Origin of the sequence: Pseudomonas rhodesiae (assembly GCF_013285305.1) — a bacterium.
Lineage (GTDB): Bacteria > Pseudomonadota > Gammaproteobacteria > Pseudomonadales > Pseudomonadaceae > Aquipseudomonas > Aquipseudomonas rhodesiae.
On the sequence record NZ_CP054205.1, the window covers coordinates 632631 to 689992 of the forward strand.

A 57362-nucleotide genomic window follows, 5' to 3' on the forward strand; every position below is an offset into this window, starting at 1 on the left:
CCGGTTGGTGCGAGTCCGGCAAACCGGTGAAATTCGCCGGCCTGAACTGGGAAAGCGGCATGCTGCTAACCGATATCCTGCAAACCGTGCTGGAAAAAGGCTACGACTGCAAAACCGATAGCCTGCCGGGTAACTCCATCACCATGGAAAATGCCCTGAGCAGCAACGATATCCAGGTGTTCGCCGAAGAGTGGGTCGGCCGCAGCGAAGTGTGGAACAAGGCCGAGAAGGCCGGCAAAGTGGTTGGCGTCGGTGCTCCGGTGGTGGGGGCTGTCGAAGGCTGGTACGTGCCGCGCTATGTGGTCGACGGCGACGCCAAGCGCAAGCTGGAAGCCAAGGCGCCGGGCCTGAAAAACATCGCTGACCTGGGCCAGTACGCCGCCGTGTTCAAGGACCCGGAAGAACCGTCCAAAGGCCGTTTCTACAACTGCCCGGCCGGTTGGACCTGCGAGCTGGACAACAGCGAAATGCTCAAGAGCTACGGCCTGGAAAGTTCCTACACCAACTTCCGCCCAGGCACCGGCCCGGCGTTGGACGCGGCAGTGCTGTCGAGCTACAAGCGCGGCGAGCCGATCCTGTTCTACTACTGGTCGCCGACGCCGCTGATGGGCCAGGTCGACGTGGTGAAACTGGAAGAAAAACCCGGTGTGGATAAGAGCGTGAGTATCAAGGTGGGCCTGTCCAAGACCTTCCACGAGCAAGCGCCGGAACTGGTGGCCGTGCTGGAAAAGGTCAACCTGCCGATCGACCTGCTGAACCAGAACCTGGGCCGCATGGCCAAGGAGCGCATCGAGTCGCCGAAACTGGCGAAAATCTTCCTCAAGGAACACCCTGAAGTCTGGCACGCCTGGGTGAGCGACGAGGCTGCCAAGAAAATCGACGCGGCCTTGTAGGTCGAGCGTGCCCGGCTACCCTGAGAGGCAGCCGGGCGCCTGGCCACACCCCACTGGATCGAGAGCACGCTATGTTTCCTGAGAGTTTTACCTTTTCCATCGCCGACTGGGTCAACGGTTGGGTGGATTCACTGGTCACCAACTACGGCGATGTGTTCCGGCACATCTCCGACACCCTGCTATGGGCCATCGTCAACCTGGAGGGCCTGCTACGCGCCGCGCCCTGGTGGTTGATGCTGGCCATTGTCGGCGCCGTTGCCTGGCACGCCACCCGTAAAGTGCTGACCACGGCGGTGATCGTTGGGTTGTTGTTCCTGGTAGGCGCCGTCGGCCTATGGGACAAACTGATGCAGACCCTGGCGCTGATGCTGGTCGCTACGGTGATCTCGGTGTTGATCGGCATCCCGCTGGGCATCTTGTCGGCACGCAGCAATCGCCTGCGTTCGGTGCTGATGCCGTTGCTGGACATCATGCAAACCATGCCCAGCTTCGTGTACCTGATCCCGGTGCTGATGCTGTTCGGCCTGGGCAAAGTACCGGCGATTTTCGCCACGGTGATCTACGCCGCGCCGCCGCTGATTCGCCTGACGGACCTGGGCATTCGCCAGGTCGACGGCGAAGTCATGGAAGCCATCAACGCCTTCGGCGCCAACCGCTGGCAGCAACTGTTCGGTGTGCAACTGCCGCTGGCGCTGCCGAGCATCATGGCCGGTATCAACCAGACCACCATGATGGCGTTGTCGATGGTGGTGATCGCCTCGATGATCGGCGCCCGTGGCCTGGGTGAAGATGTATTGGTCGGCATCCAGACCCTCAACGTCGGCCGTGGCCTCGAAGCCGGGTTGGCAATCGTGATTCTCGCAGTGGTCATCGACCGCATCACCCAGGCCTACGGTCGTCCACGGCATGAGGCGAGCAAATGACTACTGTCAGCAAAATCGAAGTAAAAAACGTCTTCAAGATTTTCGGCAATCGCGCCAAGGACGCGCTCTCGCTGATCGGCCAGGGCAAGACCAAGGACCAGGTGCTGGCCGAGACCGGCTGCGTGGTCGGCGTCAACGACCTGTCCCTGAGCATCGGCACCGGCGAAATTTTTGTGATCATGGGCCTGTCCGGTTCGGGCAAGTCGACCCTGGTGCGCCACTTCAACCGCCTGATCGACCCCACCAGCGGCGCGATCCTGGTGGACGGCGAAGACATCCTGCAACTGGACATGGAAGCCCTGCGCCAATTCCGTCGCCACAAGATCAGCATGGTGTTCCAGAGCTTCGGCCTGCTGCCTCACAAAAACGTGCTCGACAACGTCGCCTACGGCCTCAAGGTGCGCGGTGAAAGCAAGCAGGTGTGCGCCGATCGCGCGCTGCACTGGATCGACACCGTGGGCCTGAAGGGCTACGAAAACAAATACCCGCACCAGCTCTCCGGCGGCATGCGCCAACGGGTGGGCCTGGCCCGTGCCCTAGCGGCCGACACTGACATAATCCTGATGGACGAAGCCTTCAGCGCCCTCGACCCGCTGATCCGCGCCGAGATGCAGGACCAGTTGCTGGAGCTGCAGAAGACCCTGCACAAGACCATCGTGTTTATCACCCACGACCTCGACGAAGCCGTGCGCATCGGCAACCGCATCGCGATTCTCAAGGACGGCAAGCTGATCCAGGTCGGCACCCCGCGCGAGATCCTGCATTCGCCGGCGGATGAGTATGTAGATAGGTTCGTTCAGCGGCGGGCGGCGGTGGTCTGACCCAGATCCTGTGGTGAGGCTGCTGGCCTTATCGGGGGCAAGCCCCCTCCCACATTTGATCGGGTTCACACTGCCCCAACTTGGGAGGGGGCTTGCCCCGATGAGGCCGGAGCAAGCTCCCTCCCACATTTGATCGGGTTCACACTGTCCCAACTTGGGAGGGGGCTTGCCCCGATGAGGCCGGAGCAAGCTCCCTCCCACATTTGATCGGGTTCACACTGCCCCAATGTGGGAGGGGGCTTGCCCCCGATGAGGCCGGCAAAGCTGTAGAGAATATGAAGAGGTCAACAATGTCCCAGGCACCAAAAATCACCATCGGCGACACGCCATTGCGCTGGCAGGACGTGGTCGCCGTGGCCCGCCATGGCGCGGTCCTCGAACTGTCGACCCAGGCCTGGGCGCGGATCGATAACGCCCAGGCCATCGTGCAGCGCATCGTCAGCAGCGGTGAGCGCGCCTACGGCGTGAACACCGGGCTGGGGGCGCTGTGCAATGTATCGCTGCAAGGCGAGCAACTCAGCCAATTGTCGCGCAATACCTTGCTTAGCCATGCCTGCGGCGTCGGCCCGGTGCTGAGCGACGAACAGACCCGCGCGATCATCTGCGCGGCCCTCGTCAACTACAGCCACGGCCATTCCGGCCTGCACCCTCAAGTGGTGCGGGCACTGCTGGCGCTACTCAACCATGGCATCACCCCGCAAGTGCCGTCCCAGGGTTCGGTGGGTTACCTGACCCACATGGCCCACGTCGGCGTGGCGTTGCTGGGTGTCGGCAATGTGAGCTATCGCGGCGGCATTGTCTCGGCGCAGCAAGCCTTGCAGGCCGAAGGCTTGCAGCCCGTTGAGCTTGGCGCCAAGGACGGTCTGTGCCTGGTCAACGGCACGCCATGCATGACCGGCCTGAGCTGCCTGGCCCTGGCCGATGCCGATCATCTGCTGCAGTGGGCCGACGTGATCGGCGCCATGAGCTTCGAGGCCCAGCGCGGTCAGCTCGACGCGTTCGACGCAAACATTATCGCCCTCAAGCCCCACCCCGGCATGCAGTTGGTGGGCGCCAACCTGCGCGCGTTGCTCGACGGCAGCGAGGTGATCGCCGCCAGCCAGGGCATACGCACCCAAGATGCCCTGAGCTTGCGCTCGATCCCGCAAATCCATGGCGCGACGCGTGACCAGGTGGCGCACGCCACCCAGCAGATCGAGACTGAACTCAACAGCGTCACCGATAACCCACTGGTGCTCGGCACGCCGGACAACTACCGCGTGGTGTCCCAGGCCAACCCTCACGGGCAGTCGGTCGCGCTGGCGGCGGATATGCTCGCCATCGCCATGGCCGAAATAGGCTCGGTGGCCGAGCGCCGCCTGGATCGCTTGATCAACCCCCATGTCAGTGGCCTGCCGGCGTTTCTGGTAAGCAACCCCGGGGTCAACTCCGGCATGATGATCGTGCAGTACGTCGCCGCGTCGTTGTGTGGGCAGAATCGCCAACTGGCGCAGCCGGCGGCGCTCGACAATTTCGTCACCTCGGGCCTGCAGGAAGACCACCTCAGCATGGGCACCAATGCCGCGCTCAAGCTGCACCAGGTGTTGGCCAACGTGACTCAGATCCTCGCCATCGAGTACTTACTGGCGGCCCAGGCTTTTGAATTTCTAAAAACGCAACGCTTCGGCGCCGGCACCGAGCGTGCCTGGCGTTTACTGCGCGAACAGATCCCGCCCTACGAGCAGGACCGCTGGCTGGCGCCGGACATCGCGACCGCCGCCGCACTGCTCAAGGACAGCGCTTTGCTGCATCAAGCATTTCCCCATTTGCACTGAACAATAATTCCAAAGGAGCATCACTGTGACTGCGCTAAATCTGATTCCAGGCCAACTTAGCCTTGCCCAACTGCGGGCCATCTATCAGCAGCCGGTAACCCTCAGCCTGGATGCCAGCGCATCGGCGCAGATCGACGCCAGCGTGGCCTGTGTCGAGCAGATCCTCGCCGAAAACCGCACCGCCTACGGCATCAACACCGGCTTCGGCCTGCTGGCCTCCACGCGCATCGCCAGCGAAGACCTGGAAAACCTTCAACGCTCCCTGGTGTTGTCCCACGCCGCCGGTGTCGGCGAGCCGATCAGCGACGCACTGGTGCGATTGGTGATGGTGCTCAAGGTCAACAGCCTCAGCCGTGGTTTCTCCGGCATCCGTCGCGTGGTGATCGATGCACTGATCGCGCTGATCAACGCCGAGGTCTACCCGCATATTCCGTTGAAAGGTTCCGTCGGCGCCTCCGGTGACTTGGCGCCCCTGGCCCACATGTCCCTGGTGCTGCTCGGCGAAGGCAAGGCGCGCTACAAAGGCGAATGGCTTGAAGCAAAAGACGCGCTCAAGGTCGCTGGCCTTGCGCCGCTGACCCTGGCGGCGAAGGAAGGCCTGGCGCTGCTTAACGGCACCCAGGTGTCTACCGCCTATGCTTTGCGCGGCCTGTTCGAAGGTGAAGACCTGTTCGCCGGTGCCTTGGCGTGCGGCGGTCTGACCGTGGAAGCGGTGCTGGGCTCGCGCTCGCCGTTCGATGCGCGCATCCATGCGGCTCGCGGTCAGCGTGGGCAGATCGATGCGGCGGCGGCTTACCGTGATCTGCTGGGCGAAAGCAGCCAGGTGTCGCAGTCGCACCAGAACTGCGACAAGGTGCAGGATCCGTATTCCCTGCGTTGCCAGCCACAAGTCATGGGCGCTTGCTTGACCCAGTTGCGCCAGGCTGCCGAGGTGCTGGTGGTGGAAGCCAACGCCGTATCGGATAACCCACTGGTCTTTGCCGCCGAGGGTGATGTGATCTCCGGCGGTAACTTCCATGCCGAACCGGTGGCCATGGCCGCCGACAACATGGCGCTGGCCATCGCCGAAATCGGTTCGCTCAGTGAGCGACGCATCTCGCTGATGATGGACAAGCACATGTCCCAGTTGCCGCCGTTCCTGGTGGGCAATGGCGGGGTCAACTCCGGTTTCATGATCGCCCAGGTCACCGCCGCCGCATTGGCCAGCGAGAACAAAGCGCTGGCCCATCCCCATAGCGTCGACAGCCTACCGACCTCGGCCAACCAGGAAGACCACGTGTCGATGGCTCCGGCGGCCGGCAAGCGTCTGTGGGAAATGGCCGAAAACACCCGTGGCATCCTTGCCGTGGAATGGCTGGCGGCGTGCCAGGGCCTGGACCTGCGCGAAGGCTTGAAAACCTCCCCCAAGCTGGAAAAGGCCCGGGGCATCCTCCGCAGCCAAGTGGCGTTTTACGACAAGGACCGCTTCTTCGCCCCGGACATCCTCGCCGCCAGCGAACTGCTCGCCAGCCGCTGCCTGAATGAGCTGGTCCCGGGCCAGTTGCTGCCGAGCCTGTAACCCAAGGAGTGTCGGATGAAAACCCTTTGGCAACACTGCCACGTCGCAACCATGGCCCAGGGCAAGTACTCGATCATCGAGGATGCGGCCATGGTCACCGCCGGTTCGCTGATCGAGTGGATCGGCCCGCGCAGCCAGGCGCCCAGCGCGGATTACGCCCAGGTCCACGACCTGCAAGGCGCGTGGGTGACCCCTGGGCTGATCGATTGCCATACCCACACGGTGTTCGGTGGCAATCGCAGCGGTGAGTTCGAGCAACGCCTTGAAGGCGTGAGCTATGCCGAGATCGCGGCGCAGGGCGGTGGGATTGCCAGCACCGTACGCGCCACCCGCGCCGCCAGTGAAGATGAACTGTTCGCCAGCGCCCATAAGCGCCTGCGCAGTTTGTTGCGTGACGGCGTGACCACGGTGGAAATCAAATCCGGCTACGGCCTCGATTTGGCCAGCGAGCGCAAATTGCTGCGGGTGATTCGCCGTCTCGGTGAGGCGCTGCCGGTCAGCGTGCGCGCCACTTGCCTGGCCGCCCATGCCTTGCCGCCGGAGTACAAGGATCGCGCCGACGACTACATTGAGCATATCTGCCAGGAGATGCTGCCGGCCCTGGCGGCCGAAGGCCTGGTGGATGCGGTGGATGCGTTTTGCGAATACCTGGCGTTTTCCCCTGCACAAGTGGCGCGAGTGTTTGACGTCGCGCAGCAACTCGGCCTGCCTTTGAAGCTGCACGCCGAACAGTTGTCCTCGTTGCACGGCTCCAGCCTGGCGGCGCGTTACCAAGCGTTGTCCGCCGATCACCTGGAGTTTATGACCGAAGAAGACGCCATCGCCATGGCCGCCGCCGGCACCGTCGCGGTACTGCTGCCGGGGGCGTTCTACTTTCTACGCGAAACCCAGTTGCCGCCTATGGAGGCCCTGCGCAAGCACGGTGTGAAAATCGCCATCGCCAGCGACCTCAACCCCGGCACCTCGCCGGCGCTGTCTGTGCGCCTGATGCTGAACATGGCCTGCACCTTGTTCCGCATGACCCCGGAAGAAGCCCTGGCCGGCGCTACCCAACACGCGGCCAGCGCGCTGGGCATGGGCGACACACATGGTTCGCTGGAAGTGGGCAAGGTCGCGGATTTTGTCGCCTGGCAGATCGATCGTCCGGCCGACCTGGCTTACTGGTTGGGCGGCGAACTGGATAAACGCGTCGTGCGCCATGGCGTCGATGCCATCGTTTAAGGAGTACCGTTGTGGATAACGTTCTGAACTTCAAGCAAGGCCGCACACCGCTGCTGATCAGCATGCCCCACGCCGGCCTGCGCCTCACACCTGCGGTAAAGGCCGGGCTGATCCCCGAGGCGCAGAGCCTGCCGGACACCGATTGGCATATCCCTTTGCTGTATGACTTTGCCGAGGAACTGGGGGCCAGCACCTTGTCGGCGGAGTATTCGCGGTTTGTCATCGATCTGAACCGACCGTCCGACGACACGCCGCTGTACGCCGGCGCCACCACCGGCCTGTACCCCAAAACCCTGTTCGATGGCGTGCCGTTGTTTGTCGAAGGCCAGGAGCCGTCCGAGGAGGAACGGGCGACCTACCTGCAGAAAATCTGGGGCCCCTACCACCGCGCGCTGCAAGAAGAGTTGGCGCGGCTCAAGGCTGAGTTCGGCTATGCGTTGCTGTTCGATGCGCACTCGATTCGCTCGGTGATCCCGCACCTGTTCGACGGCAAACTGCCGGACTTCAACCTCGGCACCTTCAACGGCGCGGCATGCGACCCGGAACTGGCCGGCCAGCTCGAAGCCATCTGCGCCAGGCACACGCAGTACACCCATGTGCTTAACGGGCGCTTCAAGGGCGGGCATATCACCCGGCATTACGGCAACCCGGCCGAGAATATCCACGCCGTGCAGTTGGAGTTGTGCCAGAGCACCTATATGGAGGAGTTCGAACCGTTCAAGTACCGCGCGGACCTGGCTGAGCCGACGCGAGTGGTATTGAAGCAGTTGCTCGAAGGTTTGTTGGACTGGGGACGCAAGCGCTACGGCTAGGGAGGATCTACAGCGTTGGCCTTACCCTAAGCCAAATACAGTTCCAACTGTGGGAGGGGCTTGCCCCCGATAGCCATAGGTATCTACATAAGTCTCAAAGGTTGAAATAACTCTGTGGTGAGCGAGCCCGCTCACCACTGCCAAGCCCTCATCCCAAGCCTTGCCTACCTGGGGAGCGAAGGGCTGACACAGGTCTAAGCGCTCAAGGACATGCTCATTGCACAATTCGGGTTTATAGTGCCAGACGGCAGAATAATAGACGTCCCCCCAGGGATGAACCCGACCCCCTACGGAGCGCGCAATGCAGACTTGGTACCCGCAGATCAAACCCTACGCCCGGCACGATCTGGCCGTCGATGACACCCATACCCTGTATGTCGATGAAAGTGGCTCTCCCGAAGGCTTGCCCGTTGTATTCATCCATGGTGGCCCTGGCGCCGGTTGCGACGCCCAGAGCCGCTGCTATTTCGACCCCAACCTGTACCGCATCGTGACCTTCGACCAACGGGGTTGCGGTCGCTCCACGCCACGCGCCAGCCTGGAAAACAACACCACCTGGGACCTGGTCGCCGACATGGAGCGCATCCGCGAGCACCTGGGCATCGATAAATGGGTGCTGTTCGGTGGCTCCTGGGGGTCGACCCTGGCCCTGGCCTATGCGCAAACCCATCCCGAGCGCGTGCATGGCCTGATCGTGCGCGGCATCTTCCTGGCCCGTCCGCAGGACATCCACTGGTTCTACCAGGAAGGCGCGAGCCGCTTGTTCCCGGATTACTGGCAGGACTACATCGCGCCGATCCCGGCCGATGAGCGTCACGACATGATCGCGGCCTATCACAAGCGCCTCACCGGTAACGACCAGATCGCCCAGATGCACGCGGCCAAGGCGTGGTCCGGCTGGGAAGGGCGCATGCTCGGCTTGTGCCCGAGCCCGCAGCATGTGGAGCGGTTTTCCGAGCCGCAGCGGGCGTTGTCGATTGCGCGCATCGAGTGCCATTACTTCACTAACCACTCGTTCCTGGAACCCAACCAACTGATCCGCGATATGCATAAGATTGCGCACCTGCCTGGCGTAATCATCCATGGGCGCTACGATATGATCTGCCCGTTGGATAACGCTTGGGAGTTGCACCAGGCGTGGCCCAACAGCGAGCTACAGGTGATCCGCGAGGCGGGCCATGCGGCGTCCGAGCCTGGCATCACCGACGCGCTGGTGCGCGCGACCGGCGAAATGGCCCGGCGTTTGCTCGACCTGCCGCCTGAAGAAGCATGAAGGGGCTGCTGCAACGGGTGCGTGGTGCCCGGGTCGAGGTAGCAGGTGAAATCGTGGGGGCCATCGATCAGGGGTTGCTGGTGCTGGTGGCTGTCGAGCCTTCAGATACCCCTGAGAGTGCCGACAAATTGCTGCACAAGTTGCTGAACTATCGGGTGTTCAGCGATGACGAAGGCAAGATGAACCTGTCGCTCAAGGACATTGACGGCGGTTTGCTGCTGGTCTCGCAATTCACCCTGGCGGCGGATACCAAGAGCGGCTTGCGGCCCAGCTTCTCCACGGCGGCCCCTCCGGCCCTGGGAGCGGCGCTTTTTGAGCACTTGCTGTTACAAGCGCAACAATTGCATGGCAGGGTGGCGTCGGGGCGTTTTGGCGCGGATATGCAGGTGCATTTGGTCAATGATGGCCCTGTGACGTTCCTCTTGCAGACGTGAATGTATTGAAAACGACTTTTAATGCTTAAAAACGCAGGATTTCGCTACAAATACTTCGTTGCCCCTGATGCGTTGTCTCGCGGGCTACTAGATAATCGCGCGCTACGGGGATCAGCGTTGTTTGGTCCATTTTTGACTTAGGTAGAGACTTGTCCGACAACCATTGGGGAATCATTTTGACCCAGGGTAGTCGGAACAATGCTCGCCAACCTGGCATATAGATAGCTGGCCGTTGGTTTTTTGATCTGTTTTCGGCGAGGGTTGCTCGTGATTGTTAGTCCCTGTAATGCACCAAAATTGTCTGCCAAACGGTTACGAAACGCACTGGTGACGGGCTCTGCCCTGTTTTGCCTGTTCGGCGCGGGTCAACTGTGGGCATTCAGTCTGGATGATGTGTCGGCCAAGGCAAAAGAGCTGGCCGGGCAGAAGTACGAAGCTCCGCGCAGCAATCTGCCAAACGAATTCCGCGAAATGAAGTTTGCGGACTATCAGAAAATTCGTTTCCGCAATGAAAAAGCCGAGTGGGCCGATCAGAACACCCCGTTCAAGCTGTCCTTCTATCACCAGGGTATGCACTTCGATACGCCGGTGAAAATCAACGAAGTCACCGCTGACAGCGTTCAGGAAATCAAATACGACCCGTCGCGTTTCGATTTCGGTGATGTGAAATTCGATCCTAAGGCCACCGAACAACTGGGTTATGCCGGTTTCCGTGTTCTGTTCCCTATCAATAAGAGCGACAAGCAAGACGAAATCATGACCATGCTCGGCGCCAGTTACTTCCGCGTCGTGGGCAAGGACCAGGTCTATGGCCTGTCCGCCCGTGGCATGGCGATCGACACTGCGCTGCCGTCCGGCGAAGAATTCCCGCGGTTCACCGAGTTCTGGATCGAGCGTCCGAAGCCGGGTGACAAGCACCTGGTGATCTTTGCCCTGCTGGATTCGCCGCGCGCGACCGGCGCCTATCGCCTGATCCTGCGTCCGGGCACCGACACTGTGGTCGACGTCAAATCCCAGATGTTCCTGCGCGACAAGGTCAGCAAACTCGGGGTGGCCCCGCTGACCAGCATGTTCCTGTTCGGCGCGAACCAGCCGTCCAAAGTACTCAACTACCGTCGCGAACTGCACGACTCCAGCGGTCTGTCGATCCATGCCGGCAACGGCGAGTGGATCTGGCGTCCACTGAACAACCCTAAACACCTGTCGGTCAGCAATTTCAGCGTAGAGAACCCGCGCGGTTTCGGCCTGCTGCAACGTGGTCGCAACTTCAGCCACTACGAAGACCTGGACGACAACTACGACAAGCGCCCAAGCGCCTGGATCGAACCTGAAGGCGACTGGGGCAAGGGCTCCGTGGACCTGGTTGAGATCCCGACCGCCGACGAGACCAATGACAACATCGTTGCGTTCTGGAGCCCGGAAAAACTGCCGGAAGTCGGTCAGCCGCTGGACGTAGCCTACCGCCTGCACTGGACTCTGGACGACGCCGCGCTCCATTCGCCGGACAGTGCCTGGGTCAAGCAGACCCTGCGTTCCACCGGTGACGTGAAGCAATCCAACCTGATCCGTCAGCCGGATGGCAGCGTCGCTTACCTGGTGGACTTCGAAGGCCCGTCCCTGAAGAAACTGCTGCCGGACGCGCCTGTGCGCAGCCAGGTGAGCGTGGGTGACAACGCTGAACTGGTTGAAAACAGCGTGCGTTACAACGAGCACACCAAAGGCTGGCGCCTGACCCTGCGCATGAAGATCAAGGACCCGAGCAAGCCGACCGAAATGCGTGCCGCCCTGGTGCAGGACGTTGCTCAGCCAGAGCCTGAGCATGTGTCGACCCAGGTCCTCAAGGCCGACAAGGTATTGGCCAAGCAACACGAGAAACAGGCCAAGAAAGACGCCAAAGACAAGGAAGCCAAGCAGCCAGAAGCTGCCCCAGCCACACCGGAGCCGATCAAGACCGAACAGGTCCTGACCGAAACCTGGAGCTATCAGTTGCCTGCCGATGAGTAATTCTCAAGTCCAGCCAGAGACTCTGTCCGAGTATTTGGCGCATCTTCCGATGACTGCAGAGCAGCGCGCCGAACTGGCGGGCTGCTCCTCCTTCGCCGAATTGCATCAACGCCTGTCGTCCGCGACCTTCGACGAACCGGTCGACGCCGCTCAAGCGTCGGTGGGTCGCCGGTTGACCCTCAGCACGGCCGAAGAGCTGCAAGACGCCGAAATGCTTGCGGTCGATGCTGCCGGTCGCGTCTGCCTCAAAGCCACGCCGCCGATCCATCGCACCCGCGTGGTGCCGGAGCCGTGGCGCACCAATATCCTGGTGCGCGGCTGGCGTCGCCTCACCGGGCGCAGCAACCCGCCCAAACCGCCGAAGGATGAACGGGTATTGCCGGCCGCGCGCTGGCGCACCGTCGGTTCGATCCGTCGCTATATCCTGTTGGTGCTGATGCTCGGCCAGACCATCGTGGCCGGCTGGTACATGAAAGGCATCATGCCGTACCAGGGCTGGTCGCTGGTGGACTTCGACGAAATCCGCAATCAGACCCTGCTGCAGACCGCCACCCAGGTGCTGCCTTACGCCCTGCAAACCAGCATCCTGATCATGTTCGGGATTTTGTTCTGCTGGGTGTCGGCCGGTTTCTGGACAGCGCTGATGGGCTTCCTAGAGTTGCTCACTGGCCACGATAAATACCGGATCTCCGGTAAAAGTGCCGGCAACGAGCCGATCCCGAAAGACGCCCGCACCGCGCTGGTGATGCCGATCTGTAACGAAGACGTGCCCCGGGTATTCGCCGGCCTGCGCGCCACGTTCGAATCGGTGGCCGCGACCGGTGACCTGGACCGCTTCGACTTTTTCGTGCTCAGCGACAGTAACGACGCCGACATCTGCATCGCCGAGCAGCAGGCCTGGCTCGACGTGTGTCGCGAAGCCGGTGGTTTCGGCAAGATCTTCTATCGCCGTCGCCGTCGTCGTGTAAAACGTAAGAGCGGCAACCTCGACGACTTCTGCCGTCGTTGGGGCGGTGACTACAAGTACATGGTGGTCCTCGACGCCGACAGCGTGATGAGCGGCGAATGCCTGACCAGCCTGGTGCGCCTGATGGAAGCCACGCCGGATGCCGGGATTATCCAGACCGCGCCGCGTGCGTCGGGCATGGACACCCTGTATGCGCGCATGCAGCAGTTCGCCACTCGTGTATATGGCCCGCTGTTCACCGCCGGCCTGCACTTCTGGCAGCTGGGTGAATCCCACTACTGGGGTCACAACGCAATCATCCGCATGAAGCCGTTTATCGAGCACTGCGCCCTGGCACCGTTGCCGGGTAAAGGCGCGTTCGCCGGGTCCATCCTGTCCCACGACTTCGTAGAAGCGGCGCTGATGCGTCGGGCCGGCTGGGGTGTGTGGATTGCCTACGACCTGCCGGGTAGCTATGAAGAACTGCCGCCGAACCTGTTGGACGAACTCAAGCGTGACCGTCGCTGGTGCCACGGTAACCTGATGAACTTCCGTCTGTTCCTGGTTAAAGGCATGCACCCGGTGCACCGTGCGGTGTTCCTGACCGGCGTGATGTCCTACCTGTCGGCGCCGTTGTGGTTCCTGTTCCTAGTGCTGTCCACCGCGTTGCTGGCGGTGAACACCCTGATGGAGCCGCAGTACTTCATGGCGCCGCGCCAGTTGTACCCGCTGTGGCCGCAGTGGCATCCGGACAAGGCGGTGGCGTTGTTCTCCACCACTATCGTGCTGCTGTTCCTGCCTAAATTGCTGAGCATCATCCTGATCTGGGCCAAGGGCGCAAAAGAGTTCGGCGGCAAGTTCAAGGTCACGATGTCCATGCTGCTGGAAATGCTGTTTTCCATGCTGCTGGCGCCGGTGCGGATGATTTTCCACACCCGTTTCGTGCTCGCCGCGTTCCTCGGCTGGGCCGCGACCTGGAATTCGCCAAAGCGTGATGACGACTCCACCACCTGGGGCGAAGCGTTCAAGCGCCACGGCACGCAAACCTTGCTGGGCTTCTTGTGGGCCTTGCTGGTGGTGTGGTTGAACCCAAGCTTCCTGTGGTGGCTGGTGCCGATTGTCGGGTCGCTGATGTTGTCGATCCCGGTGTCAGTGATCTCCAGTCGGGTGAACCTGGGCCTCAAGTCCCGTGACGAGAGCCTGTTCCTGATCCCCGAGGAATACAATCCGCCCCAGGCGCTGGTGTCGACCGACAAGTACACCCACGAAAATCGCTGGCACGCCCTGCACGACGGCTTCGTGCGCTCGGTGGTCGACCCGCAGCAGAACGCCCTGGCCTGTGCCTTGGCGACGTCGCGTCACGGTCAGGCCGAGCCGATCGAGTACCTGCGTGCCGAACGCGTGCGCCATGCGCTGAAAGTCGGCCCCGCCGGCCTCAACAATGCCGAACGTGTGGCCTTGCTCAGTGATCCGGTAGCCCTGGCCCGCCTGCACGAGCTGGTCTGGAGCGAAGGGCACGCCGAGTGGCTCGCCGCCTGGCGTGGCTCGATCAAGGCTGACCCGCACGCGCCGTTGCTGCCTCTGCAACCGCTGTCGTCCCAGGCCCAACCGGCCTGATTCAAACACCCCCGAGGGCTTACCTCGGGGGTGTTTCAAGCGCTTTTCCTACAACGTTTTCTTTCCCGCTAAAAACGATCTAACCCCTTGTTATTTCGAAACAAAATACCCCTGCCAAGGGCGTATTGGCGTGCCCGTGGCTGGGGTAGGATCGCCCCCCAATTCGTTTCGGCCACAGGGGGATTCATGATCAAAAGGTATTGTGCGGCGTTGCTGCTGAGCGCCGTCGCCTGGCTTCAACAGGACGTGCAGGCAGGCGCCATTGACGATGCTGTACGGCGTGGTGTGCTGAAAGTGGGCACCACTCCCACCTATGTGCCCTTCGAAATGACCGATAAGCAGGGGCGTATCGTCGGCTTTGAAATCGACCTGCTCACGGTCATGAGCCAAGCCATGGGCGTGGAGCTTGAACTGGTCTCGGTGCCTTACACCGAGTTGGTACCGGGGTTGCTGGCCAGAAAGTTCGACATGATCGGCAGTGGCATGACCGTGACCCAGGAGCGCAACCTGAAACTCAACTTCAGCGACTCCTTCATTGTGGTAGGCCAAACCGTGTTGCTGCATCCCAGCCTGGTCGGCAAGGTCACCAGTGTTGAAGACCTGGATGATCCCCATTACCGCATCGCCACCACCGAAGGCACCACCGGCGAAGCCGCGGCGCGGCGCTTTCTGGGGGCGGCGCGATTGAGCCGTTTCGCCACCCCGGAGGAGGGTGTGCGCCACGTGGTGGATGGCAAGGCCGATGCGTTTATCCACGATGCGCCCTATAACCTGATCGCCCTGAGCCGTGCGGAAAATAGTGCTTTGTTCTTGCTGGAGCAGCCGTTCACCTTCGAACCGCTGGCCTTTGGGTTGAAGAAAGGCGACTTCGACAGCCTCAACTGGATCAATCATTTCTTGAATCAGGTCGCCCAGGACGGCACCTACGATCGCCTGCATGACAAGTGGTTCAAGGACACCGACTGGCTTACGGAAATCGACTGAAAGTCATAACTGCTTACATAACAATTATTTGCCGTTGCCCCCTGCGCGCGTGTCTACCCTCTGTGCTCGAACATCCCGTTGTGGGCCTTTTCCGACATACGCAATAACAATTACCCGTGAAACCTTTGTGACCGGCAGTGAGTGGGTTAGGATCGCACCCCGAAATGGCGCAGCCCTTTTGTGCGCCGACCTTATAAGAATCGTTCAGGGGACTTGATGATGAAAAAGTATCTTTCGATGCTGCTGCTAGGCGTCACCGCACTGGTCGCGGCCACTGCGGCCCAGGCCGGCGCCATCGACGATGCGGTCAAGCGCGGCACGCTGAAAGTCGGGATGGACCCGACTTACATGCCGTTCGAAATGACGGACAAGCGCGGCGAAATCATCGGTTTCGAAGTCGACATCCTCAAGGCCATGGCCAAGTCCATGGGCGTCAAGCTGGAGCTGGTCTCCACCGGCTATGACGGCATCATCCCGGCCTTCTTGACCGGCAAGTTCGACATGATCGGCAGCGGCATGACCCTGACCCAGGAACGCAACCTGCGCCTGAACTTCAGCGAACCGTTCATCGTGGTCGGCCAGACCCTGCTGATCCGCAAGGACCTGGAAGGCACCATCAAGTCCTACAAAGACCTGAACGACGAGAAATACCGCCTGACTTCCAAGCTCGGCACCACCGGTGAAATGGTCGCGAAGAAGCTGATCTCCAAGGCCAAGTACCACGGCTACGACAACGAGCAGGAAGGTGTACTGGACGTGGTCAACGGCAAGGCCGATGCCTTTGTGTATGACGCGCCGTACAACGTGGTGGCCGAGAAGAAAGTCGGCAACGGCAAACTGGTGTTCCTGGACGAACCGTTCACCTTCGAGCCCCTGGCGTTCGGTTTGAAGAAAGGCGACTACGACAGCATCAACTTCATCAACAACTTCCTGCACCAGATCAAGAACGACGGCACCTACGATCGCATCCATGACAAGTGGTTCAAGAGCTCCGAGTGGCTCAAGGACATGGAATAAGGTCCGACTGAACACCGCGTAGCGCCCATCGCAGGCAAGACTGCCACGTTTGACTGTTGGAACTCGGTCAAGTGTGGGAGTGGCCTTGCCCACAATGGCGGCCTACCAGGCAACACACATCCGGAAAGATCAATGAAACAGAAAAAAGCCCAATGGCCCTGGCATCTGCTGACGGTGGTCGTGCTGGTTGGCTTGGCCGGCGCCTTGTATTACGCCACCTCGCTGATGTCCTACGAATGGCGTTGGAACCGCGTACCGCAGTACTTCGCCTATCAGGCGGAAACTGCCCAGCGCGCGGCGGATATCTCCACCGTCGTTGAGCTGGTACGCAATGGCGACACAGCCGAAGTCACCTTGCGCAATGACGCGGGCGTCGAGCAAAAGCTCACCGTCGCCGACAACAGCTTGCAAGTGGCCCGCGGCGATGATGTGGCCGAGGGCGATGTGGTCGGTGTGACCCGGCACTGGGCGTTGGGCCCGTTGATGTGGGGGCTGTGGACCACGTTGTGGCTGTCGGTGGTGTCCGGCATCCTGGGCCTGGTGATCGGTCTGGCGACCGGCCTGTGTCGCTTGTCCAGCAACCCGACCCTGCGCGACCTGTCGACGATCTATGTCGAATTGGTGCGCGGCACGCCGCTGCTGGTGCAGATCTTCATTTTCTATTTCTTTATCGGCACGGTGCTCAACCTTTCCCGCGAATTTGCCGGGATCGCCGCGCTGTCGCTGTTTACCGGCGCCTATGTGGCGGAAATCGTGCGCGCCGGTGTGCAGTCGATCACCCGTGGTCAGAACGAGGCCGCGCGATCCCTGGGCCTGAGTGCCAGCCAGTCGATGCGTCACGTCGTGTTGCCCCAGGCGTTCAAGCGCGTGTTGCCGCCGCTGGCCGGGCAATTTATCAGCCTGGTCAAGGACACCTCGCTGGTTTCGGTGATCGCCATCACCGAACTGCTCAAGAGCGGCCGCGAAGTGATCACCACCTCGTTCTCACCGTTCGAAATCCTGTTCTGCGTCGCAGGCCTGTACCTGCTGATCAACCTGCCGCTGTCGAAAATGGCCAGCCGGCTTGAGCGGAGGCTCGCGCAAAGTGATTGAAGTCCGCGATCTGGTAAAAGTCTTCGATACCCGTGGGCAGGTCGTCCGCGCGGTGGATAACGTCACCACCCAGGTGGCCAAGGGCGAAGTGCTGGTGGTGATCGGCCCGTCCGGTTCCGGCAAGTCCACCTTCCTGCGCTGCCTCAATGGCCTGGAAGAATTCGACTCAGGCTCGGTGAGCATCGACGGCCTGCAACTGGCTGATCCGAAAACCGACGTGAACGCCTATCGCCGCGAAGTCGGCATGGTGTTCCAGCACTTCAACCTGTTCCCCCATATGACCGTGCTGGAAAACCTGTGCCTGGCGCAGAAAGTCGTGCGCAAGCGCGGTAAGCAGGAGCGTGAGGCCAAGGCTTTGGCGCTGCTGGAAAAGGTCGGTATCGCGCAAAAGGCCAACGAGTTTCCATCCCGCTTGTCCGGCGGTCAGCAACAGCGGGTAGCCATCGCCCGGGCCTTGGCGATGGACCCCAAAGTGATGCTGTTCGACGAGCCCACCTCGGCCCTCGACCCGGAAATGGTCGGTGAGGTGCTCGATGTGATGAAGACCCTGGCCCTGGAAGGCATGACCATGGTCTGCGTCACCCACGAAATGGGCTTTGCCCGCGAAGTGGCCGATCGTGTGCTGTTCTTCGATCACGGCAAGTTGCTGGAAGACGCGGCCCCCGCCGCGTTCTTCGAGGCCCCCAAGGACCCGCGCGCCCAAGCCTTCCTGCGCCAGGTGCTGTAATCGGCCGGGGCGCGTTCAGACCTTGAACCGCCCCACACATGCCTGCAGATCCGTGCCCAAGCGGGCCAGCTCAGTGCTCGCCGCGGCCGTTTGCTCACTGGCAGTGGCGGTCTGTTCCGACACGTCCCGCACCTTCAATACGCTGCGATTGATCTCTTCGGCCACCGCGCTCTGCTCCTCGGCCGCCGCGGCGATCTGTGGGTTCATTTCCTGAATCACCCCCACCGTGCGTGCGATCTCCATCAAGGCCTCGCCGGCGTTGCGGGTCAGGCCGACGCTTTGATCGGTCAGCGCGCGGCTGTTGTCCATAATGTCGGCCACCTGTTGCGTGCCGCTGTGCAGACCGCCGATCAGTTCCTCGATTTCCTCGGCGGACTGCTGGGTGCGTTGGGCGAGGCTGCGCACTTCATCGGCGACCACCGCAAAGCCTTGGCCGGCCTCCCCAGCACGGGCCGCTTCGATGGCGGCGTTGAGGGCCAACAGGTTGGTCTGCTGCGACACCGACTTGATCACTTCCAGTACGCTGCCGATCTTCTGGCTCTCCCGTTGCAGCCCCAACATGGCCTGGCTGGAGCGCGCCATTTCATGGGCCAGATGCTCGATCTGCGCCACGGCATCCGTCACCACTCGGTCGCCCAGCTCGGTTTGCTGGTTGGCCTGCTTGGCGGCGATCGACGCCTGTTCGGCATGCCTCGCCACTTCCTGGGCGGTGGCCAGCATTTCGTTCATGGCGGTGGCGACCTGTTCGGTTTCGTCGCGTTGATTGTTGACCCCCGAGCGAGTCTGTTCGGTGACCGTGGACAGCTCCTCGGCGGCGCTGGCGATCTGCCTGGCGTTGTCGCTGATGTTGCCGATCAGGGCGCGCAGGTTGAGCGTCATTTGCGTCATGCTGCACTGCAATTGGCCCAATTCGTCCCGGCGTCGGGTCTGGACATCATGGCTCAGGTCGCCGTCGGCAATGCGATTGGCCACCGCCAGGGCTTTGCGCAATGGCTTGACGATCTGCCCGGCGATAACCCACGCGGCCAAGGCGCCGAAGATCAGCGCGGCGGCCGTGGTCGCCAACGTCTGGGTGCGTGCGTGATCGGCGGCGAGGTCGCGTCGTTGGGTCTGGTCCTGGCTCAACAGGTCGCTCTGCGCGAGCAGTTGATCCAGCTGTTGCTCTAACTGGGCTTGCGCGGTCTCGGTGCTCAGTTGCGCCTCCTTGAGGCGGGTGAGATGGGTGCGGATGCTTTGCACGGCGTTGGTCAGCGCGCTGTTATCCACCGGCAGCTTCGCCACGGCGGCGAGGGTCAGTTCCAGGCTGCGCTCCGCGTCGCTGACGGCCTGGGCGTAGGCCTCCAGCGAATCGGCGGCCCAGGCCGCGCTCTGGGCGCTGTCTTCGGCGTGCCCAATGGCCTGGCGAAGATTCTCGATAGCATCCAGGGCCTTTTCATCCTCCTGATCCGGCAGGTCGCTGGCCAGTTGCGCCAGTACATCGCCGATGCGCACGGTGCTTTGTTTCAATTGCTCGCGGGCGTTTTCCCGTTTCTCCACGCGGGTGGGTATGTCCTTGAGGGTCGTTTTGAACGCATCGGACAGACGCGTCATCTCCTGTAAATACTGAATGGACTGGGCGACTTTGAGGCGGTTGGAGAGTTCTGCCAGCGCGGCCTCGACTTTTTCCATGCCGTGGCTTAATCGATCGAGGCTTTTGGCATCGTCCAGCGTGCGGTAAACGATGCGATCGGAGCGCAGTTCTTCGCCGGCCACGGCCAATTGCGCGAGCACGGTGAGGGTTTGCGAGCGGTAAAGGGATGCGGCCAGGGCCTGCCAGCCGGTCACGGCGATGACCAGGCTCAGGGCCAGTACCAGGGCGAAGCCCAGGGCCAGTTTGAGGGTGACGCTGGCGTCGCCCAATAGGTGAGTCATTCGACGAAGCATGGTTAACCTCCGACAAGTGAACGAGGGACGTTCGTCAACGTATCGGCGCACCACGGGCGCGCTAACGCGGTGAACTGAGTTCAACGCTAGTTCTGTTGTCGGTGGGGAGAGCCTGAAAAACTCGTAGGAAATTTCACAGGCTGACAACGGCGACCCGAGGCAGGTCGCCGTGACACAGGGGGTCAGACGCGGAAGCGGCCGACCAGGGCTTGCAGGTGGGTGCCCAGGCGCGCGAGTTCGGTGCTCGACGTGGCGGTCTCTTCGCTGGCGGCGGCGGTCTGTTCCGAGATGTCGCGCACGTTCAGCACGCTGCGGTTGATCTCTTCGGCCACGGCGCTCTGTTGCTCGGCGGCGGTGGCGATCTGGGAGTTCATCGCCTGGATCGTCGATACGGTACGGGTGATGCTGGCCAGGGCACTGCCGGCGCGGCGGGTCAGTTCGACACTGCTGTCGGTGAGGCCGCGGCTGTTGTCCATGATGGCCGCCACCTGCTGAGTGCCGGTTTGCAGGCCGGCAATCAGCTCTTCGATCTCTTCGGTGGACTTCTGGGTGCGCTGCGCCAGGCTGCGCACTTCATCGGCCACCACGGCGAACCCGCGCCCGGCTTCACCGGCCCGTGCCGCTTCAATCGCGGCGTTGAGTGCCAACAGGTTGGTTTGCTGGGCCACGGACTTGATCACATCGAGCACGCTGCCGATCTTGTCGCTTTCGCGCTTGAGGTCGCCCATGGCCTCGGTGGAGTTGCCGACCTCGGTGGCCAAGCGCTCGATCTGGGCAATCGCCTCGCCCACCACCTTGTCGCCCTCACGGGCCTGCTGGTCGGCGGCCACGGCGGCTTCGGAGGCTTCTTCGGCATTGCGCGCCACTTCCTGCACGGTGGCGGCCATTTCGTTCATGGCGGTGGCCACCTGATCGGTTTCGACCTTCTGGCTGTTGACCCCGGCACTGGTCTGTTCGGTCACGGCGGACAGCTGTTCGGCGGCGCTGGCGATCTGGGTCACGCCATCGCTGATACCGCCGATCAACTCACGCAGGCCCACGGTCATGCTTTGCATGGCCCGTTGCAGTTGACCCAGTTCGTCCTGGCGCAGCGAGGTCAGGTTGTGGCTCAAGTCGCCCGAGGCGACGCGCTCCGCGACTTTGAGGGTCTGCTCCAGCGGGAGGATGATCTGGCGGGTGATGGCCCATGCGGCCACGAGGCCGAAGATCAGTGCCAGGATGGTCGCGAGCAGCAACAGGTTTTTTGCGTGGGCGGCGTCGGTGTCGCGCACGACAGTTTGGGACAGGGTTAGTTTGTCACTGTGGCTGAGCAGGATGTCGCCTTGTGCGCTCATGGTTTTGAGCGCCGCTGCGCTAGCGACCTGGGAGTCGCGATACTGGCTGACGGCCGCGCGGTACGCTTGCAACGAAACGCCAGCCTGCTGCAGATTGGCCTGGAACTCGGCCGGCAATTGGCCTTCAAGTTCAGTGATTTTCTTGAGGGCATTGTCGATGGCATCGAGGGCCGGCTGTTCGGCTTCGACCTTGCCACTGTAGGTGTAACCGCGCACTTGGAAGCGTGCTTGTTGGATCAGTTTGCTCAAGCTGACTACGCTGTTGAACTGAGTAACGCTGTCGCCTTGCAGCAGGCTTTTTTCAATATCGCCCACCTTGAGCACGGCATTGTCGGCGGTATCGCCAAGCTTGCTGCGAGCGTTTTCGCGGCTGGCACCGGCTTGCGCCATATCGCTGAAGGCGCGTTTGTATTGATCCACCGCGGCCAATTGCTCGTCGATCAGTGCTGCGTCGGCAGGTTGCTCGATCATTGTGCGGGCGTTCTTGAGACCACTGTCGAGCTTGTTCAGCAGTTCGCTGACAGCGGTGGTGCCTTGTTCGCCGCGGCGCATTTCATAGTCCAGGCGTGCCAGGCGCAAGTCTTTGGTCAGGCTGTTCAGACTGGAGATGTAACCCAGCTTGTCACCTCGGCTGATCACATCACCCAAGCCAGTCCAGCCGGTGAAGGTAATCATCAGCGTCAGCAGTAATACCAGGCCAAAGCCGACGGCGAGTTTGGTTTTGACGCTGACATTTCCCAGCTTTTCGGCTAACCAACGATACATGCTGCAAACTCCCCTGGAACAAGGCTTGGACTTATCCACACCTTATCGGCTGCCTGGGAAGATTCTGTAGGACGGAGCAGGTGGGCGTCAGAATAGACGGGCAAGTAGAGCCGTCACGGCCGTTTCAACGCGCAGGATACGTGCACCGAGTTGCACCGGTTGCAAGCCGACCTTGGTCAGCAATTCCACCTCGTAGGGGATCCAGCCGCCTTCCGGTCCAATCGCCAGGGTGACTGGTTCATCCAAGCCGCGCGGGCAGGCTGGGTAATTTCCCGGATGGCCGATCAGGCCTAACGTGCCCTCGGTCATGGCCGGTAGACGGTCCTCGACGAACGGCTTGAAGCGCTTTTCGATGATGATCTCGGGCAGCACCGTGTCGCGGGCTTGCTCCAGGCCCAGGATCAGTTGCTCACGGATCGCCTCGGGCTCTAGGAACGGGGTCTGCCAGAAACTTTTCTCTACGCGGTAGCTATTGACCAAGACCACCTTGGGCACACCCATGGCCGCCACGGTTTGCAGCACTCGACGCAGCATCTTCGGGCGTGGCAGGGCCAGCAACAGGGTCAGGGGCAGTTTGGCCGGCGGCGGCAGGTCGAAGCTGACCTGTAACTCGGCCTCGGCGGCTTCAAGGCGCAGCAGGTGCGCGTTGCCCATCAGCCCACCGATGCGGCCGACGCGCAGGTTGTCGCCCACCGCTGCGCGGTGGACGTCCTGCATATGCACCAGGCGTCGATCCCGCAGGATCACTCGGTCGGCCGCGATAAAGTCGGCGTCTTCCAGCAGCAGCAGGTTCACGGTTGGGTCGCTGGCGGCTGGTCGTCGTCGGCGGGTTGGTCATCCGGGTGGTCGCTGCGCTTGCTGATCAGGCTGCTGAACAGGATGCCAATCTCGAACAGCATCCACATCGGCACGGCCAGCAGGGTCTGGGAGAAGATGTCCGGCGGGGTCAGGATCATGCCGACCACGAAGCAGCCGATGATCACGTACGGGCGGATCTTCTTCAGGTACTGCACATTGACCACGCCGATCCATACCAGCAGCACCACCGCCACCGGGATCTCAAAGGCCACGCCAAAGGCAAAGAACAGCGTCATCACGAAGTCGAGGTAGCTGGTGATGTCGGTCATCATCTCCACGCCGGCAGGTGTGGCGGCGGCGAAGAATTTGAAGATCAGCGGGAACACCAGGAAATAGGCGAAGGCCATGCCTGTGTAGAACAGCAGGATGCTCGACACCAGCAACGGCACCGCGATGCGTTTCTCATGCTTGTACAGGCCCGGAGCGATAAAGCCCCAGATCTGATGCAGGATCACCGGGATCGCCAGGAACAGCGAGACCATCATCGTCAACTTCAACGGCGTCAGGAACGGCGAGGACACATCGGTGGCGATCATCGTCGCGCCGGCCGGCAGGTACTGGCGCAACGGCGTGGAGACGAACGTGTAGATCTGCTGGGTAAAGGCGAACAGCCCGGCAAAGATGATGAAGATCGCCGCTACGCAACGCAGCAGGCGGGTACGCAGCTCGGTGAGGTGCGAGACCAGCGGCATGTGCTGGTCGTTTTCCGGTTTATCAGCGCTCATGGGGCTCGCGGCGGCAATGTAGGGTCATGGGGAGCGGGCGACGCGGTGGGCGCCGGTACTGGCTCTGGCGGGGTTGGAGCGGTGTCGGCGGCTGGGGCTGGTGCAATGCTGTGTTCAGCCACCGGCTCCACCGGTTTGGCCGGCTCTTGCACGGGCGACAGGATCTTGCGCGCCTCTTGCTCCAACGACAGGATGTGTTCGTTGTGCAGTTGCCGGCGGATCTCGTCCGCGCCGATTTCCCGTTCAACTTCCTGTTTGATGGCGTTGAAACTGCGTTTCAGGCGCCCGATCCACAGCCCGGCCGTGCGTGCGGCACCGGGCAGGCGTTCCGGCCCCAGCACCAACAGGGCCACGAGGCCGACGAGCAGCAGTTCAGAGAAGCTGATACCAAACATTAGTCAGTGCTCACGAGTCTTTGCGGGTCGGCTCTTCGACTTTTTCAGCCTGCACGTCGAAGGTGCGACGCTCGGTGATCGGCTGGGCGGCCTGGGGGTGCACAGGCTGGGCTGGTGGCACCGGATTGGCCGCAGGATCGGCGGGCTTTTCGTCGTCGTTCATGGCTTTGCGAAAGCCCTTGATCGACTCGCCCACGTCGGTGCCGAGGTTTTTCAGTTTCTTGGTGCCGAACACCAGCACTACCACCACCAGAATGACGATCCAGTGTTTCCAGTCAAAAATGCCCATGCTGCAAATCCTCTAATCAACGTTATTCAAGCGGACGGGCGCGAGGCCTTTTCGGCGTGCCCGGACAGGCCGAAGCGACGGTCCAGTTCATCCAGCACGGCCTGCGGATGCTGCCCCAGTTGGGCGAGCATGACCAGGCTGTGGAACCACAGGTCGGCGGTCTCGTAGATCACATCGCTGCAGTCGCCACTGATCTGGGCGTCCTTGGCGGCAATGATAGTCTCGACCGATTCTTCGCCGAGCTTCTCCAGGATCTTGTTCAAGCCCTTGTGGTACAGGCTGGCGACGTAGGAGCTGTCGGCGTCCGCACCTTTGCGGTCCTCCAGCACCTGGGCCACACGGTTCAGGGTATCGCTCATGTTCAGTGTCCTGCGGAGTAAATGGCGTGCGGGTCTTTGAGCACCGGTTCGACCACTTTCCATTCGCCGTCCTCGAACACGCGATAGAAGCAGCTGTGACGGCCGGTGTGGCAGGCAATGCCGCCGATCTGCTCGACTTTCAGGATGATCACATCCCCATCGCAATCCAGACGCAGCTCGTGCAGGGTCTGCACATGCCCGGACTCTTCGCCCTTGCGCCACAGTTTGCCACGCGAACGTGACCAGTAGATGGCGCGCTGCTCAGCGGCGGTGAGGCTCAGGGCCTCGCGGTTCATCCAGGCCATCATCAGCACGCGCCCGGTCTTGTAGTCCTGAGCAATGGCTGGCACAAGGCCGTCACTGTCCCATTTGATTTCGTCCAGCCAGTCTTTCATGTTCGGCTCCGGCAATTTGCAACAGTGTATAACTGGATCGGCTATCGCCGCACAATCAGATAAACACCCACGGCGACCATGATCCCGGCCGGCCAATGGCCCAATTGGTTCAGCGGCCCGCCGATCGCCAGCATCACGCCACCCACCAGATGCGCCGCGCCCAATAGGCGCAGAAACCAGTCGTCCTTGCGTTTTTGCCACGGTGGCGCGGGGTCTTTGGCGTGGGGTTGGGACATGCGCTCAAGCAGGTCACGGGTCATGTTGGCCAGGTGCGGCAGCTGTTCGAACTGGCTGTGCAGGTTGCCCAGCATGGTCTTTGGACTCATGCGCTCGCGCATCCAACGTTCCAGGAACGGCTGCGCGGTGTTCCACAAGTCGAGGTCCGGGTACAGCTGGCGGCCCAGGCCTTCGATGTTGAGCAGGGTTTTTTGCAGCAGGACCAACTGCGGCTGCACTTCCATATTGAAGCGCCGCGCGGTCTGGAACAGGCGCATCAGTACCTGGCCAAATGAAATATCTTTTAAGGGTTTTTCAAAGATCGGCTCGCACACGGTACGGATTGCCGCTTCGAACTCATTGAGCTTGGTCTCCGCCGGCACCCAGCCCGAATCGATGTGCAATTGCGCCACGCGGCGGTAGTCGCGCTTGAAGAAGGCGAACAGGTTGCGCGCCAGGTAATCCTGGTCTTCCGGAGTGAGGCTGCCGACGATGCCGCAGTCGATTGCGATGTACTGCGGGCTCCACGGGTTGACGGTGCTGACGAAGATATTGCCCGGGTGCATGTCGGCGTGGAAGAAACTGTCGCGGAACACCTGGGTGAAGAAAATCTCCACGCCGCGTTCGGCGAGCATCTTCATGTCGGTGCGCTGGTCGGCCAGGGTGGCCAGGTCGGTGACCTGCACGCCATAGATGCGCTCCATCACCAGCACTTTAGGGCGGCACCAGTCCCAATACACTTGCGGCACATACAGCAGTTGCGAGCCTTCAAAGTTGCGCCGCAATTGGCTGGCATTGGCCGCTTCACGCAGCAGATCGAGTTCGTCGTAGATAGTTTTTTCGTAATCGGCGACCACGTCCACCGGGTGCAGCAAGCGTGCATCGGCGCTGAAACGCTCGGCGGCGCGGGCGAGGATAAACAGCCATGCCAGGTCCTGGCCGATGATCGGCTTGAGGCCCGGGCGAATCACCTTCACCACCACTTCTTCGCCGGTCTTGAGTTGCGCGGCGTGCACTTGCGCCACGGAGGCCGAGGCCAGGGGCTCGACGTCAAAGCGCCTGAACACCTCGCTGATCTTTTTGCCCAGTTGCTCTTCGATCAGCGCCATCGACTGTTGCGAATCGAAGGGCGGCACGCGGTCCTGCAACAGCATCAGTTCGTCGGCGATGTCTTCGGGCAGCAGGTCGCGGCGGGTGGAGAGGATCTGCCCGAACTTGATGAAGATCGGCCCCAGGTCCTGCAATGCCAGGCGCAGGCGCGCACCACGGCTGAGCTCCAGCCGTTTGCGGGGCAGCCAGCGCCACGGCAGTACATAGCGCACCGCCAGCAGGAACCATGGCAAGGGCAGGGCGAACAGCAGGTCATCGAGACGGTAGCGGATTACGACGCGCTGGATACGGAACAAACGGCGGACGGCGAGCAGCTTCATGCGTTATCGCTTGGATCAAGGGAACGGCTCAGGCGCTCGAAGCGCGCCTCAAGACGTTCCAGGTCGAGTTTGGCCTTGTCGAGTTCGCGAAAGCGCGCTTGCGCTTCCCGTTGCCCGACCAGAGTGCGCGATTCTTCGCTCAGGTATTCGGCGAGGTTCTGGTTAAGGCTGGCGAATCCCTGCTGGTACCAGCGCGTGCGGCTGCGCACGTGACCGCTGATCAACTGGGTGGCGACGGGGCCGATCCAGCGCGAGAGTTCGTATTCCCAGTCCAGTTCCAGATCCTGCAGCACGGCGGCCAGGTCCATCAGCACCGCGCTGTCGCCTTCCAGCTCAACTTCGGTGCTGTGCAGGATGGCGGTCTTGTTGCGGCTCAGCGCCAGGTGCAGCAGGCTCGATGCTGGCGCACGCAGGGTGCAGTCGGCGTCGGCGGCCCACTGGGTCGCCAGCATCAGGCCTTCATCGCTGGGCAGGATAAACAGCTGCAAGGCGGGGCTGCGGCAGTCGACGGCGATGACGTTGCCGTTCAGGTGTGCGAGCCGCGCCAGGGCAGTGCTGTCCAGGCGCAGCACACGGTTGAGACCGTGCTCGACGCTGGCGAGAAGACCTTGCAGCAGCATCAGGGCTTGATGCCACGGTGCAGGGCGACGATGCCCGAGGTCATGTTGTGGTAGGTCACACGGTCAAAACCGGCTTCCACCATCATCGACTTCAGGGTTTCCTGGTCGGGGTGCATGCGGATCGATTCGGCCAGGTAGCGGTAGCTCTCGGCGTCATTGGTGATCAGCTTGCCCATCAGCGGCATGAAGGCAAAGGAGTAGGTGTCGTAGACCTTGGACATCAGCGCGTTGGTCGGCTTGGAGAACTCCAGCACCAACAGGCGGCCACCCGGTTTGAGTACGCGCAGCATCGAGCGGATCGCGTCTTCTTTATGGGTCACGTTGCGCAGGCCGAAGGCGATGGTCACGCAGTCGAAATGGTTGTCGGGGAACGGCAGCTTTTCAGCGTCGGCCTGGACGAACTCGATATTGCCGGCCACGCCTTTGTCGAGCAGACGGTCACGGCCGACCTTGAGCATCGAACCGTTGATGTCCGCCAGCACCACCTGGCCAGTCGGGCCGACGAGCTTGGAGAACTTGGCGGCCAGGTCGCCCGTGCCGCCGGCGATGTCCAGCACGCGATTGCCGGGGCGTACGCCCGACAATTCGATGGTGAAGCGCTTCCACAAGCGGTGCATGCCGCCGGAAAGCACATCGTTCATCAGGTCGTACTTGGCGGCTACGGAGTGGAACACCTCAGCGACTTTTTCCGCTTTCTGGCTTTCCGGGACGTTCTTGAAGCCGAAGTGAGTGGTGGGTTCGGCATCGCTGCCTTTGCGCTGATCAGTCATATCGCTGTCACCAAAAGAGAATGCGGCACATGATAATCCCCAAGGCTTGCTTTGTCTTGGCAAGGCTGCAGGTAAGATAGAGGGGCGCCGAGACGTTTTGCCGCATTCACGATGTGCAAGTCTCTATTTTTCAAGTCTCTGCAAGAGGAATCATCGCAATGGCCCGTATCACCGTTGAGCGTGCACATTCCCTGGGTAAAGAAGGCGCACGGGCAAAGGCCGACAAGTTGGCGAACAAACTCAAGGAACAATATGGCCTGGAATCGTCGTGGTCTGGCGATACCTTGAACCTCAAGCGTTCCGGGGTTAAAGGCACCGTACTTGTGGCTGACGATTCGCTGCGTATCGATGTGGAACTGGGCCTGCTGATGTCGGCCATGAGCGGCACCCTCAAGTCCGAAATCGAAAAAGCCTTGGACAAAGCCTTGGCCTGACTACTTAGGGTTAGGGTGCCGATTCTAATTTTTCCTCCTACTTTGTGCCCAAGCCCACAACTCCTGCGGGCCGTTCCTCCCCCCTATTTTGTGTGAGGTGCACCATGGCCAACGTTATCCTGAAGAAAAAAATCGACACTCAAACCCGCGCCCTGAGCGATGTTAAATCCTACGCGCGCAAGATCTGGCTGGCGGGCCTGGGGGCCTATGCGAAGGTCGGCAGTGAGGGCAGCGAGTATTTCAAAGAGCTGGTTAAGAGCGGTCAACATATTGAAAGTAAAGGCAAAAAAGTTGCCGTTGAACAACTTGATGCCGCCAACAGTCAGATTGACCAAGTAAAGAGTAATGTCACTGCGGTCAAAGGTCGGGTAGAAGTTCAGCTGGATAAAGTTGAAAAAGCTTTTGATACTCGCGTTGCAAGTGCCTTGAATCGAATCGGCATTGCGTCTAAACATGACGTGGAGACACTCTCTGCTAAGCTCGAAGAGCTGACGGCATTGCTCGAACGTGTCGCGCGTAAACATTAAGGAGACAACGGGATGGCTGTTAAAAAGAATACTCAGAAAGAAGGCAGCTCGTGGATCGGGGAAGTTGAAAAATACTCCCGTAAGATCTGGCTTGCTGGTTTAGGCGTGTACTCGAAGGTCAGCAGTGATGGCGGCAAGTACTTCGAGACCTTGGTTAAAGACGGCGAAAAAGCCGAGAAGTTGACCAAGACCACCGTTGGCAAGAAAGTCGATGCGGCCAAGGCCAGTGCAGGTTCGGCCAAGGCAAGCATTTCCGACACCTGGGGCAAGTTGGAAGAGACCTTCGACAAGCGCCTCAACAGTGCCATTTCGCGCTTGGGCGTACCCAGCAAAGCGGAGCTGAAGACGTTGCACAGCAAGGTCGACACGCTGACCAAGCAAATCGAAAAACTCACCGGCGCTAAAGTGGCACCCGTGAAAACCGCCGCCGCCAAACCTGCGGCCAAAACCGCAGCGGCTAAACCGGCCGCAAAAACTGCCGCCAAGCCATTGGTGAAAGCCGCCGCCAAACCTGCAGCGAAAACCGCGGCCAAGGCGGCGGCGAAAGCGGCGGCCAAGCCTGCGGCCAAAACCGCAGCAGCCAAGCCGGCTGCAAAAGCCGCCGCTAAACCGGTCGCTGCCAAAGCGGCTGCCAAGCCTGCGACCAAAGCCGCCGCCAAGCCTGCAGCCAAACCAGCAGCTAAGGCTGCGGCGAAACCGGCCGCCAAGCCTGCGGCGAAAACCGCAGCGGCCAAGCCCGCCGCCAAACCTGCTGCCAAGCCCGCCGCAGCGAAGAAGCCCGCCGCCGCCAAAAAACCTACGGCCGCCAAACCGGCAGCGGCAACCAAACCGGCAGCTCCCGCATCAACCCCCTCTACAGCCAACTCGGTCTCCGCGCCGACGCCGGCTGCCGCTACCCCGACTGCAACGCCGGCTACCCCGACGTCTTCCAGTCAGTCCTGATTTTTCCGGGACATCCAAAAATACCCGGCCTGCGAAGGTCGGGTTTTTTTGTACCCGCTGATTTTTACCGGCAACAACGCCAGCGCCATCAGTTGTAAGTGATCGAAACGGTAACGGCGCTGGCCAGACTGCCGTGGGTGAGGGGTTCCCCGGTTTTGTGGTACGCCGCCGTCAGCGGCATCACTGCTTTATTGCCGGCAGTTGCGATGCTACGGCTGCGCTGGTCCACGGTGCCGTTGGCGGGGATGGTATACGCGGGGGAGCCGCGATGTATGAGCTGCAGGGCTGTTCCCCCCGAGGTCCCGGTATTGGAAAACAGTTGGGCGTTACCCGTTGAAGGGGTGCCGGAGAACAGAAAAACCACAGTGTTGATATCCGACTCGCAGTCGGCGGAAATCTCGAAATCAAACGCGCCCGTACTGGCTGCCGTATCGAAGTCCGAGACCTTGATGGTAGGCAAGGTAATGGTGCGGTTCTCATCGCCGGCCGCCAGGTTGCAGGTGCCGGCGTTGATCTGGCCGACAAAAGTCAAAGTCCCCGTGGTGGCGGCCTGAACCCCATGGCTGGCCACGCCCACAGTGATTGCCAGCCAAACTGCCGGCGCGCGGGTGTTCATCGCGTGATCCTCAATCGGTCAGTCATAGGTGATGTGGACGGTCACGGTGCTGATGAAGGTGCCTTGAGTGACCGTGCCGTTCTTGTGATAAGCGCTACCGAGCGGCAGGACGGCGCGGTTGCCCGAGACCGCCAGCGTGCGTGTGTCTTCGGTGCCGTTGGCGAGTATGTTCTGCACGCCGCCGCCGAGGCGTGAGTACAGCCAGAGCGCAACGCCTGCGGCGCTGCCCGTGTTGGCGAAGATCCGATCATTGCCCGGTGCCGGTGCCCCGGAAAATCGGAACGTGACGTTCATGGCATCGCTGCATTGCGCGGTCAGCTCGAAGTCCCGTCCGCCAACGACAGTCTGGGTGTCGAATGCACGGACTTGCACCGGCTCGAACAGGATCGTGCGGTTGACGTCACCGGCGTCCAGGTTGCAGGTGGGCGTAGGGGCGACAAAACGCACCGATGTATTGAGCAGCAAGTGAAAGCGGCCTTTGCCGCCGTCCCAACGATCTTCAACCAGGCTTCCACTGGTCAGCGTGCCGCTGGTGACGGGGCCGGTTTTGAAGAACAACGCCTCCGCGCTGACATTGCTGTACAGCGGCAACGCATTGCTCTGACTGAACGGGGGCGAGGTGTGCAGTTGATGGGGGTAAACCAGTCCCCTGTGATTACGCACCAGCACGCGTATGCCAACCCCTGGCACACCGGTGTGATACGCCGTGACGCCTGCGCCCGGCACCATCGCCGAGTCGGTGAAGCGCCCGATAATCTGCCTGGGGGTCGAAGTGCGGCAGTTGAGTTCAAAGCTGGGCGCGATGCCGTTGAAAGCCTGCCGGATAATCAGGCTGCCCACGGGAAGGCTGGTGGGAACGGTGATGGTATCCGGCAGGGACAGGCCGTGCTCGGAGTTGGGATATAGCCGACACTCAGCAAGCACCGTGACCGGCGCCCCGACTATCAGCAGGAGCAAAAAATATCTAGCAGTGTGCGTCATGGGCAACCTCATCATCAGAAGCCGGGTATCAAGGGGCGCGTGAACGTGCCGTTCAGCCGCTTGCATCGCGCTCGGCCGCTGGCGGTGGCTGCGCGGCGAGGTCGGCACCGAGTTGGCACAGGTCAGCGTTCAGATGCCGCAAGCGCTGCTTGTTCTGCGCCGTGGCCGCGATGGCGGCGTTGTAGGTAAACCAGCAAGTGGCAGTGGCGGTTGAACCCCACTTGACGGTCAATTTGCCCCGCGCCCGTGAGACCCGAACAAACGCCTTTCCACCTTGGCCGACGATCCCGACACTGGCGCCGTCTTCATCGAATACATCCGAACCAAACGGCAATGGGCTGCCGTCCTCGCGCTGTGTGGTGATCAACAAGGCTTGGCCGCTGACCGTCTCGAATTGCAGCTTCACCACCGAGCCGGCGCGGGGCGCGACGTTGCGCGCTGCGGTCTTGAGTTCGACATCCACGGACAAGTCCTTGGGGTCCAGCTCGACCACGTTCTGTCGATAGGGCGTGAGGTGGCTCACCACGGCCTGGCCGTCCTTGCCGACGTGGGCGGCGTGGTTGCCATTGATCCTCGCGCCCTGGGCGTCGGGTGCCTGGACGATCCCCAGGGTGTCGCCCAGCTCCGGGGCGAAGATCAGGCCGTCGGCGTGCGCAACCAGGCCGCCGGTCATGCCCAGCGACGTCGAGCGGTACGCCTCGCTGTGGCCATAGCTGGCGGACAACAAGCCATAATCGGCCTGGTATTTCATATCGGCACTCTGGGTGTTGCCGCTGCCCTGGGTGCGGCTGGTGCTCAGGCCGTAGCTCAGTTGATTGTGCTCGCCCCAACTACCGCCCAGGCTGATCCGCTCGCCGCTGTTGTGGTCTCCACGGTAGGCCGTACTGGTCAGAGTAGGCGTATGCGTGCCGCTGCCCAGCGGCAGGCTCAGGGTCAAATCCAGTTGTTGATCGACCTCACCACTCAGCACATCACGGCCGCGCTGAACGCTGAGGGTGTAGTGGAGGTTTTTCCAGTGGCCGCTGTAGCCGGCACTGAAGGTCAGGTTGCCCCCTGAACGGTTCCAGTAGTGTTGCGAAGAACCGGTCACATACACCGAGCCGTGGCTCAGGCTTTGATTAAGGCTGATATCCATCCTGTCGCGCAGGCGTGACACGTTGTCCAGGTCGCGTCCGTCCAGGGCATGGTCACGCAGTTGCGCGGCATCGCCCGCCGTCAGAAAACCGGAGGTGGAGTAACGGTAAGCGCCGAGGGTGAAGTGGGTGCCGCTGTCGGCGAAATTCTTGCTGTAGCGCAGTTGCACGCTGTGCCCGCTGCGCGAGCCGTGCCTGGGGATGTCGGCGCTTGAGTGTGTCAGGTCCACGGACAATGCGCCCAATGGCGTGTTGAATGCCGCGCCTGCCAATTGGGCGCGGTAGTCCTCGCCCAGCATCGCCCCGGTGTAGCCGGTCAGCAGATTGCTCAGACCCTGTTGGTAAGTGGCCTGCATCAACTTGGGCGGATGGCGCAGCCCCAGCTCATCCAACTGGCCGATACTTAGCGTGTAGCGCCGGTAGCCCGGTCGCAGCAAGTGAGCATTGGCGGCGAACGGCACGATAAACGCGCGCTGGCGACCGTCAGCCTCGGTGATCGTCACACTCAGGTCGCCGCCGTAACCGGTCGGGAAAAAATCGTCGAGCACAAAGGGGCCGGGCGCTACCGACACTTCGCTGAGCAACACACCACGTTGACGCACGCTGACACGGGCATTGGTTTCGGCGACACCGCGCACCACCGGCGCGAAGCCGGTCATGGAGTCCGGCAGCATCCGGTCATCGCTGAACAGGCTGATGCCGCGCAGGCGAATGCTGTCGAAAAGTTCGCCGGGGGTATGGATTTCGCCGGCCATCAATTGTGATCGCCACCGACTCAGTTCGCGCTGCACATAGGTGGCGTTGCTCTGATAGCCAGCGGCGCCGAGGCTGTGGCTGTAGCTGCCGTTATGTCGCCAATGCCAATCGCCCAGGTTGAGCCCGGTGTTCAGGCCCACGTAGTGGGAGTCCAGCGAGCGGCCGTTGGTACGGGTGGTAAAGGTGTTGGCGTTGTAGCGCACGAACGCTGCGTCCACGCCACTTTCCCAGTGCCTGGGGTCGACATAGCCACGCGCCTGGCGCGTCAGGTAAACCTGGGGGATCTGCAGGTCCAGGCGCGTTTCGCCGATATCGAACTGGCTGCTGGCGCCGGGTAGATAGCTGGCGATATCGGCGCAACGGTCAAACGGTTTGCGCGGGCCGGGTGTTTGTTGGTCGGCGCTGTCGACCTCGATACCGAAGCGTTGCAACGCCTCACGTTCCAGACACAGCTGTGCCGACGGCTGACCCTGGACGGCGATAAACGTGACGCTCTCGCGACCGAGCCACTGACCGTTGAGGTACACCTCTGAACGGTAGGTGCCTGGCAACACGACGTTACCCTGGCTGAACTTCGCGATATCGACCTGCAAGCCTGCCGCGCCATCGGCAAAGAAAGCCGGGTTGAACTCCACATACTCGGCGCCGTGGGCGTCCATCGCCTCGGCGCTGCTCACCAGCAGCAGGCTACGCATTGTCAGACTCAAACCACGGCGTGCCAGGGGCGCGCTGCGGACGCCGGTGGGCGTGATCGCACTCATTGTTAAGCGTTTCCAAAAACAGGTGTTGCTCGGCTCCCGGCATAGGGAGGGTCATGGGGCGACCTTGGCGTTGTGGAGGACCTTCACCCCGAAATCGTCCAGCGTCTGGAATTCCACGCTGGCCGTAGCTCCAGGCGGCGCTTTGAGGTCGGGCAGATCGAAGCGGGTGCGAGCGCCGGGCATCACCATATTGCCGGCCCCGGAGGCAGCGGCTTGGCGCCCATGGCGTTGTCCGGCGACTTGCACCTCGACGCGCTCGAAGGTCACCAGGTAAGGGGTCGGGTTGAACACTTCCACCGCCTCGCCGTAGGCGCTCGACACGCGGCGCCACTGCAACTTGGCGGGCGCGGCCTCGGCGCCGTGGGGCAGGCCCGGGGGACGCAGGATCAGCTTGATCCGTGTGCGAAACGCCAGTTGCAGCTGGTTACTGGGCTGGACGCCTCGCGCCTGCGCCGACACCTCCAGCACGTTGAACCAAAACAGGCTCTCCTGCGCTGGCGGCAACCCTTCGCCGGTGTAAGCCACGCGTACGACCTGCTGTTTACCCGGCTCCATGCGAAAGATCGGCGGCGTGACCACGAACGGGATGTCGGCCAGTTCCGGCGTCGAATGTTCGTCGCCGTTGTCGAGCCAGGTCTGGATCAGCACCGGTACTTGGTTCCTGCTTTCAAGCCTGACGGTGACTTCCTTGTGGGGCTGCGGATAGATGATCCGTGTGCTGCTGATCACCACGCTCGCCTGCGCCGATAGCGCGACGACCATGGCGCATAGGGCTGCCAGGGTGTGTCGAATCGAAAGAGTGGACATGGGCGGTCATCCACCAGACGTGTGGCTGAGGCCCGCCACATGGCGCACGCGGGCGCCGAAGTCGCTGATGCTGGTGAACTCGACCTGAGCGGCGCCGTGCGGACGCTGCTGCAGGGTCGGCAGCACAAAGCGTTTTACGTCGCCGGCGGGCAGCAGCAGGCTGTCGTCGGCCGCTTGGCTCGGTGCCTTGCTGAAGCGCTTGCCGGCGCTGAGCAACATCACCGGGCCGAGCGATACGTGATACGGCGTCGGGTTGGTGACTTGCAGGGCAAACCCAAGTTCATGGGGGACCAGCGTCCATTGCAGTTTCGAGGCCGCGCGCTCCACCGGATAGGGCAGAGCCGATGGGCGCAGGAATACCCGCAGGCGGGTACGGAACGACAGTTGGATCTGATTGTTCTGCGCGGCATCCACGGCACGCGGCGGCACTTCAAGCACATTCAGCCAGAACAACCGTTCACGCGCCTCGGTCAGCGGCTCACCGGTATAGCGCAGGCGCAGGGCCTGTTGCTGGCCCGGCTCGATGCGGAAGATAGGCGGCGACACGCTGATCGGCGTGTGTACGGTGGCCGGCGTCGAGTGTCGATCACCGCTGTCCAGCCAGGTTTGCACCAGCGCCGGGCGGTTGCCACGGTTCTCCAGACGCACGACTACTTCCTGCTGTTCGGCCGGGTAGACCACTCGCGTGCCGTGGATGATCACGCCGGCCTCGCTGGCTGACGTCCACCACGACAACAGGCTGAAGGCCCAGGTGACCAGCACCCGTTGGGTTTGGCTGCTCATGGCGTTACTCGGCGTACTCGATCATAAAACCGACCCGCGTGTTGACCTTGCCCTCGGTGGCCGGTCCGCTCGCATACAGTTGTGCCGCCAGGGGGATGATTGCCTGGTTATCGGCGATCACCACGCTCTCGGATTTTTCGCTGTAGACATTGATCGGCGAGCCGCTACGGCTGGTGACTTCGACCTGCACATTCTTGGCGTTGGTGGTGTCGGCCGGGTCGTCATGACCATCGATGTTCAGGCGTCCGGTGGCCACGTCGATGGCGGGGCTGGTCGGGTCGAACGCGACCATGGCGATGCGCCCGTTGGTGCAACTGCCTTCTCCGGGCGCGCCAATGCGAATGGTAAAACCGGTCAGGTTTGCGCGGCTGCCAGCGGTGGCCAGGCGCGCTGCCGAGACGCCACCCAGGTTGACGTCTTTGACCACCGCGCCACTGCCCGGCGCCGCACCTTCAACCGTGCAGGTCACATCGGTGACCAGCCCGCTGAAATTGATCACACCGTCGACGGCGAACGCAGCGTGGGGGAGTGCGGCGGCCAAGGCCATTAGGGCTGCGACGGGGGAGAGAATATTGACGTTCATGGTATTTCCAGGGGTGATTGATCGATAAGGGGCCTCAGTGGATGTGGATAATTTGTATCTAAAAGTTAATGCGCTCTATAGCGAAGCCACGACTTTTAGTTCGAGATAGTTCGAAACGGTGCTGTTTTAATTATGGTTTTTTGCAAGTCTTGTTCGAACTGTGAAAGTTGCTGTAAGCGCTGTCCGTCAGCGGCTTCTGTAGGGCGTATCGATATGCGTTGTGCGGCGATATTGAACCCTGTGTAGGCCTGGGCTATACCGGGCTGGTAATAAGGGTGGATTGTGTAGACCGTTGCGTTACTTATGCGGGTGTCTGTATGCCTACTTCAACTAGTCATGCGTATACCGTCATGTTGTTGGATGACCACGAAATGGTTCGGCAAGGTATTGAGCTGGGCCTGAGTGGAGCGTCCGATATCAAGGTGATCGGTTCTTTTGCCACCGGTCGGCAATTGCTAGACGCACTTGCCCGGCAATCGGCGGATGTCGTGGTGATGGACTTCATTCTGGCACCGGCGGAAATCGATGGTCTCAGCCTGCTGCAGGCGCTGAACCGTCGTTTCAGCCAGTGTCGACCATTAATTGTGTGTTCCCACTACACGCCTGCGACGGTATCGCTGTCGTTGAAAGCCGGATGCTGGGGCATCCTCGGTAAAACCCAGAACTTGACCGAGTTGATCAGCGCCATTCGAACCGTCGCCCAAGGAAGGATTTATTTGCAGCCCTGCATGGTGCCGGCATTGCAGGGCACGCAATCGGTGTGGGAGACCATCAGCCAAAAAAACACCACGGATTTTGCATCGCCATTACGCTTGAATGCCTGTCTTAGCCCTAAAGAACAGGAAGTACTGCGCTGTTTTCTGGATGGCATGTCGGTGAATTCGATTGCCGCCAAGTTCTCGCGCAGCGCCAGTACCATCAGCACGCAAAAACAATCGGCTTATCGCAAGTTGGGAATCAGGAACGACAGTGAGTTGTTCAAGTTCACTCAGCAATTCGGCGCGCTGGGCTGACCTTCCACAGATCGGCGTTAAATAGGATCGTCCAGATAACGCAACGCCAGACGCTCTGTAGCCTGGCGCGCTGGCGCTAACAAATGCGGCGCCACCAGCATCATGATCTGGTAAACGACCACCCGCACCTCGCCCTCGCGATCGAGAATGCGCTGGTAATCCAGGGAAAACAGCAGGGTGAGGGTGATCTGCTCCACCAACTGCCCCAGCGCCTGGGTATCGCTGACCAACTGCCCGGCCGCCTTCAAGCGTGCCAGCAGTGACGCCAGGGTGCGCTTGAGCGCCGTAAGCAGGTTGCGAATGCCCTTGGCCAGCTTGGGCAGGCGCCCGGCCAGGTTTGACAGGTCCTGGAATAGGAAGCGGTAGTGGGCCATGCGCTCAATGATCAGGTGCAGGAACAGCCAGTAGTCCTGGGGTTCCAGTTGCGCGTCCGCCGGTGGGTCGAGCAATGGCGCCAGTTCATTCTGAAAGCGCTCGAACAACCCCAGCACCAAGGGTTCCTTGCCATGGAAGTGGTAGTAGAGGTTGCCGGGGCTGATCCCCATTTCATTGGCCACCTCCATGGTCGACACGTTCGGTTCGCCCTTGTGGTTGAACAACTGCAGGGCGCATTCAAGGATACGGTCGCGGGTCTTCATCCAGTCTTCTTAATCTGATCGTTGAGCTCAGCGCACCCGCACATAGGTGCCCGGCGCCGCTTCCATCGGTGGGTAATTCTGGTTGCCCAGGGCGGTCAAGGTGTCGCGCTGCACGCCCGAGCGTTGCTGGATCCATGCCAGCCATTGCGGCCACCAACTGCCTTCGACATGGTTGGCGTCGTAGTACCAGGCGCGAGGGTCGCTGCTTAGCTTGGGATTCTCGACGTAATTGGCCTTGGGGTTGCCAGGCGGGTTGAGGATGCTCTGGATATGCCCACTGTTGGACAGTACGAAGCGCCGCTCGCCACCCAGCAGTTGAGTGGAGCGATACACCGCATCCCACGGCGTGATGTGGTCGTTGATGCCGGCCACGCTGAAGCTGTCCACCGTGACCTTTTGCAAGTCGATCGGCGTGCCGCACACCTCCAGGCCGCCGGGATGGCTCAGTGGGTTGTGCTTGAAAAAATCCAGCAGGTCGCCGTGCAAGGCGGCGGGCAGGCGCGTGTTGTCGTTGTTCCAATACAGAATGTCGAACGCCGGCGGTTCCTTGCCCAGCAGGTAATTGTTGATCCAGTAGTTCCAGATCAGGTCGTTGGGGCGCATCCAGGCAAACACCTTGGCCATGTCGCGGCCGTCCAGCACACCTTGTTGGTAGGACCGACGTTTGGCCGCTTCCAACGTTTGCTCATCGGCGAACAGGGTGGCGGGGCTGTCGATCTGGCTGTCCAGCAGGCTCACCAGGTAGCTGGCGCTGGAGATGCGGCGCAGCTGGCGCTTGGCTTGCAGATGGCCTTGCAGCGCGGCGATGGTCAGGCCGCCGGCGCAGGCGCCCATCAGGTTGACCTCCCGCGCGCCGGTAATGGCCCGGCACACGTTGAGCGCTTCTTCCAACGCCGCCACGTAGGTGGACAGGCCCCACTCGCGATGCCGCACATCCGGGTTGCGCCAACTGACCATAAAGGTCTGCAGGCCGTTTTTGAGCGCGTATTGCACGAAGCTGTTGGCCGGGCTCAGGTCGAAGATGTAGTACTTGTTGATTTGCGGCGGCACCACGAGCAGCGGCCTGGCGTACTGTTTCTCGCTCATGGGTTTGTACTGGATCAACTCCAGCAGCTCGTTGCGAAACACCACCGAGCCGGGCGTGGTGGCCAAGGTTTTACCCACTTCAAATGCCTGTTTGCTCACTTGGCGCGGCAGGCCATTGTTGTGCAGCAAATCGTCGAACAGGTTGCTCACCCCGCGCACCACGCTATTACCCCCGGAGTTGAGCAGCTCCTTGACGGCCAAGGGGTTGAGCAAGGTGTTGGAGGGCGACACCGCATCGTTGAACAGCGACAAGGCAAAGTGCGCCCGGGCCCGGTCGTCGTCGCTCAGGGTGCTGTCGTCGATCCAGTGGCGGGTCTGTTTCTGCCAGCTCAGATACGCCTGAAGACTGCGCCGATAAAGTGGGTTGAGCTGCCAGGTGGGGTCGACGAAACGGCTGTCGCGGGGGTTGGGCTCATGCACGGTCTCGCCCAGCAGAACGCGACCCAGTTGCCCACCCAGGGCCAGGGCGTGACGGGCGGTATGCACCGGGTTACGCAAACCGTGGGCGGCCACGCTGCGCAGGGTCGACAGCAGGTCGCGGCCCCTCAGGCCGGTGATCGCATTTTGCGCATTGATGAACGCGGCGGGGGTGGGCGCCGGGTTCGTCACGGGTCTTTCTCGCATGAGCCAACACTCCTTCGTCTAGCCATCAACAGGCACGCCAATTCAGAACCATAGTCGGTTCCTGGCAAGTTGCGCGGCGGTGTGGTCCTTACACCGCGGGGCGTGGGTGAATCACTGCGCGCAGGCGTTCCTCCTCCAGGAATTTCATGATGATCGGCGCCACGGCTTCGGCCCGGGTGATCAAAAACAAGTGGCCATCATCGATGATGTGCAACTGCGCGTTGGGGATGCGCCAGGCGAGCATGCGCATATTGACCAGCGGGATCAGTGGGTCATCGTCGCCGGCCAATACCAGGGTGGGTTGGCGGATCTTGTGCAGCCAATGGATGCTGGTCCAGCCAAGCCCCGCGAACAACTGCCAGTAGTAGCCGAGCTTGCCGGCCGAACGCACTTTGCTGGCATGTTCGGCGGCCAGCTTCGAATCGCGACGGAACGAGCCGCCGTAGATCATCGGTGCAATGCGTACCACATGGGACGGTTGGATGTAGCGGCGCGGGCTCGCCATCAGCCACAGCACTTTCGGCTTGCCCGGCACCATCACCGCGCCCGCCGCCGTCGCCGCCAGGATCAGCTTCTTGCAGCGCTCCGGGTAGTCATAGGCGAACTGCTGCGCCAGCGCGCCGCCCCAGGACACGCCGACGGCATTCACCTGGCCGTAGTCCAGGTAATCGAGCATGCGCGCGGTGAGCTTGGCCAGACCAGGGAAGCGGTACGGCCGGCTGGGCGTCGAGGAACCGCCCACTCCCGGTACGTCGAAAGCAATCACCTCAAGGTCCGGGTCCAGAGCCTGCACGAACGGAAACACCAGCTCCAGGTTGGCGCCGATGCCGTTGAAGATCAGCAACGGCGTCAAGTGAGGCTTGCCCGGACGTACCGCCGTGCGGATGGTCTGGCCATCCAGGTCGATGGTACGGAAGATGAACGGTTGCGGCATTGGGGAACCCTTAGGGTTAGAGGGGCAGCTTCAAGCTACAAGCCTTAAGCTGAACTCAATCGGCTTGAGGCTTGTAGCTTGCCGCTAGCGTTCATGCACATAGGTACCTGGCGCCGCTTCGGCTGCGGCGTACGTCTTGTTGCCTAATAGCGTCGGCGCCTTCTTCAGCTTGCCCGCCCGCTCGGCCTGCCACGCTTGCCAGTGCAGCCACCAGGAATCGGTGTGCTTGGTGGCGTTTTCCTGCCATTGCAGGGCGGTGCTCGCCAGGCCGTCGCTGGTCTGGTAGCGCGCCTTGGGGTTGCCCGGCGGGTTGAGGATGCTCTGGATATGCCCGCTGCTGGACAACACGAATTCCACGTTGCCGCCAAACAACTGCGCCGACTTGTAGCAGGACTGCCAGGGGGTGATGTGGTCGTTGGTGCCGGCCAGGGCATAGATATCGGCGGTCACTTGCTTGAGGTCGATCGGCGTGCCGCACACTTCCAGAGCGTTGGGGCGAACCAGCGGGTTGTTCTTGAACAGTTCGATCAGGTCGCCGTGGAATGCCGCGGGTAAACGCGTGGTGTCGTTGTTCCAGAACAGGATGTCGAACACCGGCGGTTCGTTGCCCAGCAGGTAGTTGTTGACCCAGTAGTTCCAGATCAGGTCATTGGGACGCATCCAGGCGAACACCTTGGCCATGTCGCGACCTTCCAACACACCGGCCTGGTAGGAGTGGCGCTTGGCCGCTTCCAGCGTCTGCTCGTCGACGAACAGCGCCACCTGGGTGTCGAGGGTGGTGTCGAGCACGCTCACCATCAGGGTCAGGGCGTTGACCTTTTTCTCGCCCAGCGCCGCGTAATGGCCCAGCAGCGCCGTGCAGGTGATACCACCGGAGCAGGCGCCGAGCATATTGATGTCTTTGCTGCCGGTGATCGCGGTGACCACATCGACCGCTTCCTTGAGCGCCTCGATATAGGTCGACAGGCCCCACTCGCGCTGGGCCTTGGTCGGGTTGCGCCAACTGATGATGAACGTTTGCTGGCCGTTGCGCAGGCAGAAACGCGCCAGGCTTTTATCCGGGCTCAAGTCGAATACATAGAATTTGTTGATCTGCGGCGGCACCACCAAAAGAGGGCGTTCATGCACTTGTTCGGTGATCGGTTTGTACTGGATCAACTCCAGCACATCGTTGCGAAACACCACCGCGCCTTCGGAGGTGCCCAGGCTCTTGCCCACTTCAAAGGCGCCCATGTTGACCTGGCTCGGCATGCCGCCGTTGTGCACCATATCCTTGGCCAGGTGGGACAGGCCATCGAGCAGGCTTTTGCCGCCGGTTTCGAAGAAGCGTTTGACCGCCGCCGGGTTGGCCGCGCTGTTGGTGGGGGCCATGGCTTCGGTCATCAGATTGATCACGAAGTGGCCGCGGCTGATGTCCTGGTCCGACAGGTTACTGTCGCCGATCCAGTCGTGCAGTTCCTTGCGCCACGCCAGGTAGGTTTGCAGGTAACGTTTGTAGAGCGGGTTCTGGCTCCAGGCCGGGTCGTGGAAGCGACGGTCATCGCTTTCCGGCGCCAGCGCCGATTTGCCGAACATGACGTTTTTCAGTTCCACCCCGAAATGGGCGACATGCTTGACGCTGTGCAACGGTTGCTTGATGGCTTGGGTCAGCACCATCTTCGCCGAGGCCAATAAATCCTTTTTGCGTAACGCGATGATCGGGTTCAACCCCAGGGTGTTCTCCGAGGCCTGGCGTTTCAAGTCATCGTTGTTCTTGTTACTCATCTACGACGCTCCATTGTCCGAAAGACGAGTACCGGCTACCGCTGCGCACCAAGTTTCGATACACAACACAAGCCAGGTACTGCGACTCGGGTGACCGTTGATACCGCATCGTCAAATGCAGGGAACTTGCCAGTTCCATTGGTTACCCGAGTTTAATTTTTTTCGCAAGCAGGCCAATCATTGGCCACGCGACAGGGCATTCAAGCAGATGAAATTAGAAAATGCTCTCTAAAGAGCAAGACGCCTGACTTAGAGCATCAGGCGTACGACCGACTCACTCGGGTCGCGGGTTTTACCGGCGGCCTTGAGTTCGGCGAGGTAGTCGGCCCACAACGTTTCCTGACGCACGGCCAATTGGTAGAGGTAGTCCCAGGTGAACAGCCCGCTGTCATGACCGTCGTCGAAGGTCAATTTCAGTGCGTACTGGCCGGCCGGCTCGATCTTGGTCAGCCGAACATTCAGCTTGCCGAATTGCAGGATGGGTTTGCCGTGGCCCTGGACCTCGGCGGAAGGCGAGTGCACCCGCAGGAACTCGGCGGGCAGCTGGTAGACCTCATCGGGCCCGTAAGTGAGGCCGAGGGTGTTGGAGGTTTTGTGCAAATTAACAGCGGTGGGGAATTTCGGCATTGGGGACCCCTTGGGCTGCGAGCTACAAGCCGCGAGTTGAATGTGCTCAACGTGCGGCTTGTAGCTTACAGCTTGCGGCTTACAGAATGTACCGCGACAAGTCTTCGTTCTGCGCCAATTCGCCCAAGTGGCTGTTGACGTAGTCGGCATCGATCTTGATTGCTTCGCCATTCTGCGCACCGGCCATGTCGCCGGCGCTGAAGGACACTTCCTCAAGCAGGCGTTCAAGCAGTGTATGCAGGCGACGAGCACCGATGTTCTCGGTCTTCTCGTTGACCTGCCAGGCGATTTCCGCCAGGCGCTTGATGCCGTCCGCCTGGAACTCGATGCCCAGCCCTTCGGTTTTCAGCAGCTCACGGTATTGCTCGGTGAGCGAGGCATGCGGCTCGCTGAGGATGCGTTCGAAGTCGCCCGGTGTCAGCGCCTTGAGTTCCACGCGAATCGGCAAACGGCCCTGCAGCTCCGGCACCAGATCGCTTGGCTTGCTCAGGTGGAATGCACCGGAAGCAATGAACAGGATATGGTCGGTCTTGACCATGCCCAGCTTGGTGTTGACGGTGCAGCCTTCGATCAGCGGCAGCAGGTCGCGCTGCACGCCTTCACGGGAGACATCGACGCCGCCGGAGTTACCGCGCTTGGCCACCTTGTCGATCTCGTCGATAAACACAATGCCGTGCTGCTCGACCGCTTCGAGGGCCTTGGCCTTGAGTTCTTCCTCATTCACCAGGCGCCCGGCTTCTTCGTCGCGCACCAGCTTGAGCGCTTCCTTGACCTTGAGCTTGCGGCTTTTCTTCTTGCCCTTGCCCATGTTGGCGAACAGGTTCTGCAACTGGCTGGTCATTTCTTCCATGCCAGGCGGCGCGGAGATGTCGACGCCGGACACTTCGGCCACTTCGATTTCGATTTCCTTGTCGTCCAACTGGCCTTCGCGCAGGCGCTTGCGGAACAGTTGGCGCGTGTTGGAATCCGAAGCCGGTGCGGCGTCTTCGTTGAAGCCCATGCGCGCCGGTGGCAGCAGGGCGTCGAGGATACGTTCCTCGGCGGCGTCTTCGGCGCGGTGGCTGACCTTGGTCATTTCCTGTTCGCGCAGCATCTTCAGCGCAGCGTCGGCCAGATCGCGAATGATCGACTCGACGTCACGGCCTACATAACCCACTTCGGTGAACTTGGTGGCTTCGACCTTAATGAACGGGGCATTGGCCAGTTTGGCCAGGCGCCGGGCGATTTCGGTTTTACCCACGCCGGTCGGGCCGATCATCAGGATGTTCTTGGGCGTTACTTCAACGCGCAGTTCTTCTGGCAGTTGCATGCGGCGCCAGCGGTTACGCAGCGCGATGGCAACGGCGCGTTTGGCATCGTCCTGGCCGATGATATGGCGGTTGAGTTCATGGACGATTTCACGGGGAGTCATGGACATAATGTGTGGCGGCCCTCAAGCGCGAATAAGCCTGCGGCTTACTCGGCGAGGTCCTGCTCCTCAATGGTCTGGTTGTGGTTGGTGAACACGCAGATATCGCCGGCGATACCCAGGGCGGTCTCGACGATTTCCCGCGCCGACAGGTCGGTTTTCTTCAGCAGCGCACTGGCTGCGGCCTGGGCGTAGCCGCCGCCGGAGCCCATGGCAATCAGGCCATGTTCGGGCTCAACCACATCGCCATTACCGGTGATGATCAAGGAGGCGTCTTTGTTGGCGACGGCCAGCATGGCTTCCAGGCGGCTGAGGGAGCGGTCGGTGCGCCATTCTTTGGCCAGCTCGACGGCGGCACGCACGAGGTGGCCCTGGTGTTTTTCCAGTTGGCCTTCGAAACGTTCAAAGAGGGTGAATGCATCGGCAGTGGCACCGGCGAAACCGGCGAGTACCTGGCCGTGGTACAGGCGACGCACTTTTTTCGCGTTGCCTTTCATCACGGTATTACCCAGGGAAACCTGGCCGTCGCCGCCCATGACGACTTTGCCGTGGCGACGTACTGAAACGATGGTGGTCAAGGGGAGAGTCTCCACGCAGCGGGGCGAAAATGCCCTGATGGAAACTCATATGGGGGTGGCGGGGGGGATTTCAACCATGGGGGGTGATGGCGGACGAGTGGTGCTCAAGGGTCCGACACACATTCCAGAGCCCGGCAATACCAAGTGTGGGAGGGGGCTTGCCCCCGATGACGGTGCATCAGTAACAGATGTACTGGCTGACACACTGCATCGGGGGCAAGCCCCCACCCACACTGTTTGGTGCTGATTCTGGGTCAGCGGCTCTGGCGCTGTTGTAACAACAGGTTGCTAAACCCGGCCCCGGCCAATTGCTTCTGCGCCACGGTCAGCTGTTCGCGGTTGCTGAATGGCCCCACCAACACGCGATACCAGGTGGCATCCTTCACCGTGCCGGACTCGACTGTCACCGTCTGGCCCAGCAGGATAATCTGCGCACGCACGCGGTCGGCGTCCGCTTGTTTGGGAAACGAGCCTGCCTGCAGGAAGAACTTGGTCACCGGTGCGGCCTTGGTTTCCGCCACTGGCGGTGCCGGCGGCGGGGTGATGCCGGCCAGTGCCGCCTGGGCTCGTGCGGTATCGATCTTGGCGGCTTCGGCCGGGGTGACCGGCGTGGTCGGCACTTGCGGCGTCGGCAGGGTTTTCTCCGGCACAGCGTCAGGCGGCACGATCACTTCCGATTCCGGCAACAGCGTGTAGAAGTCGTATTTCGGCTTCACCGGCGCCGTAGGGCTTGGTGTGGTCTTGTTGGCTTCAGCGATCTTCGAGGCTTTCTGCTGCTCTTGTTTGACCCGTTTGACGTCGTCGCCCTGGCCTGGGTCCAGCTTCATCAGAAACACGATAAACGCACCGACCGTAAGGCCGATGGCCATCCACAACCAGCCCGGGATCGGCTTCTTCGCCGGGGCCTGGTAGCGGCTGGCGCCGCGCTTGGGTGCAGGTTTTTTCTTGGCAGCCAACTTACATACGCTCCAGAGTTTCCAGGCCCAACAGTTCCAGGCCTTGCTTGAGGGTCCGTCCAGCCAGTGCGGCGAGGCGCAGGCGACTCTGCTTGTGGGCTTCGTCGTCGGCGGTGAGGATCGGGCAGTTCTCGTAGAAACTGGAGAACAACCCGGCCACTTCGTACAAATAGGTGCACAGGATATGCGGCGTGCCTTTTTCGCCGACACTGTTCAGCACTTCGCCGAATTGCGCCAGCTTGGCGGCCAGGTCCTGTTCATGGGGGGCGTCCAGCACGATCTGGCCTTCGACTTGGCTGAAGTCCTTGCCCAGTTTGCGGAACACGCCGGCCACGCGGGTGTAGGCGTACAGCAGGTACGGCGCCGTATTGCCTTCGAAGTTGAGCATCAGCTCGAAGTTGAAGCTGTAGTCGCTGGTGCGGTGCTTGGACAGGTCGGCGTATTTCACCGCGCCGATCCCCACCACGCGGGCGATGTTGCGCAAGTCGGCTTCGGCCAGCTCCGGGTTCTTTTCCTTCACCAGGTTATAGGCACGGTCCTGGGCTTCGTTGAGCAGGTCGATCAGCTTGACGGTGCCGCCGTCGCGGGTTTTGAACGGGCGGCCGTCGGCGCCGTTCATGGTGCCGAAGCCCATGTGTTCCATATGCATCGGGTGGGTGACGAAACCGGCGCGACGCGCCACTTCGAACACCTGCTGGAAGTGCAGGGCCTGGCGCTGGTCGACGAAGTACAGTGCACGGTCCGCCTTGAGCACGCCACTGCGGTAGCGTACCGCCGCGAGGTCGGTGGTGGCGTACAGATAGCCGCCATCGGCCTTGACGATGATCACCGGCAGCGGCTCGCCGTCGGCGGTCTTGAATTCTTCGAGGAACACGCACTGCGCGCCGTTGCTTTCCACCAGCAGGCCCTTGGCCTTAAGGTCGTTGACCACATTGATCAGGTCGTCGTTGTAGGCGCTTTCGCCCATCACGTCGGCCATGGTCAGTTTGACGTTGAGCAGGGTGTAGATCTGCTGGCAGTGGGCCAGGGAGATATCGCGGAAGCGGTTCCACAGCGCCAGGCATTCTTCGTCGCCGGCCTGCAGCTTGACCACCAGGCCACGGGCGCGGTCGGCAAACTCTTCGGATTCGTCGAAGCGCTTCTTGGCGGCGCGGTAGAAGTTCTCCAGGTCCGACAGCTCATTGCTGGTGATCGGGTTTTCCTGCAGGTATGCCATCAGCATGCCGAACTGGGTGCCCCAGTCGCCCACGTGGTTCTGGCGGATCACGGTGTCGCCGAGGAATTCCAGCACCCGTGCCACGCCGTCGCCAATGATGGTCGAGCGCAAGTGGCCGACGTGCATCTCTTTGGCCAGGTTGGGCGCCGACAGGTCGATGACCACGCGCTGGTTGTCGCCGGCCTTGCGCACGCCGATGCGGGCATCGGCCAGCGCGGCGTCCAGGCGCGAGGCCAGGGCCTGGGTGTTCTGGAAAATATTGATAAAGCCCGGGCCGGCGATTTCGGCCTTGCTCACCTGCGGGTCGGCCGGCAGGGCGGCGATGATTTTTTCCGCCAGGTCGCGCGGCTTCATGCCGGCCGGCTTGGCCAGCATCATCGCGATATTGCTGGCGAAGTCGCCGTGGGTCTTGTCACGGGTGTTCTCCACCTGAATCGCCGGCGTCAGGCCTTCAGGCAACACACCTTCGTTGACGAGTTGGGTGAGGGCTTGTTGGATCAGCTGGCGAATGGTGTCTTTCATGGTGTTCTCTTTCGACCGCAAGCGGCGGCGCGCGATGCGCAGGTGGAAAAACTGGGCATTATCCGTGGCGGGGGCGGGCTTGCCAACCTTCGCGGGACCTGTGGCCAGGCTTAATACAAATCTACCGGGTCTACGTCCAGCGACCATCTCACTTGGCGACCGCTCGGCATTTGCTCCAGCGCAAGTAACCAGCTACTTAACAGGCGATGCAAGGGGGCTCGCGCGCTGGCTTGCAGCAGCAGCTGTGCCCGATAACGTCCAGCGCGGCGCTCCATGGGCGCGGGCACCGGGCCAAGCAGTTCGATGCCGGTCAGACCCAACTCACCAAGCAAACGTTCGGCGGCGCTGCACGCTTCATCCAGAAAACCTTCGGCCTGCCCCGGTTTATGCGCCTCGGCGCGCAGCAGCGCCAAGTGTGCGAACGGCGGCAGGCCGGCGGAACGGCGTTCGCTCAGGGCCTGTTCGGCAAAGGCGAAATAGCCTTGCTCGGTCAGTTGGATCAGCAACGGATGGTCGGCCAGGTGTGTCTGGATAATCACTCGCCCGGGCTCCTCGGCCCGTCCCGCGCGGCCGGCGACCTGCACGATCAACTGCGCCATGCGCTCGCTGGCGCGGAAATCACCGGAGAACAGGCCGCCGTCGGCGTCCAGGATCGACACCAGGGTCACCCGAGGGAAGTGATGGCCTTTGGCAAGCATCTGGGTGCCCACCAGAATGCACGGGTGGCCCTTCTGGATGGTGGCAAACAGTTGGTTCATCGCGTCCTTGCGCGACGTGCTATCGCGGTCGACCCGCAGCACCGGGTAATCCGGGAACAGAATGCCCAGGCGCTCTTCGGCGCGTTCGGTGCCCGCGCCGACCGGCCGCAGGTCCACCTTGCCGCACTGCGGGCAGTGGCGCGGCACCCGCTCCACATGGCCGCAGTGATGGCAGCGCAACTCGCCGTAGCGCTGGTGCACGGTCATACGCGCGTCGCAGCGTTCGCACTCGGACATCCAGCCGCAGTCATGGCACAGCAGGGTGGGGGCAAATCCACGACGGTTGAGGAACACCAGCACTTGCTGGCCGGCGGCAAGGGTCTGGCCGATGGCTTGTTGCATCGGCCCGGAAATACCACTGTCCAGTGGACGGCTTTTCACGTCCAGACGCAGGAAGCGTGGCTGCTTGGCGCCACCGGCCCGCTCATTCAAGCGTAGGAGCCCGTACCGGCCGGTGTAGGCGTTGTGCAAGCTCTCCAAGGATGGTGTGGCTGAGCCCAACACAATCGGAATGTCTTCCTGGCGCGCGCGCACCAGTGCCAGGTCGCGGGCGTGGTAGCGCAAGCCTTCCTGCTGCTTATAGGAGCCGTCGTGCTCCTCGTCGATGATGATCAGCCCGGGGTTTTTCATCGGCGTGAACAGCGCCGAACGGGTGCCGATGATGATGTCGGCCTCGCCGTCCCGCGCCGCCAGCCAGGACTCCAAGCGCTCGCGGTCGTTGACCGCCGAATGCACCAGGGCGATACGCGCGTTGAAGCGCTGTTCGAAGCGCGCCAGGGTTTGCGGGCCGAGGTTGATCTCCGGAATCAACACCAAGGCTTGTTTACCGGCCTGCAGCGTTTCGCGGATCAGTTGCAAATAGACTTCGGTCTTGCCGCTGCCGGTGACCCCGGCCAGCAGGAATGCGTGGAAACTGTCGAAGCCGGCGCGAATGGCTTCATAGGCGGCGCGTTGCTCGGCGTTCAGCGGCAGTTCCGGTTGGGCCAGCCAATGTTCGTGGCGAGGGTCTGGGGCATGCTTGCGGATTTCCACCTGCACCAGGCCTTTGGCGAGCAACAGATCGAGGCTGTCCTTGCTCAGCATCAGCTTGCTCAACAACTGATGGGCTACGCCATGGGGGTGTTGGGCCAGCGTCGCCAAGGCTTCGCGCTGACGCGGCGCGCGGGCGATGCGTGGGTCGTCCAGACGCGCGCCAGGCACCGTCGACCAGAAACGCTCCTGGCGCGCCTCGGCCAGTTCGCCCTGACGCAGCAACACCGGCAGCGCCCAACTCAGGGTGTCGCCCAGGCTGTGCTGGTAATACTGGGCGGTCCACAAGCACAGCTTGAACAGCGCCGGTGGCAGCGGCGGCGTGGCGTCTAGGATTGCCACGGCCGGCTTGAGTTTCTCGGCGGGCACTTCGCTGTGGTCGGCAACTTCCACCAAGATGCCGATCATTTCCCGCCGGCCGAACGGCACGCGTACCCGCATGCCCGGCTCCAACTGCCCACGCAACACGCCGGCCGGCGCCCGGTAATCGAACAGGCGGCGCAGGGGCGAAGGCAGGGCGAGGCGCAAAATGGCGTCGGGCACGCGGGGAGTCTCATATAAAGGCAGGCGGTGGCGCAGGGGCGCGAGCCTAGCAGAGGAGGGCGTTAATGGGTATGCCGTGGTTTTCTGATGAAAGGGGCTTGCTGACGGTAAGGTCCGCTTGCGCGATTGCAAAGGTCTGGTAGAATCCGCGGCCTAATTACGTGCGGTATTCGACAATAGTGTCGAGTGGCGGCACGCTAGCCCGAGGAAGTCACCATGAAAGCCGATATCCATCCAGCGTACGAAACCATCGAAGTAACCTGCAGCTGCGGCAACAAGTTCGAAACCCGTTCGAACCTGTGCAAGCCACTGGGTACTGACGTATGCAACGAGTGCCACCCGTTCTACACCGGTAAGCAGAAAACTCTGGACACCGGCGGCCGTGTACAGCGCTTTGCTGACCGTTTCGGTGCTTTCGGTGCCAAAAAGGCCTAAGGCCGATCAACTTGGGAAGCCGCTGCGGTTTTTCCATGCTGATGAAAAAGGCGTCCCTTGTGGGCGCCTTTTTTGTGCCTGGGATTTGGCTGTCGGCGGTTCAGGCCGAGGTGTTTTGCCCGGCGCCGGCATCCTTGGTCCAGGTGGAAGTGCAGCGCGTGGTGGACGGCGACACCGTGCGCCTCAAGGATGGCCGCAGTGTGCGCATGATCGGCCTCAATGCGCCGGAAACCGGTAAAAAGGGGCGGCCGGACGAGCCGTTCGCCGTCGCCGCCCGCGAGCGCCTGCAAGCCTTGGTCCAGGCCAGTGACGGGCGGGTCGGCCTGGTGCCGGGGCGCGAAGCCAAGGATCACTATGGGCGAACCCTGGCCCATCTCTACGGCGCCAATGGTCGCAATCTGGAAGCGCAATTGCTCGCCGATGGGCTGGGGTTTCAGGTGGGCGTCGCGCCGAATATTGATCTGGTGGACTGTCAGCAGGCGGCCGAAAACAGCGCGCGCAAAGCGCGAGTGGGGCTGTGGCGGCAATCGCCGGTGCGCTCGGTGGCGCAAATCAAACGTTCTGGGTTCGCAGTCATCAACGGGCAAGTCCGGAGTATCGAACGCAATCGTGGCGGAATCTGGATCGAGTTACAGGGCTCATTGGTATTACGCATTGCACCCGATCAGGCCCGACAATTCGACTCGCGCCTGCTCACTGGTCTGCAAGGCAAGACCGTCGAGGCCCGTGGCTGGGTACAGGATCGCTCCCGGCGGGGTGGCTTTAAAAACCATCAAGCGCGCTGGTTAATGCCGCTGACCGATTCCAGCATGCTGAAAGTGCAGCGCGAATAAAAAATTGTAGACATTTTTTTATAGGATTGTGAACAGTCCAGCCCTTATATCCCGTGGCCTTAGACCAAAGTACGGCGCTTTGGGGCCTTGACACCGGTGACTGCCCAGTCTTGTAGGGGCTTTACGACACGCGTATCCTCGGCGGTCCGTCGACCAACAGTAAAAGCGGAATGCCGATATGTCTGATTTGAAAACTGCCGCTCTCGAATATCATGCCCATCCTCGTCCAGGAAAGCTGAGTGTAGAGCTCACCAAAGCCACCGCCACCGCCCGCGACCTGTCGCTGGCCTACAGCCCTGGCGTGGCCGAGCCCGTACGTGAAATCGCTCGCGACCCCGAGCTGGCGTACAAGTACACCGGCAAAGGCAACCTGGTTGCAGTGATTTCCGATGGCACCGCGATTCTCGGCCTGGGCAACCTCGGCCCATTGGCGTCCAAACCAGTCATGGAAGGTAAAGGCGTGCTGTTCAAGCGCTTTGCCGGCATCGACGTGTTCGACATCGAAGTCGATTCCGAGAGCCCGCAGGCTTTCATCGACACCGTCAAACGCATCTCCATCACCTTCGGTGGCATCAACCTGGAAGACATCAAGGCACCTGAGTGCTTCGAGATCGAAAAGGCCTTGATCGAGCAGTGCGACATTCCGGTATTCCACGATGACCAGCACGGCACCGCGATCGTAACCGCGGCCGGCATGATCAACGCCCTGGAAATCGCTGGCAAAACCCTGGCTGACGCCAAGATTGTTTGCCTGGGCGCCGGCGCGGCGGCTATCTCTTGCATGAAGCTGATCGTCAGCATGGGCGCCAAGCTGGAGAACATCTACATGGTCGACAGCAAGGGCGTGATCCAGTCCGAGCGTACCGATCTGAACCAGTACAAGGCGATGTTTGCCCACCCGTCCTCCAAGCGCACCCTGGCTGACGCCCTGAACGGTGCCGACGTGTTCGTCGGCCTGTCCGGCCCGAACCTGCTGAGCGCCGAAGGCCTCAAGTCCATGGCGGCCAACCCGATCGTGTTCGCCTGCTCCAACCCGGACCCTGAAATCGCGCCTGAACTGGCTCACGCCACCCGTAACGACGTGATCATGGCCACTGGCCGTTCGGACTACCCGAACCAGGTCAACAACGTGTTGGGCTTCCCGTTCATCTTCCGTGGCGCCCTGGACGTTCGCGCCAAGCGCATCAACGAAGAAATGAAAGTAGCGGCCGCCAACGCCCTGCGTGAACTGGCCAAACTGCCAGTCCCTCAGGACGTTTGCGACGCCTACGGTGGCGCCAAGCTGGAATTCGGTCGTGAGTACATCATTCCGAAGCCAATGGACAAACGCCTGATCACCGTGATCTCCGACGCCGTAGCCAAGGCTGCGATCGAGACCGGTGTGGCTACCCTGCCGTATCCGAAGCACTACCCGCTGCAAAGCGTGGATGATGTGTTCAACGGCTAAGCCGTAGACCCATAAAAAAACCCGGCTCAGAACGCCGGGTTTTTTTATGGGGAAGTTTCAAGCTGCAAGCGGCAAGTTCAAGAGCAGCACATAGCAGCTCTTAACTTGCCGCTTGTAGCTGACAGCTTGCCGCTCTTAAAAGAGATTGGTCGGCGCGCCTTCATCCGCCGGCAGCGGGCTGCCCGGCACGACGCTTTTATGGGGAAGTTTCAAGCTGCAAGCGGCAAGTTCAAGACTGGCCCACAGCAGCTCTTAACTTGCCGCTTGTAGCTGACAGCTTGCCGCTCTCTAAAAGAGATCGATCGGCGCGCCTTCATCCGCCGTCAGCGGGCTGCCCGGCACGACGCTTTTATGGGGAAGTTTCAAGCTGCAAGCGGCAAGTTCAAGACCGGCCCACAGCAGCTCTTAACTTGCCGCTTGTAGCTGACAGCTTGCCGCTCTTAAAAGAGATTGATCGGCGCGCCTTCATCCGCCGGCAGCGGGCTGCTCGGCACGACGCTTTCATGGGGAAGTTTCAAGCTGCAAGCGGCAAGTTCAAGAACGGCACATAGCAGCTCTTAACTTGCCGCTTGTAGCTGACAGCTTGCCGCTCTCTAAAAGAGATCGATCGGCGCGCCTTCATCCGCCGGCAGCGGGCTGCCCGGCACGACGCCATTGCCCAGTTCGTTGACCGACGGCGGCGTATCTTCGCTCTTGAACAGTTCGAAATACGCATTCGGCGTGCTTGGCGAGGCAGCGCGGCCGCTGATCGGGTCGATCCTCAGGCTGAGGATGCCTTCTGGTTCCGGCTGGGTGTGCAGCGGCTTGTCCTTCAAGGCTGCGCCCATGTAGCTCATCCAGATCGGCAGCGCGACGGTGCCACCGAACTCGCGGCGACCGAGGCTTTCCGGCTGGTCATAGCCGGTCCATACCGTGGTGACGTAGTCGCCGTTGTAGCCGGAGAACCAGGCGTCCTTGGATTCGTTGGTGGTGCCGGTCTTGCCTGCGATATCTGCGCGGCCCAGGGCCAGGGCGCGGCGGCCGGTGCCCTTCTTGATCACATCTTCCAGGATGCTGTTGAGGATGTAGGTGGTACGGCCATCCACGACACGTTCGGCCACAGCCGGTGCCTGCGGTTCGCTAGGGGCGCTAGGGTTGGCGGCTGCCGGAGTCGTGCCGGGCGTTGGCTCGATGGTGATCCCGCCGTGGCTCGGCGCAGCCAGGCCATCGGTGGCAACTACGCCGTTGACCACATCGCCCGGCACCCGTGGCGGGTTGGCAGTGAACAGGGTGTCGCCATTGCGGCTTTCGATCTTGTCGATCAGGTACGGCGTGATCTTGTAGCCGCCGTTGGCAAAGGTGCTCCAGCCGGTGGCGATTTCCATCGGTGTGAGGGTGGCGGTGCCCAGGGCCAACGACAGGTTCGGCGGCAGGTCCGACTTGTTGAAGCCAAAGCGCGTGATGTAGTCGATGGTCTTGCCGACGCCCATGGCTTGCAGCAGACGGATCGATACCAGGTTACGTGACTTGTACAACGCCTCGCGGATACGGATCGGGCCAAGGAAGGTGTTGGTGTCGTTCTTCGGGCGCCAGACCTTGTCCAGGTACTCGTCGACGAACACGATAGGCGCATCGTTGACCAGGCTGGCGGCGGTGTAGCCGTTGTCCAGTGCGGCGCTGTAGATGAACGGTTTGAAGCTCGAACCGGGCTGGCGCTTGGCCTGGGTGGCGCGGTTGTAGTTGCTCTGCTCGAACGCGAAACCGCCGACCAGGGCGCGAATCGCACCGTTCTGCGGATCCAGCGACACCAGTGCGCCCTGGGCCAGCGGCACCTGGCTGAACTTCAAGCTGTCGTCCTTCTGGCGTTGCACGCGGATCAGGTCGCCCACTTGCGCGACGTCCGACGGCTGCTTGGGCATGGCGCCCATGCTGTTGGTGTTCAGGAAAGGGCGCGCCCATTTCATGCTGTCCCAGGCCACATGGGCCTCGCCGGTACGGGTCAGTACTTGCAGGCCGTCTTTTTTCACCTGGGTGACGATGGCGGGTTCCAGGCCGCTGATGGGGCGCTGTTTGCTCAATTCTGCGGTCCAGGCGCTGAGTGTCTTGCCCGGCAGGCGCGATTCAGGGCCGCGATAGCCGTGGCGCTGGTCGTAGGAAATCAGACCGGAATGCACCGCATCGTTGGCGATTTCCTGCAGGTCGCTCGGAACCGTGGTGGTCACGCGGAAGCCTTCGGTGTAGGCATCGCTGCCGTAGCGGCCGACCATCTCGGCGCGGGCCATTTCGGCGATATACGGTGCGTTCACTTCCGGCGTCGGTACGTGATAGCTGGCGTTCAGCGGTTCGGCCACGGCGCTTTCGTAAGCGGCTTGGTCGATCTTGCCCAGCTTGTACATGCGCCCCAGGATCCAGTCGCGTCGCTCTTTGCTACGCGCCGGGTTGGCCAGGGGGTTGAAGCGTGAAGGCGCCTTGGGCAGACCGGCGATCATGGCCATCTGCGCCAGGCTGGCGTCGCGGATGGACTTGCCGTAGTACACCTGGGAGGCGGCTTCAATGCCGTAGGCGCGGTTGCCCAGGTAGATCTTGTTGACGTACAGCTCAAGGATCTCGTCCTTGGTCAGCTGTCGCTCGATCTGCAGTGCCAACAGGATTTCAGTGGCTTTGCGCGAAAAGCTGCGCTCGCTGGTGAGGAAGAAGTTCTTCGCCACCTGCATGGTGATGGTGCTGCCACCGGATTGAATGTGTCCGCTTTTTACCAACTGGGTGGCGGCGCGCACCAGGCTGCTGGGGTCGACGCCATAGTGGTTGGCAAAATTATCGTCCTCGGCCGACAGCAGGGCGCTGATGAAATTAGGCGGAATGTCGGCAAAACGGATCGGTGTGCGGCGCATTTCGCCGAACTCCGCGATGAGTTTTTCATCGCTGCTGTAGACCCGCAAAGGAATCTGCAACTGGATACTTCTAAGGGCCTCTACCGACGGCAAACCCGGACTAAGGTAGAGGTACGCCCCGCTGAGTACGAGCAACAGCCCGCAGACGATGGCGACAATGGAGTACCCGAAAAACTTCAGCAGACGAATCAAGGCTTTTGGATTTCCAGAGAAAAGAATGGGTTAGGCGTCGGGGCATGCATGGCAAACGATGGATCAACCCGAGCTGCAGATAAAAAGCGGGAAAAAACGCTGGGCATTAAAGCATTTTCGGCCTGGGGCGTCATTCGCGCCTCTGCAACAAGTCGACCGAATGCACGGCGTCCCGCGGCAACCAGGCGGTATGACAGGCAATGTTCTAGGGAGTTTTATGGGAAAGGGATTATTCAGGCGAAAAGTCGATACCTTGCTGGGCATCGATATCAATGACACGGCCATCAGGCTGGTCGAACTGGGGCGCTCGCCCGCAGGTTACAGCGTTCAAGGTTATGTCACGCAGGGGCTGCCCGCCGGGGCGGTGGTCGACGGTGCGTTCCTGGACCTGGACGGCATCGGCCAGGCGTTGCACACCGCTTTGCTCAAGTTGCAGACGAGGGTTCGGCGCGCAGCGGTCGCAGTGACCGGGCCATCGGTCATTACGCGACTCATCGAGCTGGAGGCGGGGCTTACTGACGAAGCGATGCTGGCTATGGTCGAGCGGGAGGCCGAGCAGTACATTCCTTATCCATTGGATGACATGGCCATCGACTTTCAAGTCCAGGGGCGCTCGGTTCACGAGGCGGCGCGGGTCGAGGTGTTGCTGGTGGCATGCCTGAAAGAACATGTCGAAGCCCGCGAGGCGGTTTTGGCCATGGCCGGGCTCATACCGGCGGTGGTCGATGTTGAAGCGTTTGCATTGGCGCGCGCGAGCAGTCAGGATTTCGCCAGCTTCACGCCGTGCAATCGCGTCGACGGCGCACAATGGGCCGTGGATGCCCAAGGGATGGGGGTTGCTTGCGGGCTGGCCCTGAGGAGTTTCGCTTGAAGACACGAATCAATCTTTTGCCCTGGCGCCAAGCCCAGGCTGAACGGCGCCGTCACTATTTTGTGGCGTTGCTTCTGGCGTTCGTGTGCACGGCGTTGGTCGTCGTTTGGCTGGCGGATCAGGTGATTGACCAAGCGATCGATCGGCAGGTGACGCGTAATAGCCACCTTAGCAAGGACGTCGCCACTCAGGATTCCAGTATCAAGACCCTTGGCGACCTAGAGGTGCAAAGCCAGCAACTGGCTGAGCGGATGAAAGTCGTGCAGGACCTGCACAGCGGCCACTCATCCGGTGCCCGATTGTTGGATCAGTTGGCCCGTGCGGTGCCCGATGGCGTGCATCTGCATGAGGTCGTGGCCAAAGGCGATACGCTGAGTATCAGCGGCACCGCCGAATCCAGCCAGGATATCGCCCAATTGATGCGCCGTCTGGAAGCATCGGAGGGCGCCCATGGGGCTCGTTTGCAGCATGTGCGCACCG

At 61.5% G+C, this 57362-nt stretch carries 52 protein-coding genes and 1 pseudogene (2 of these 53 cut by a window edge); 24 read left to right on the forward strand and 29 right to left on the reverse strand.

What is annotated here, in order from left to right; translation table 11 throughout:
- The 15 genes from HRH33_RS02720 to HRH33_RS02790 form a co-directional block, all read left to right on the forward strand.
- On the forward strand, positions 1 to 893 hold the 3' portion of the coding sequence (locus tag HRH33_RS02720) for an ABC transporter substrate-binding protein (protein WP_167416729.1). It extends 76 nt beyond the left edge of the window; 893 of the gene's 969 nt are visible here — the last part of the coding sequence; its start codon lies beyond the left edge, outside the window; it ends in the stop codon at positions 891 to 893.
- Between the two features lie 71 nt (positions 894 to 964).
- Positions 965 to 1816 carry an ABC transporter permease gene (locus tag HRH33_RS02725; protein WP_034095466.1) on the forward strand — a complete coding sequence of 284 codons (852 nt, stop codon included), beginning with the start codon at positions 965 to 967 and terminating at the stop codon, positions 1814 to 1816.
- The gene (locus HRH33_RS02730) at positions 1813 to 2637 is read left to right on the forward strand and encodes a quaternary amine ABC transporter ATP-binding protein (protein WP_123479617.1); all 825 of its coding nucleotides are present in this window, start codon (positions 1813 to 1815) and stop codon (positions 2635 to 2637) included. Before HRH33_RS02725 ends, HRH33_RS02730 begins: the two co-directional genes overlap by 4 nt.
- Before the next feature lie 290 nt (positions 2638 to 2927).
- Entirely contained in the window at positions 2928 to 4451 is a 1524-nt protein-coding gene (gene hutH, locus HRH33_RS02735; RefSeq protein ID WP_167416730.1) for a histidine ammonia-lyase, read from the forward strand.
- A gap of 25 nt (positions 4452 to 4476) precedes the next feature.
- Positions 4477 to 6009, forward strand: a complete 1533-nt coding sequence (gene hutH, locus HRH33_RS02740; RefSeq protein ID WP_034111397.1) for a histidine ammonia-lyase — start codon at positions 4477 to 4479, stop codon at positions 6007 to 6009.
- Positions 6010 to 6024: 15 nt separating this feature from the next.
- Positions 6025 to 7230: an imidazolonepropionase gene (gene hutI / locus HRH33_RS02745; protein WP_167416731.1), complete on the forward strand. Its 1206-nt coding sequence runs from the start codon at positions 6025 to 6027 to the stop codon at positions 7228 to 7230.
- Positions 7231 to 7241: 11 nt separating this feature from the next.
- Positions 7242 to 8042, forward strand: a complete 801-nt coding sequence (gene hutG / locus HRH33_RS02750; RefSeq protein WP_040265741.1) for an N-formylglutamate deformylase — start codon at positions 7242 to 7244, stop codon at positions 8040 to 8042.
- 301 nt (positions 8043 to 8343) lie between these two features.
- Entirely contained in the window at positions 8344 to 9315 is a 972-nt protein-coding gene (gene pip, locus HRH33_RS02755) for a prolyl aminopeptidase (protein WP_034095471.1), read from the forward strand.
- Positions 9312 to 9749: a D-aminoacyl-tRNA deacylase gene (gene dtd / locus HRH33_RS02760; protein ID WP_034095472.1), complete on the forward strand. Its 438-nt coding sequence runs from the start codon at positions 9312 to 9314 to the stop codon at positions 9747 to 9749. The genes pip and dtd overlap by 4 nt, the downstream gene beginning before the upstream one ends.
- 324 nt (positions 9750 to 10073) lie before the next feature.
- Positions 10074 to 11753 carry a glucan biosynthesis protein G gene (locus tag HRH33_RS02765; RefSeq protein WP_244962437.1) on the forward strand — a complete coding sequence of 560 codons (1680 nt, stop codon included), beginning with the start codon at positions 10074 to 10076 and terminating at the stop codon, positions 11751 to 11753.
- On the forward strand, positions 11746 to 14316 hold the full coding sequence (gene mdoH / locus HRH33_RS02770) for a glucans biosynthesis glucosyltransferase MdoH (RefSeq protein WP_167416732.1): 2571 nt from the start codon (positions 11746 to 11748) through the stop codon (positions 14314 to 14316). The genes HRH33_RS02765 and mdoH overlap by 8 nt, the downstream gene beginning before the upstream one ends.
- Before the next feature lie 186 nt (positions 14317 to 14502).
- Positions 14503 to 15300 (forward strand): transporter substrate-binding domain-containing protein, encoded by a 798-nt coding sequence (locus HRH33_RS02775; protein WP_034136555.1) that lies wholly within the window; start codon positions 14503 to 14505, stop codon positions 15298 to 15300.
- 219 nt (positions 15301 to 15519) lie between these two features.
- Positions 15520 to 16317 (forward strand): transporter substrate-binding domain-containing protein, encoded by a 798-nt coding sequence (locus tag HRH33_RS02780; RefSeq protein WP_034095475.1) that lies wholly within the window; start codon positions 15520 to 15522, stop codon positions 16315 to 16317.
- 132 nt (positions 16318 to 16449) lie between these two features.
- On the forward strand, positions 16450 to 17409 hold the full coding sequence (locus tag HRH33_RS02785; RefSeq protein ID WP_034095476.1) for an amino acid ABC transporter permease: 960 nt from the start codon (positions 16450 to 16452) through the stop codon (positions 17407 to 17409).
- Positions 17402 to 18136 (forward strand): amino acid ABC transporter ATP-binding protein, encoded by a 735-nt coding sequence (locus tag HRH33_RS02790; protein ID WP_034136558.1) that lies wholly within the window; start codon positions 17402 to 17404, stop codon positions 18134 to 18136. The genes HRH33_RS02785 and HRH33_RS02790 overlap by 8 nt, the downstream gene beginning before the upstream one ends.
- A 15-nt stretch (positions 18137 to 18151) precedes the next feature.
- Here HRH33_RS02790 and HRH33_RS02795 read toward each other — a convergent pair whose 3' ends face one another.
- The 12 genes and pseudogenes from HRH33_RS02795 to ubiE all read right to left on the reverse strand — a co-directional run bounded on the left by HRH33_RS02795 (position 18152) and on the right by ubiE (position 28215).
- The gene (locus HRH33_RS02795) at positions 18152 to 20059 is read right to left on the reverse strand and encodes a methyl-accepting chemotaxis protein (protein WP_167416733.1); all 1908 of its coding nucleotides are present in this window, start codon (positions 20057 to 20059) and stop codon (positions 18152 to 18154) included.
- Between the two features lie 182 nt (positions 20060 to 20241).
- Positions 20242 to 21114: a methyl-accepting chemotaxis protein gene (locus HRH33_RS26585; protein ID WP_371918509.1), complete on the reverse strand. Its 873-nt coding sequence runs from the start codon at positions 21112 to 21114 to the stop codon at positions 20242 to 20244.
- Positions 21100 to 22158: pseudogene (locus HRH33_RS26590) on the reverse strand (methyl-accepting chemotaxis protein); the annotation flags it as partial. The pseudogene HRH33_RS26590 and the gene HRH33_RS26585, both read right to left, overlap by 15 nt.
- A gap of 87 nt (positions 22159 to 22245) precedes the next feature.
- Positions 22246 to 22953: a 16S rRNA (uracil(1498)-N(3))-methyltransferase gene (locus tag HRH33_RS02805; protein WP_167416735.1), complete on the reverse strand. Its 708-nt coding sequence runs from the start codon at positions 22951 to 22953 to the stop codon at positions 22246 to 22248.
- The gene (tatC, locus tag HRH33_RS02810) at positions 22950 to 23741 is read right to left on the reverse strand and encodes a twin-arginine translocase subunit TatC (RefSeq protein ID WP_094065175.1); all 792 of its coding nucleotides are present in this window, start codon (positions 23739 to 23741) and stop codon (positions 22950 to 22952) included. Before tatC ends, HRH33_RS02805 begins: the two co-directional genes overlap by 4 nt.
- Positions 23738 to 24136 carry a Sec-independent protein translocase protein TatB gene (gene tatB, locus HRH33_RS02815; protein WP_034111411.1) on the reverse strand — a complete coding sequence of 133 codons (399 nt, stop codon included), beginning with the start codon at positions 24134 to 24136 and terminating at the stop codon, positions 23738 to 23740. The genes tatC and tatB overlap by 4 nt, the downstream gene beginning before the upstream one ends.
- Before the next feature lie 10 nt (positions 24137 to 24146).
- On the reverse strand, positions 24147 to 24425 hold the full coding sequence (locus tag HRH33_RS02820) for a twin-arginine translocase TatA/TatE family subunit (RefSeq protein ID WP_017738835.1): 279 nt from the start codon (positions 24423 to 24425) through the stop codon (positions 24147 to 24149).
- A 26-nt stretch (positions 24426 to 24451) separates the two neighbouring features.
- Complete coding sequence (locus HRH33_RS02825; RefSeq protein ID WP_003209299.1) at positions 24452 to 24784, reverse strand: phosphoribosyl-ATP diphosphatase; 333 nt, start codon at positions 24782 to 24784, stop codon at positions 24452 to 24454.
- Between the two features lie 2 nt (positions 24785 to 24786).
- Positions 24787 to 25179, reverse strand: coding sequence for a phosphoribosyl-AMP cyclohydrolase (gene hisI / locus HRH33_RS02830; protein WP_034095483.1), 393 nt, complete (start codon positions 25177 to 25179; stop codon positions 24787 to 24789).
- Between the two features lie 41 nt (positions 25180 to 25220).
- Positions 25221 to 26825 (reverse strand): ubiquinone biosynthesis regulatory protein kinase UbiB, encoded by a 1605-nt coding sequence (ubiB, locus tag HRH33_RS02835; protein ID WP_034095484.1) that lies wholly within the window; start codon positions 26823 to 26825, stop codon positions 25221 to 25223.
- Positions 26822 to 27445: a ubiquinone biosynthesis accessory factor UbiJ gene (locus HRH33_RS02840; protein ID WP_034095485.1), complete on the reverse strand. Its 624-nt coding sequence runs from the start codon at positions 27443 to 27445 to the stop codon at positions 26822 to 26824. The genes ubiB and HRH33_RS02840 overlap by 4 nt, the downstream gene beginning before the upstream one ends.
- The gene (ubiE, locus tag HRH33_RS02845) at positions 27445 to 28215 is read right to left on the reverse strand and encodes a bifunctional demethylmenaquinone methyltransferase/2-methoxy-6-polyprenyl-1,4-benzoquinol methylase UbiE (RefSeq protein ID WP_034095486.1); all 771 of its coding nucleotides are present in this window, start codon (positions 28213 to 28215) and stop codon (positions 27445 to 27447) included. Before ubiE ends, HRH33_RS02840 begins: the two co-directional genes overlap by 1 nt.
- A gap of 158 nt (positions 28216 to 28373) precedes the next feature.
- Here ubiE and HRH33_RS02850 point away from each other — a divergent pair, with 158 nt between their 5' ends.
- The 3 genes from HRH33_RS02850 to HRH33_RS02860 all read left to right on the forward strand — a co-directional run bounded on the left by HRH33_RS02850 (position 28374) and on the right by HRH33_RS02860 (position 30118).
- Positions 28374 to 28649, forward strand: a complete 276-nt coding sequence (locus tag HRH33_RS02850; protein ID WP_094065173.1) for a polyhydroxyalkanoic acid system family protein — start codon at positions 28374 to 28376, stop codon at positions 28647 to 28649.
- Between the two features lie 104 nt (positions 28650 to 28753).
- The gene (locus tag HRH33_RS02855) at positions 28754 to 29176 is read left to right on the forward strand and encodes a phasin family protein (protein ID WP_034136563.1); all 423 of its coding nucleotides are present in this window, start codon (positions 28754 to 28756) and stop codon (positions 29174 to 29176) included.
- A 12-nt stretch (positions 29177 to 29188) separates the two neighbouring features.
- Entirely contained in the window at positions 29189 to 30118 is a 930-nt protein-coding gene (locus HRH33_RS02860) for a phasin family protein (protein ID WP_167416736.1), read from the forward strand.
- Positions 30119 to 30206: 88 nt separating this feature from the next.
- On the opposite strand, the gene HRH33_RS02865 is transcribed toward HRH33_RS02860, so the two are convergent.
- The 6 genes from HRH33_RS02865 to HRH33_RS02890 are packed head-to-tail and all read right to left on the reverse strand — an operon-like array spanning position 30207 to position 36538.
- On the reverse strand, positions 30207 to 30734 hold the full coding sequence (locus HRH33_RS02865; protein WP_167416737.1) for a fimbrial protein: 528 nt from the start codon (positions 30732 to 30734) through the stop codon (positions 30207 to 30209).
- Positions 30735 to 30752: 18 nt separating this feature from the next.
- Complete coding sequence (locus tag HRH33_RS02870) at positions 30753 to 31715, reverse strand: fimbrial protein (protein WP_167416738.1); 963 nt, start codon at positions 31713 to 31715, stop codon at positions 30753 to 30755.
- 52 nt (positions 31716 to 31767) lie between these two features.
- Positions 31768 to 34365: a fimbria/pilus outer membrane usher protein gene (locus HRH33_RS02875; protein WP_167416739.1), complete on the reverse strand. Its 2598-nt coding sequence runs from the start codon at positions 34363 to 34365 to the stop codon at positions 31768 to 31770.
- 51 nt (positions 34366 to 34416) lie between these two features.
- On the reverse strand, positions 34417 to 35172 hold the full coding sequence (locus HRH33_RS02880) for a fimbrial biogenesis chaperone (RefSeq protein WP_167416740.1): 756 nt from the start codon (positions 35170 to 35172) through the stop codon (positions 34417 to 34419).
- A 6-nt stretch (positions 35173 to 35178) separates the two neighbouring features.
- On the reverse strand, positions 35179 to 35955 hold the full coding sequence (locus tag HRH33_RS02885) for a fimbrial biogenesis chaperone (protein ID WP_167416741.1): 777 nt from the start codon (positions 35953 to 35955) through the stop codon (positions 35179 to 35181).
- A gap of 4 nt (positions 35956 to 35959) precedes the next feature.
- Positions 35960 to 36538 carry a fimbrial protein gene (locus HRH33_RS02890; RefSeq protein WP_167416742.1) on the reverse strand — a complete coding sequence of 193 codons (579 nt, stop codon included), beginning with the start codon at positions 36536 to 36538 and terminating at the stop codon, positions 35960 to 35962.
- A gap of 350 nt (positions 36539 to 36888) precedes the next feature.
- Between HRH33_RS02890 and HRH33_RS02895 the strand changes: the two genes are divergently transcribed.
- Positions 36889 to 37551 carry a response regulator gene (locus HRH33_RS02895; protein WP_123479604.1) on the forward strand — a complete coding sequence of 221 codons (663 nt, stop codon included), beginning with the start codon at positions 36889 to 36891 and terminating at the stop codon, positions 37549 to 37551.
- Between the two features lie 17 nt (positions 37552 to 37568).
- Here the strand turns inward: HRH33_RS02895 and HRH33_RS02900 are convergent, their stop codons facing one another.
- The 10 genes from HRH33_RS02900 to HRH33_RS02945 form a co-directional block, all read right to left on the reverse strand.
- The gene (locus tag HRH33_RS02900; protein WP_034136571.1) at positions 37569 to 38189 is read right to left on the reverse strand and encodes a TetR/AcrR family transcriptional regulator; all 621 of its coding nucleotides are present in this window, start codon (positions 38187 to 38189) and stop codon (positions 37569 to 37571) included.
- 27 nt (positions 38190 to 38216) lie between these two features.
- Positions 38217 to 39899, reverse strand: a complete 1683-nt coding sequence (gene phaC / locus HRH33_RS02905; RefSeq protein WP_167416743.1) for a class II poly(R)-hydroxyalkanoic acid synthase — start codon at positions 39897 to 39899, stop codon at positions 38217 to 38219.
- 88 nt (positions 39900 to 39987) lie between these two features.
- Complete coding sequence (gene phaZ / locus HRH33_RS02910; RefSeq protein ID WP_034136573.1) at positions 39988 to 40833, reverse strand: poly(3-hydroxyalkanoate) depolymerase; 846 nt, start codon at positions 40831 to 40833, stop codon at positions 39988 to 39990.
- A gap of 84 nt (positions 40834 to 40917) precedes the next feature.
- On the reverse strand, positions 40918 to 42597 hold the full coding sequence (gene phaC / locus HRH33_RS02915; RefSeq protein WP_167416744.1) for a class II poly(R)-hydroxyalkanoic acid synthase: 1680 nt from the start codon (positions 42595 to 42597) through the stop codon (positions 40918 to 40920).
- A 249-nt stretch (positions 42598 to 42846) separates the two neighbouring features.
- On the reverse strand, positions 42847 to 43224 hold the full coding sequence (locus tag HRH33_RS02920) for a gamma-butyrobetaine hydroxylase family protein (RefSeq protein ID WP_034095501.1): 378 nt from the start codon (positions 43222 to 43224) through the stop codon (positions 42847 to 42849).
- A gap of 79 nt (positions 43225 to 43303) precedes the next feature.
- Positions 43304 to 44641 carry an ATP-dependent protease ATPase subunit HslU gene (gene hslU / locus HRH33_RS02925; RefSeq protein ID WP_034136575.1) on the reverse strand — a complete coding sequence of 446 codons (1338 nt, stop codon included), beginning with the start codon at positions 44639 to 44641 and terminating at the stop codon, positions 43304 to 43306.
- Positions 44642 to 44679: 38 nt separating this feature from the next.
- Positions 44680 to 45210, reverse strand: coding sequence for an ATP-dependent protease subunit HslV (gene hslV, locus HRH33_RS02930; RefSeq protein WP_003171209.1), 531 nt, complete (start codon positions 45208 to 45210; stop codon positions 44680 to 44682).
- A gap of 254 nt (positions 45211 to 45464) precedes the next feature.
- Positions 45465 to 46166, reverse strand: coding sequence for an SPOR domain-containing protein (locus HRH33_RS02935; RefSeq protein ID WP_034136576.1), 702 nt, complete (start codon positions 46164 to 46166; stop codon positions 45465 to 45467).
- Between the two features lies 1 nt (position 46167).
- Positions 46168 to 47904 (reverse strand): arginine--tRNA ligase, encoded by a 1737-nt coding sequence (argS, locus tag HRH33_RS02940; RefSeq protein ID WP_034095504.1) that lies wholly within the window; start codon positions 47902 to 47904, stop codon positions 46168 to 46170.
- Positions 47905 to 48014: 110 nt separating this feature from the next.
- Complete coding sequence (locus HRH33_RS02945; protein WP_123479599.1) at positions 48015 to 50234, reverse strand: primosomal protein N'; 2220 nt, start codon at positions 50232 to 50234, stop codon at positions 48015 to 48017.
- Positions 50235 to 50450: 216 nt separating this feature from the next.
- On the opposite strand from HRH33_RS02945, the gene rpmE reads away from it, so the two are divergent.
- The 3 genes from rpmE to HRH33_RS02960 all read left to right on the forward strand — a co-directional run bounded on the left by rpmE (position 50451) and on the right by HRH33_RS02960 (position 52949).
- Positions 50451 to 50669, forward strand: coding sequence for a 50S ribosomal protein L31 (rpmE, locus tag HRH33_RS02950; RefSeq protein WP_010213765.1), 219 nt, complete (start codon positions 50451 to 50453; stop codon positions 50667 to 50669).
- A gap of 35 nt (positions 50670 to 50704) precedes the next feature.
- The gene (locus tag HRH33_RS02955; protein ID WP_167416745.1) at positions 50705 to 51502 is read left to right on the forward strand and encodes a thermonuclease family protein; all 798 of its coding nucleotides are present in this window, start codon (positions 50705 to 50707) and stop codon (positions 51500 to 51502) included.
- A gap of 178 nt (positions 51503 to 51680) precedes the next feature.
- Positions 51681 to 52949 carry a malic enzyme-like NAD(P)-binding protein gene (locus tag HRH33_RS02960; protein WP_034095507.1) on the forward strand — a complete coding sequence of 423 codons (1269 nt, stop codon included), beginning with the start codon at positions 51681 to 51683 and terminating at the stop codon, positions 52947 to 52949.
- Between the two features lie 593 nt (positions 52950 to 53542).
- Here the strand turns inward: HRH33_RS02960 and HRH33_RS02965 are convergent.
- Entirely contained in the window at positions 53543 to 56008 is a 2466-nt protein-coding gene (locus HRH33_RS02965) for a penicillin-binding protein 1A (protein WP_375538196.1), read from the reverse strand.
- A gap of 220 nt (positions 56009 to 56228) precedes the next feature.
- Between HRH33_RS02965 and pilM the strand changes: the two genes are divergently transcribed.
- Together pilM and HRH33_RS02975 are read left to right on the forward strand one after the other, a co-directional pair.
- The gene (pilM, locus tag HRH33_RS02970) at positions 56229 to 56882 is read left to right on the forward strand and encodes a type IV pilus biogenesis protein PilM (RefSeq protein ID WP_243269794.1); all 654 of its coding nucleotides are present in this window, start codon (positions 56229 to 56231) and stop codon (positions 56880 to 56882) included.
- Positions 56879 to 57362 carry the 5' portion of a PilN domain-containing protein gene (locus HRH33_RS02975; protein WP_034136581.1) on the forward strand. The gene runs 71 nt beyond the window's last position, so 484 of the gene's 555 nt are visible here — the first part of the coding sequence; it begins with the start codon at positions 56879 to 56881; its stop codon lies beyond the right edge, outside the window. Before pilM ends, HRH33_RS02975 begins: the two co-directional genes overlap by 4 nt.

Coding starts and splice junctions, on each gene's coding strand:
- HRH33_RS02725 (WP_034095466.1), top strand. CDS start 965: ATGTTTCCTGAGAGTTTTACCTTTTCCATCGCCGACTGGGTCAACGGT.
- HRH33_RS02730 (WP_123479617.1), top strand. CDS start 1,813: ATGACTACTGTCAGCAAAATCGAAGTAAAAAACGTCTTCAAGATTTTC.
- hutH (WP_167416730.1), top strand. CDS start 2,928: ATGTCCCAGGCACCAAAAATCACCATCGGCGACACGCCATTGCGCTGG.
- hutI (WP_167416731.1), top strand. CDS start 6,025: ATGAAAACCCTTTGGCAACACTGCCACGTCGCAACCATGGCCCAGGGC.
- pip (WP_034095471.1), top strand. CDS start 8,344: ATGCAGACTTGGTACCCGCAGATCAAACCCTACGCCCGGCACGATCTG.
- dtd (WP_034095472.1), top strand. CDS start 9,312: ATGAAGGGGCTGCTGCAACGGGTGCGTGGTGCCCGGGTCGAGGTAGCA.
- mdoH (WP_167416732.1), top strand. CDS start 11,746: ATGAGTAATTCTCAAGTCCAGCCAGAGACTCTGTCCGAGTATTTGGCG.
- HRH33_RS02775 (WP_034136555.1), top strand. CDS start 14,503: ATGATCAAAAGGTATTGTGCGGCGTTGCTGCTGAGCGCCGTCGCCTGG.
- HRH33_RS02780 (WP_034095475.1), top strand. CDS start 15,520: ATGAAAAAGTATCTTTCGATGCTGCTGCTAGGCGTCACCGCACTGGTC.
- HRH33_RS02785 (WP_034095476.1), top strand. CDS start 16,450: ATGAAACAGAAAAAAGCCCAATGGCCCTGGCATCTGCTGACGGTGGTC.
- HRH33_RS02795 (WP_167416733.1), bottom strand. CDS start 20,059: ATGCTTCGTCGAATGACTCACCTATTGGGCGACGCCAGCGTCACCCTC.
- HRH33_RS26585 (WP_371918509.1), bottom strand. CDS start 21,114: ATGCAAAGCATGACCGTGGGCCTGCGTGAGTTGATCGGCGGTATCAGC.
- tatC (WP_094065175.1), bottom strand. CDS start 23,741: ATGAGCGCTGATAAACCGGAAAACGACCAGCACATGCCGCTGGTCTCG.
- tatB (WP_034111411.1), bottom strand. CDS start 24,136: ATGTTTGGTATCAGCTTCTCTGAACTGCTGCTCGTCGGCCTCGTGGCC.
- HRH33_RS02820 (WP_017738835.1), bottom strand. CDS start 24,425: ATGGGCATTTTTGACTGGAAACACTGGATCGTCATTCTGGTGGTGGTA.
- HRH33_RS02825 (WP_003209299.1), bottom strand. CDS start 24,784: ATGAGCGATACCCTGAACCGTGTGGCCCAGGTGCTGGAGGACCGCAAA.
- hisI (WP_034095483.1), bottom strand. CDS start 25,179: ATGAAAGACTGGCTGGACGAAATCAAATGGGACAGTGACGGCCTTGTG.
- ubiB (WP_034095484.1), bottom strand. CDS start 26,825: ATGAAGCTGCTCGCCGTCCGCCGTTTGTTCCGTATCCAGCGCGTCGTA.
- HRH33_RS02840 (WP_034095485.1), bottom strand. CDS start 27,445: ATGCTGCTGCAAGGTCTTCTCGCCAGCGTCGAGCACGGTCTCAACCGT.
- ubiE (WP_034095486.1), bottom strand. CDS start 28,215: ATGACTGATCAGCGCAAAGGCAGCGATGCCGAACCCACCACTCACTTC.
- HRH33_RS02850 (WP_094065173.1), top strand. CDS start 28,374: ATGGCCCGTATCACCGTTGAGCGTGCACATTCCCTGGGTAAAGAAGGC.
- HRH33_RS02855 (WP_034136563.1), top strand. CDS start 28,754: ATGGCCAACGTTATCCTGAAGAAAAAAATCGACACTCAAACCCGCGCC.
- HRH33_RS02860 (WP_167416736.1), top strand. CDS start 29,189: ATGGCTGTTAAAAAGAATACTCAGAAAGAAGGCAGCTCGTGGATCGGG.
- HRH33_RS02865 (WP_167416737.1), bottom strand. CDS start 30,734: ATGAACACCCGCGCGCCGGCAGTTTGGCTGGCAATCACTGTGGGCGTG.
- HRH33_RS02870 (WP_167416738.1), bottom strand. CDS start 31,715: ATGACGCACACTGCTAGATATTTTTTGCTCCTGCTGATAGTCGGGGCG.
- HRH33_RS02875 (WP_167416739.1), bottom strand. CDS start 34,365: ATGAGTGCGATCACGCCCACCGGCGTCCGCAGCGCGCCCCTGGCACGC.
- HRH33_RS02880 (WP_167416740.1), bottom strand. CDS start 35,172: ATGTCCACTCTTTCGATTCGACACACCCTGGCAGCCCTATGCGCCATG.
- HRH33_RS02885 (WP_167416741.1), bottom strand. CDS start 35,955: ATGAGCAGCCAAACCCAACGGGTGCTGGTCACCTGGGCCTTCAGCCTG.
- HRH33_RS02890 (WP_167416742.1), bottom strand. CDS start 36,538: ATGAACGTCAATATTCTCTCCCCCGTCGCAGCCCTAATGGCCTTGGCC.
- HRH33_RS02895 (WP_123479604.1), top strand. CDS start 36,889: ATGTTGTTGGATGACCACGAAATGGTTCGGCAAGGTATTGAGCTGGGC.
- HRH33_RS02900 (WP_034136571.1), bottom strand. CDS start 38,189: ATGAAGACCCGCGACCGTATCCTTGAATGCGCCCTGCAGTTGTTCAAC.
- phaC (WP_167416743.1), bottom strand. CDS start 39,899: ATGCGAGAAAGACCCGTGACGAACCCGGCGCCCACCCCCGCCGCGTTC.
- phaZ (WP_034136573.1), bottom strand. CDS start 40,833: ATGCCGCAACCGTTCATCTTCCGTACCATCGACCTGGATGGCCAGACC.
- phaC (WP_167416744.1), bottom strand. CDS start 42,597: ATGAGTAACAAGAACAACGATGACTTGAAACGCCAGGCCTCGGAGAAC.
- HRH33_RS02920 (WP_034095501.1), bottom strand. CDS start 43,224: ATGCCGAAATTCCCCACCGCTGTTAATTTGCACAAAACCTCCAACACC.
- hslU (WP_034136575.1), bottom strand. CDS start 44,641: ATGTCCATGACTCCCCGTGAAATCGTCCATGAACTCAACCGCCATATC.
- argS (WP_034095504.1), bottom strand. CDS start 47,904: ATGAAAGACACCATTCGCCAGCTGATCCAACAAGCCCTCACCCAACTC.
- rpmE (WP_010213765.1), top strand. CDS start 50,451: ATGAAAGCCGATATCCATCCAGCGTACGAAACCATCGAAGTAACCTGC.
- HRH33_RS02955 (WP_167416745.1), top strand. CDS start 50,705: ATGCTGATGAAAAAGGCGTCCCTTGTGGGCGCCTTTTTTGTGCCTGGG.
- HRH33_RS02960 (WP_034095507.1), top strand. CDS start 51,681: ATGTCTGATTTGAAAACTGCCGCTCTCGAATATCATGCCCATCCTCGT.
- pilM (WP_243269794.1), top strand. CDS start 56,229: ATGGGAAAGGGATTATTCAGGCGAAAAGTCGATACCTTGCTGGGCATC.